33 protein-coding genes are annotated in these 42,578 nt (G+C 73.0%); 9 read left to right on the forward strand and 24 right to left on the reverse strand.

Annotation, left to right across the window (positions count from 1 at the left end; genetic code table 11):
• Window positions 1-113: 113 nt before the first annotated feature.
• From E1212_RS20580 to E1212_RS20610, 7 genes are all read right to left on the reverse strand, one after another.
• Window positions 114-1,133, reverse strand: coding sequence for an ABC transporter ATP-binding protein (locus E1212_RS20580; protein ID WP_131985902.1), 1,020 nt, complete (start codon window positions 1,131-1,133; stop codon window positions 114-116).
• On the reverse strand, window positions 1,133-2,080 hold the full coding sequence (gene opp4C / locus E1212_RS20585; RefSeq protein WP_203417045.1) for an oligopeptide ABC transporter permease: 948 nt from the start codon (window positions 2,078-2,080) through the stop codon (window positions 1,133-1,135). Before opp4C ends, E1212_RS20580 begins: the two co-directional genes overlap by 1 nt.
• Window positions 2,077-3,036 (reverse strand): ABC transporter permease, encoded by a 960-nt coding sequence (locus E1212_RS20590; protein WP_131985904.1) that lies wholly within the window; start codon window positions 3,034-3,036, stop codon window positions 2,077-2,079. Before E1212_RS20590 ends, opp4C begins: the two co-directional genes overlap by 4 nt.
• 80 nt (window positions 3,037-3,116) lie before the next feature.
• Window positions 3,117-4,718 carry an ABC transporter substrate-binding protein gene (locus E1212_RS20595; RefSeq protein WP_131985906.1) on the reverse strand — a complete coding sequence of 534 codons (1,602 nt, stop codon included), beginning with the start codon at window positions 4,716-4,718 and terminating at the stop codon, window positions 3,117-3,119.
• A gap of 103 nt (window positions 4,719-4,821) precedes the next feature.
• Window positions 4,822-5,691, reverse strand: a complete 870-nt coding sequence (locus E1212_RS20600) for a fumarylacetoacetate hydrolase family protein (protein WP_131985908.1) — start codon at window positions 5,689-5,691, stop codon at window positions 4,822-4,824.
• Window positions 5,688-6,665, reverse strand: a complete 978-nt coding sequence (locus E1212_RS20605; protein ID WP_131985910.1) for a Gfo/Idh/MocA family protein — start codon at window positions 6,663-6,665, stop codon at window positions 5,688-5,690. Before E1212_RS20605 ends, E1212_RS20600 begins: the two co-directional genes overlap by 4 nt.
• Entirely contained in the window at window positions 6,662-7,708 is a 1,047-nt protein-coding gene (locus E1212_RS20610; RefSeq protein WP_131985912.1) for a Gfo/Idh/MocA family protein, read from the reverse strand. The genes E1212_RS20605 and E1212_RS20610 overlap by 4 nt, the downstream gene beginning before the upstream one ends.
• A gap of 186 nt (window positions 7,709-7,894) precedes the next feature.
• Here E1212_RS20610 and E1212_RS20615 point away from each other — a divergent pair, with 186 nt between their 5' ends.
• Window positions 7,895-9,247, forward strand: a complete 1,353-nt coding sequence (locus E1212_RS20615) for an aspartate aminotransferase family protein (RefSeq protein ID WP_131985913.1) — start codon at window positions 7,895-7,897, stop codon at window positions 9,245-9,247.
• Between the two features lie 362 nt (window positions 9,248-9,609).
• On the opposite strand, the gene E1212_RS20620 is transcribed toward E1212_RS20615, so the two are convergent.
• Window positions 9,610-10,449 (reverse strand): IclR family transcriptional regulator, encoded by an 840-nt coding sequence (locus E1212_RS20620; RefSeq protein WP_131985915.1) that lies wholly within the window; start codon window positions 10,447-10,449, stop codon window positions 9,610-9,612.
• A 223-nt stretch (window positions 10,450-10,672) separates the two neighbouring features.
• Between E1212_RS20620 and E1212_RS20625 the strand changes: the two genes are divergently transcribed.
• Entirely contained in the window at window positions 10,673-11,503 is an 831-nt protein-coding gene (locus E1212_RS20625) for an amidohydrolase family protein (protein ID WP_162605560.1), read from the forward strand.
• 5 nt (window positions 11,504-11,508) lie between these two features.
• On the opposite strand, the gene E1212_RS20630 is transcribed toward E1212_RS20625, so the two are convergent.
• Genes E1212_RS20630 through E1212_RS20665 form a run of 8 tightly spaced genes read right to left on the reverse strand, consistent with a single transcriptional unit; the run spans window position 11,509 to window position 21,523 of the window.
• The gene (locus E1212_RS20630) at window positions 11,509-12,699 is read right to left on the reverse strand and encodes an NAD(P)/FAD-dependent oxidoreductase (protein ID WP_131985919.1); all 1,191 of its coding nucleotides are present in this window, start codon (window positions 12,697-12,699) and stop codon (window positions 11,509-11,511) included.
• The gene (locus E1212_RS20635) at window positions 12,696-12,890 is read right to left on the reverse strand and encodes a ferredoxin (RefSeq protein WP_131985921.1); all 195 of its coding nucleotides are present in this window, start codon (window positions 12,888-12,890) and stop codon (window positions 12,696-12,698) included. The genes E1212_RS20630 and E1212_RS20635 overlap by 4 nt, the downstream gene beginning before the upstream one ends.
• A complete protein-coding gene (locus E1212_RS20640; RefSeq protein WP_203417046.1) occupies window positions 12,887-14,101 on the reverse strand; it encodes a cytochrome P450 in 1,215 nt (404 codons plus the stop codon). Before E1212_RS20640 ends, E1212_RS20635 begins: the two co-directional genes overlap by 4 nt.
• Before the next feature lie 9 nt (window positions 14,102-14,110).
• Window positions 14,111-15,061 carry a C-terminal binding protein gene (locus tag E1212_RS20645; protein ID WP_162605561.1) on the reverse strand — a complete coding sequence of 317 codons (951 nt, stop codon included), beginning with the start codon at window positions 15,059-15,061 and terminating at the stop codon, window positions 14,111-14,113.
• Entirely contained in the window at window positions 15,058-15,987 is a 930-nt protein-coding gene (locus E1212_RS20650) for a dihydrodipicolinate synthase family protein (protein WP_162605562.1), read from the reverse strand. Before E1212_RS20650 ends, E1212_RS20645 begins: the two co-directional genes overlap by 4 nt.
• Window positions 15,984-17,315 (reverse strand): prolyl oligopeptidase family serine peptidase, encoded by a 1,332-nt coding sequence (locus E1212_RS20655; protein WP_131985927.1) that lies wholly within the window; start codon window positions 17,313-17,315, stop codon window positions 15,984-15,986. Before E1212_RS20655 ends, E1212_RS20650 begins: the two co-directional genes overlap by 4 nt.
• Window positions 17,316-17,327: 12 nt before the next feature.
• The gene (locus tag E1212_RS20660; RefSeq protein WP_131985929.1) at window positions 17,328-19,400 is read right to left on the reverse strand and encodes a carbohydrate binding domain-containing protein; all 2,073 of its coding nucleotides are present in this window, start codon (window positions 19,398-19,400) and stop codon (window positions 17,328-17,330) included.
• Window positions 19,401-19,414: 14 nt separating this feature from the next.
• On the reverse strand, window positions 19,415-21,523 hold the full coding sequence (locus E1212_RS20665; protein WP_131985931.1) for a carbohydrate binding domain-containing protein: 2,109 nt from the start codon (window positions 21,521-21,523) through the stop codon (window positions 19,415-19,417).
• A gap of 170 nt (window positions 21,524-21,693) precedes the next feature.
• Between E1212_RS20665 and E1212_RS20670 the strand changes: the two genes are divergently transcribed.
• From E1212_RS20670 to E1212_RS20680, 3 genes are read left to right on the forward strand one after another with little or no spacing between them, the layout of a single operon-like run.
• Window positions 21,694-22,914 (forward strand): mandelate racemase/muconate lactonizing enzyme family protein, encoded by a 1,221-nt coding sequence (locus E1212_RS20670; protein ID WP_162605563.1) that lies wholly within the window; start codon window positions 21,694-21,696, stop codon window positions 22,912-22,914.
• 4 nt (window positions 22,915-22,918) lie between these two features.
• On the forward strand, window positions 22,919-23,932 hold the full coding sequence (locus E1212_RS20675) for an NAD(P)-dependent oxidoreductase (protein ID WP_131985935.1): 1,014 nt from the start codon (window positions 22,919-22,921) through the stop codon (window positions 23,930-23,932).
• A complete protein-coding gene (locus E1212_RS20680) occupies window positions 23,929-26,733 on the forward strand; it encodes an FAD-binding and (Fe-S)-binding domain-containing protein (protein WP_131985937.1) in 2,805 nt (934 codons plus the stop codon). The genes E1212_RS20675 and E1212_RS20680 overlap by 4 nt, the downstream gene beginning before the upstream one ends.
• 120 nt (window positions 26,734-26,853) lie before the next feature.
• Here E1212_RS20680 and E1212_RS20685 read toward each other — a convergent pair whose 3' ends face one another.
• Together E1212_RS20685 and E1212_RS20690 are read right to left on the reverse strand one after the other, a co-directional pair.
• Window positions 26,854-29,091, reverse strand: a complete 2,238-nt coding sequence (locus E1212_RS20685) for a discoidin domain-containing protein (RefSeq protein ID WP_131985939.1) — start codon at window positions 29,089-29,091, stop codon at window positions 26,854-26,856.
• A gap of 68 nt (window positions 29,092-29,159) precedes the next feature.
• Complete coding sequence (locus tag E1212_RS20690; protein ID WP_131985941.1) at window positions 29,160-30,173, reverse strand: D-2-hydroxyacid dehydrogenase; 1,014 nt, start codon at window positions 30,171-30,173, stop codon at window positions 29,160-29,162.
• Between the two features lie 125 nt (window positions 30,174-30,298).
• On the opposite strand from E1212_RS20690, the gene E1212_RS20695 reads away from it, so the two are divergent.
• Window positions 30,299-31,504, forward strand: a complete 1,206-nt coding sequence (locus tag E1212_RS20695) for a sialidase family protein (RefSeq protein WP_131985943.1) — start codon at window positions 30,299-30,301, stop codon at window positions 31,502-31,504.
• Here the strand turns inward: E1212_RS20695 and rhmD are convergent.
• The 4 genes from rhmD to E1212_RS20715 all read right to left on the reverse strand — a co-directional run bounded on the left by rhmD (window position 31,501) and on the right by E1212_RS20715 (window position 36,788).
• Window positions 31,501-32,688 (reverse strand): L-rhamnonate dehydratase, encoded by a 1,188-nt coding sequence (rhmD, locus tag E1212_RS20700; RefSeq protein WP_131985945.1) that lies wholly within the window; start codon window positions 32,686-32,688, stop codon window positions 31,501-31,503. The two genes, E1212_RS20695 and rhmD, sit on opposite strands and share 4 nt — an antisense overlap.
• Window positions 32,685-33,605, reverse strand: a complete 921-nt coding sequence (locus tag E1212_RS20705) for an amidohydrolase family protein (RefSeq protein ID WP_203417047.1) — start codon at window positions 33,603-33,605, stop codon at window positions 32,685-32,687. The genes rhmD and E1212_RS20705 overlap by 4 nt, the downstream gene beginning before the upstream one ends.
• A 22-nt stretch (window positions 33,606-33,627) precedes the next feature.
• Window positions 33,628-35,874 carry an exo-alpha-sialidase gene (locus E1212_RS20710; protein WP_131985949.1) on the reverse strand — a complete coding sequence of 749 codons (2,247 nt, stop codon included), beginning with the start codon at window positions 35,872-35,874 and terminating at the stop codon, window positions 33,628-33,630.
• A 77-nt stretch (window positions 35,875-35,951) separates the two neighbouring features.
• Window positions 35,952-36,788: a helix-turn-helix domain-containing protein gene (locus tag E1212_RS20715; RefSeq protein ID WP_131985951.1), complete on the reverse strand. Its 837-nt coding sequence runs from the start codon at window positions 36,786-36,788 to the stop codon at window positions 35,952-35,954.
• A gap of 198 nt (window positions 36,789-36,986) precedes the next feature.
• Between E1212_RS20715 and E1212_RS20720 the strand changes: the two genes are divergently transcribed.
• Window positions 36,987-37,760 (forward strand): phytanoyl-CoA dioxygenase family protein, encoded by a 774-nt coding sequence (locus E1212_RS20720; RefSeq protein ID WP_131985953.1) that lies wholly within the window; start codon window positions 36,987-36,989, stop codon window positions 37,758-37,760.
• Between the two features lie 27 nt (window positions 37,761-37,787).
• Complete coding sequence (locus E1212_RS20725) at window positions 37,788-38,225, forward strand: hypothetical protein (protein ID WP_131985955.1); 438 nt, start codon at window positions 37,788-37,790, stop codon at window positions 38,223-38,225.
• Between the two features lie 10 nt (window positions 38,226-38,235).
• On the opposite strand, the gene E1212_RS20730 is transcribed toward E1212_RS20725, so the two are convergent.
• Window positions 38,236-38,967 carry an SDR family NAD(P)-dependent oxidoreductase gene (locus E1212_RS20730; RefSeq protein ID WP_131985957.1) on the reverse strand — a complete coding sequence of 244 codons (732 nt, stop codon included), beginning with the start codon at window positions 38,965-38,967 and terminating at the stop codon, window positions 38,236-38,238.
• Window positions 38,964-40,379, reverse strand: a complete 1,416-nt coding sequence (locus E1212_RS20735; protein WP_203417048.1) for a hypothetical protein — start codon at window positions 40,377-40,379, stop codon at window positions 38,964-38,966. The genes E1212_RS20730 and E1212_RS20735 overlap by 4 nt, the downstream gene beginning before the upstream one ends.
• Window positions 40,380-40,463: 84 nt before the next feature.
• Between E1212_RS20735 and E1212_RS20740 the strand changes: the two genes are divergently transcribed.
• The gene (locus tag E1212_RS20740; RefSeq protein WP_131985959.1) at window positions 40,464-42,560 is read left to right on the forward strand and encodes an alpha-galactosidase; all 2,097 of its coding nucleotides are present in this window, start codon (window positions 40,464-40,466) and stop codon (window positions 42,558-42,560) included.
• Window positions 42,561-42,578: the final 18 nt, after the last annotated feature.

Consider the following 42,578-nt stretch of genomic DNA (forward strand, 5'->3'; position numbering starts at 1 on the left):
CACCACCAAGCCCTCATCGCACTCGCCCGCCGACGCATCAACGTTCTCTACGCGATACTCCGCGACCGCCAGCCCTACCAGCCCCGACCGCCCAAAGCGGCTTGACAGAAACATCAGCCTGTCACCTCCGTGGGGACGGCCGCGAGCTCCTCGGCGTAGTGGCACGCCGTCCGGTGGACCGCGGTGCCGTTGCCGACGACCCGCAGCTCCGGCCGGTCGGTGCGGCAGTTGTCGCGGGCCAGCGGGCAGCGCGGGTGGAACGGGCACCCCGGCGGCGGGGACAGCAGGCTCGGCGGACTGCCCGGGATCGGGTGCAGCTCGTCGACATCGCGGTCCAGCCGGGGCAGGCTCTCGAGCAGCCCGACGGTGTACGGGTGCCGCGGCGTCGTGAAGACGGTGGTGACGTCGCCCTGCTCGACCACGCGGCCGGCGTACATGACCACGACGCGGTCGGCGAGCTCGGCCACCACGCCGAGGTCGTGGGTGATGAGCAGCGTCGCCGCCTGCGTCTCCTGCTGCGCGACCTTCAGCAGGTCGAGCACCTGCGCCTGGATGGTGACGTCGAGCGCGGTGGTGGGCTCGTCGGCGATCAGCAGGCTGGGCCCGTTGGCGATCGCCATGGCGATCATGGCGCGCTGGCGCATGCCGCCGGAGAACTCGTGCGGGTACTGCCTGAACCGGGCCGCCGCGTCGGGCATGCCGACCAGGGCGAGCAGCTCGATCGCGCGGTCGCGGGCGGCGGACTTCGACATCTTCTTGTCGTGCAGCCGCAGTGCCTCGACGATCTGCCGGCCGATGGTGACGACGGGATTGAGCGCCGTCATCGGGTCCTGGAAGATCATCGCGATCTCGGCGCCGCGGATCGCCCGCAGCTCCTTGGCCGGCAGCGTGCCGAGGTCGCGGCCGCGGAACCGGATCGACCCGCGGACCCGGCGGCCCGATTTCACCAGGCCGAGGATCGACATGGCGGTGACGCTCTTGCCCGAGCCGGACTCGCCGACGACGCCGACGATCTCGCCTCGGTCGATGGTGAAGGCGGCGCCGTCGACGGCCTTGACCACGCCTTCGTCCGTGCGGAACTCGACGGCGAGGTCGTCGACGACCAGCAGCGGTTCGGTGGTGTCGAGCGTCATCAGGACCTCCCCGACTGCCGCGGGTCGACGGCGTCGCGCAGGCCGTCGCCGACGAAGTTGACCGCGAGCACGGTCGCGGCGATGGCCAGGCCCGGTGGCAGCCACAGCCACGGCATGGACTGGATGACCGTCAGGCTCTGCGCGTCGTTGAGCATGTTGCCCCAGCTGGCCTGCGGCGGCTGGACGCCGAGACCGAGGAAGGACAGCACGGCCTCGGCGAGGATCGCGCCGGCGACGGAGATGGTGCCGACGACCACGATCTGGCCCATGGCGGCCGGCACGATGTGCTTGCGCAGCATCCAGCCGCGCGAGGCTCCGGCGACCCGCGCGGCGTGCAGGTACTCGCGTTCTCGCACCGCCAGCGTGACGCCGCGGACCAGCCGCGCCGTCGTCGGCCAGGTCGTGATGGCGATCGAGACGATGAGGATCGGGATGCTCGGCCCCAGGATGCCGGCCAGGACGATGAGGATGACGATGCTCGGGAACGACAGCATCATGTCCGCCGTGCGCATGAGCACGGTGTCGAGCCAGCCGCCGAACAGCCCGGCGACCGCGCCGACGACGGTGCCCAGGAGCACCGCCAGCAGCGCCGCGAAGATGCCGACCAACAGCGAGACGCGGGCGGCGTAGACGAGCCGCGCGAACACGTCGCGGCCGGAGGCGTCGGTGCCGAGCCAGTGCTCGCCCGACGGTGCCCGCCGGATCGCACCGAGGTCGACGGCGGTCGGCGACTGCTGCGCGATGAGCGGAGCAAACACCGCCAGCAGCAGGATGAGCAGCAGGAACACGCCGCCGCCCACCGCGATCTTGTTGCGCCGGAACCGGCGCGCCGCCATGCCCAGCGGCGAGCGGCGCTGCGACCGCACGGCCGCGGTGGTCTCGGTGGCCACCACCTCCTCGGCGGCGGCCACCTCCGGAGTGTCCAGGGACGGGCGCAGGTCGCTCATGTCACCTTCACTCTCGGGTCGACGGCGGCGTAGGCGAGGTCGGCGAGCAGGTTGCAGATGAGCACCAGCGCGGCGACGTAGAGGGCGAAGCCGACGATCACCGGGTAGTCCTGCGCGTTCACCGCGCGCACCGCGAGCTGGCCCATGCCCGGCCAGGCGAACACCTGCTCCAGGACGACGGCGCCGGCCAGCATCTGCGGGATGTTGATCATAATGATGGTGATCAGCGGGATCAGCGAGTTGCGCAGTGCGTGCCGCGTCACCACCCGCCCGGGGGCGGCGCCCTTGGCCTCGGCCGTGCGGACGTAGTCGGCCGACAGCTCGTCGATCAGGCTGCCGCGCACGTACCGCGTCAGCGGCCCGGCGCTGGCCAGCCCCAGGATCGCCGCCGGCATGATCAGGTGCTGCAGGACGTCCGTGCCGCCTCCGCCGCCGGGTGTGGACATGCCCGACGACGGCAGCCAGCCCAGTTGCAGCGAGAAGATGTAGATGGCCACGATGCCGAGGAAGAACGACGGCACCGAGATGACGCCCAGGCTGAGCGCCGCGGCCGCGTAGTCGACGCTGGTGTTGCGGCGCACCGCCGCCACCGTGCCCAGCGGGATGGCGATCAGCAGCGAGATCGCGAGGGCGGTCGACATCAGCAGCACGGTCGGGCCGAGCCGCTCGAGGAGCAGGCCGCTGACCGGCTGCCGGTTGACGAACGAGTCGCCGAGGTTGCCCGTGATCGCGTCGAGGAACCATCGTCCGTACTGCACCAGGACCGGGTCGTTCAGTCCCAGCTCCTCACGCCGGGCCTGGATGAAGGCCTCGCTGCCCTCCTGCAGGTCCTCGGGCCGGATCATCATGCGTACCGGGTCGCCCGGTGCCGCGCGGACCAGCAGGAACACGCCGATCCCGATCAGGATGAACACCACGATGTTGACCAGGATCCGCCTGATGACGAACGCCGTCACCGTTCACCTCCTCCTCGTCCGGCCGCGGTGCCGGGCGGCCGCTCGTGGCGGCCGCCCGGCATCCGCGGGTTCGTGCGAACCTAGCCCTCCAGCGACCATTCCTGGACGTTCCAGAACGGGTTCGTGAAGTCGCCGTTGGGGACGAAGCCCTTGATGTCGTCCGTGTACGCCCAGATGGTGTCCGGGTTGTACAGGTAGATCATCGGCACCTCGGCGTTCTCGATGCGCGCGGCCTGCTGGTAGAGGTCGTAGCGGGCGGCCTCGTCGACCGTCGCGTTGGCCTCGAGCATCAACTGGTCGAACTCCTCGTTGCACCAGTACGACAGGTTGCCGCCGTTCGGGAACCAGGTGGCGCACGAGTTGATCGGGTACACCGCCCACGGGTCCGTGGCGTAGTTGCCGCCGCCGTAGAGCGTCATGTCGTAGGACTGGTTGTTCATCAGGTCGGTGAGCTCACCCGGCTGCACCTGCTTGAGCTGCAGCTTGATGCCGACCTCATTGAGCTGGCTCTCCAGGATGGTGGCGGCCGTGTCGCGGTCGCGCTGGCCGGGGATCCACGACAGCTCGATGACCTGGTTCGGGTCCCAGTTCATCTCGGCCAGCAGCTCGCGGGCCCTGTCCGGGTCGTAGTCGTAGGTCTCGAGGTCGTCCGGCAGCGCGTCGTTCATGAAGCTGGTGTTGACCGGCTGTGCGTGGCCGCCGAGCGCCTCGTCGATCAGCTGCTGACGGTCGACGGCGTACAGCATCGCCTGGCGCAGCCTGACGTCCTGCAGGTACGGCTTCTTCTCGTTCACTGACGTGCGGATGTAGCCGGCGCCGGGGCCGGAGCCCACCTCGATGCCGTCCATCGCCTCGACCGTCTCGAGGTCGGCCGGCGAGATCTGCACGAGGTCCATCTCGCCGGTGCCCAGCTGCGCCGTGGCGACGTCGGAGGTGACCGGGCGCAGATAGATCTCGTCGATCTCCACCTCGCCCTCGCGGAAGCTCGGGTTCTTGACCAGGTGGACGTGCTGGTCGGTCTTGTACTCCTGGAAGATGTACGGCCCGAGGCCCACGTTAGGGCTCTGGGTGAAGAACTCTGTCGTGTCCATGTCCGCCGCCGGAATGTCGGCGAGGATGTGCTCCGGCACGATCATGGTGTTACCGGTGAGGGCCACGATGCCGATGTTCGGCTTGGTCAGCGTCATGACGAACGTGGTGTCGTCGGGCGCGCTGAAGCCGGACACCGTCTCGGCGGTGCCGGCCGCGACCTCGGCGGCGCCCTGGACGTCGGCGAACTTGCTGGCACCGGGACTACCGGTGTCGGGATTCGTCATCAGGTTGTACGTGAAGAGGACGTCCTGGGAGGTGAACGGCTCGCCGTCACTCCACGTGAGACCTTCCTTGATCTTGTACGTGATGGTGAGGCCGTCCTCGGAGATCTCCGGCAGGTCGGCCGCCAGCCGCGGGTACAGGTCGTAGTCCGGGTCGACGCCCAGCAGCGAGTCGAAGATGAGGTTCATGACGACCTGGTCGGGGCCGCTGGCCGGGGCCATCGGGCTGAAGACCGCCGCCGGCGGCTGGTACAGGTACGCGTTGAGCACCGTGTCCTCGGAGCCGCTCGAGGCGCCGTCGTCACCGGACCCGCTGGTGTCGTCCTGGGTCGGATCGGAACAGGCCGCGACGGCGAGAACCATCGCCATGCCGGCGGAGATCAGGGCTGCGCGCTGCGCTCGGGAACGTCTCACAGCTACCTCTCATGGTCTGCTCTGGCCGGGACCGCCCCGGCGGGTGGGTGGAACGGGTTCAGACGACGCGGTTCGTGAGGGTGCCGAGGCCGGCGATGCGCACCGTCATCTGGTCGCCTGGGGCGAGATAGGTTCCGGACGCCGCACCGACTCCGGCCGGCGTCCCGGTCATGATGATGTCGGTGGGTTCGAGCGTCATCAGCCGCGACGCGAACGCGACGAGTTCGGCCACGGTGAAGATCATGTCGGCGGTGCTCCCCTTCTGCCGGAGCGTGCCGTTGACCTCGAGCTCGACGTCGAGGTCCTGCGGATCGGGCACCTCGTCCGCCGTGACGAGGTACGGGCCGTACGGGGCGAACCCGTCCGGCCACTTGCCGGCCAGCCAGTCGAAGAAGCCGACCGCGGAGGACGAGGTGTCGCGCTCGTACCCGTAGTCGACCGACCGCGCCGACACGTCGTTGCCCACGGCGTAGCCGGCCACGTGCTCGAGGGCCTGCTCCACCGGGATGTCCCGGCCGCCCCGGCCCACGACGACGACCAGCTCGGCCTCCCAGTCGACCTGGGTGCTGACCGTCGGCAGGGCGATGTCGGCGCCCGGGTGTGTGATGGAGGTGCCGGGCTTGAGGAACAGCCGCGGCGCCAGGGTCTGCTTGTCCAGCGGCTCGCCGCCGCCCTCGGCGACGTGCTCCTGGTAGTTCGCGGCCACGGCCAGCACCTTCGTGGGGCGCGTGATCGGGGCGCGGACGGCGACGTCGGCGAGCCGGTGGGTCCCGACGGTGTCGCCCGGCCGCCAGCCGGTGGTGGTGCCGGCGCCGGCCTCGACCAGCGCGCCGAGGTCGCCGTCGCCGAGCTCGGCCACGGTGGCGGCCTCGTCGACGACGTACCCGTGCCGGGTCGCACCGTCGCGGGTGTAGCTGACCAGCTTCATCGGCTGCCTTCCTGGAGGTCGACGGGTTGTCCGGACGCGGCCGACGTGCGGGCCGCGTCGACGATCTCGGCGATGTGGACGGCGTCGGCCGCGGACGGGCTGGAAGGGCGGCCGGCCGTCACGGCGGCGTGCAGCTCGTCCAGCAGCCGGTCGACGGTGCTGGGGCCATGCCAGCCTGGTAGCCGACCGCGAGGTCTGCCGTCGGGCCCCGATGACGTCGTGTAGCTCGACGCCTCGCCCCGGCGAAGGACGACAGCCGGGCGCGAGGCGTCGATGTCGAGGACACCGTGCGAGCCACTGACGCGATAGCGGTGCACGGCGAGTCCGGCCGGCCGGGTGTCGGCCAGCTCGCGAGTCCGGCCGACGCTGATGGTGCTGGTCAGGCCGTTCTCGTGGGTGAGGAAGAGCAGCGCGAGGTCGTCGGCGCCGCCGTCGTTCCAATGCGTCGTGAGGCGGGCGTACACGCGGCGGACCCGCAGGCCGGTGAGCGCGAGGACGACGTCGAGCGGGTAGACGGCGAAGTTGGCCAGCTCGCCGGCGGGCGACGGCGTTCCGCCGGCCACGAGGAAGTCGGCCTGCACGTTCCACGGCAGTCCGACCTTGCCCCCGGCGACGGCGCCGCGCGCGGCCGCGATCATCGGGTGGAACCGCTGGTGGTGCGCCGGCAGGCAGACCTTCCCGGTCTCGGCGGCGACGGCGGCGACCTTGGCCGCGTCGGCCGCGGTCAGCGCCAGTGGCTTGTCGGCCAGCACGTGCTTGCCGGCCTGCAGCGCGGCGATGGCGGCGTCGGCGCGGCGGTCCGGCTCGACACAGATGCTGACGACGTCGACGGCGGGATCGTCGAGGTCACCGTCGACGATCTCGAAGCCGGGGTGCGCCTCGAAGGCCGGCTCGTACATGGACCGCTGGTGGTCCTGGTCCGGGCCGAGTCCGGCGAAGCCGAGCAGCAGCACGCCGAGGGTGGTGTCACTCATGCGAGCACCCCCTGCATGACCTCGTCGAGCGTGACCGGCTCGCCGCGTTCGATGGACAGCTCGGTCGCGACGCCGAGCGCGACCGCGCGGACGCCGTCGGCCTGGGTCATCGCCCGCTCGGCGGCCGGGTCGGCGACGGCGTCGAGGAACGCGTCGAGCTGCACGGCGAACCCGTTCGCGGCCTGCGGGTGCAGCAGGCTGGTGCCGGACTCCGTCACGACGGTGGAGCCCCAGCCCTCGGCGGGCAGCTGCAGCACGCCGTCGGTGCCGGCGACCAGCACGTCGCGGCGGTCCAGCGTCGACGGGCGGTGGCCGCGACTCATCTCGCAGACCGCGTCGGCGCCGCCCGCGTACTCCACGTGCATCTCCAGGTAGTCGTAGATCCGCAGCTCGGCGGCGGTCTGGGCGCGGCCCCGGGCGTAGACGACCGTGGGCTCGTCGCGCAGCCACCACGTCACGAGGTCGAGCAGGTGGACGCCGTTGTGCAGCGCGTGCCCGCCGGACTTCGCCGGGTCGAGCACCCAGGCCCGCCAGTCCGGCCAGATCCAGCCGCCGAGCAGCGCGAACCGCGCGAACACCGGGCGGCCGACGGCGCCGCCGGCGATCGCGTCGTTCACCGCCCGGGCGTAGTCGTAGAACCGGTGCGTGTGGGCCGCCATGACGACGGTGCCCGCCGCGTCGAACGCGTCGGCGACGGCGCGGGCCGAGGGCACGGTGATGGTGAGCGGCTTCTCCATGAGCAGGTGCTTGCCAGCCGCGGCGACCTGCAGTGCGATGGGCTCGTGCGTCACGTTCGGCGTGCACACGATCGCCGCGTCGACGTCGGCCCGGCCGAGCGCCTCGGCCAGGTCGGTGGTCCAGGGCACGCCGCCGGCGGCGGTCGCGGCCGCACTGGCCCGGCCGGCGTCGACGTCGACGATGCCGGCGAGCCGGGCGCGGGCGCTGGCTCGCAGCGCGGCGCCGTGGTGGTCGGCGATGAAGCCGGCCCCGACGATCACCACGCCGAGCGGGCGGGTGTCGTCAATCACGGAATGGCGTGCCATGCCGAGTCATCTTTGGGTCGCGGCCTCGCCGTGTCAAGGGCTCGCGCCGTGACGATCACGTAACGGCGCGAGAAATGGAACGTCTTGCCATGCTTGACGAAGCAACCTACGCTTCCGGCAACGACACCACCGAGAGGCGTCGCGTGACGGCCACGTGCCGGGCCGCGACGCGGGAACAGGAGTCCGATGTCCCCGGGGATCGGCACGGCAGCCTCCGACCACAATCCACGCAACACGGCGACCCGCGGCTGGGCGTTGCACCAAGCCGCCGCGGAGGTCATCCCGGGTGGCGTGAACTCCGCGACGCGGTACGTGGGCCACCCGTACGCGTTCGGCGGTGGCGACGGCGCCTACGTCGTCGATCTCGACGGCAACCGCTACCTCGACTACCACGCCGCGTTCGGCGCGATCCTGCTCGGTCACAACTCGCCGGTGGTCGACGACCCGGTGCGGGCGGCCGTCGGCGCCCTCGACCTGTTCGGCCTGGGCGTCACCGAGCTCGAGGTCGAGCTGGCCGTGCGCGTCACCGAGGCGATCCCGTCGGCCGAGATGATGATCGCCACGATGAGCGGCTCCGAGGCCACCGCGCAGGCGGTGCGGCTGGCCCGCGCCGCCACCGGCCGGCAGCTGCTGGTGAAGTTCCAGGGCGGCTTCCACGGCTGGCACGACGCCGTCGCGCGCAACGTCATCTCCCGCCCGGAGCTGGCCTACGGCCGCGACCCGCTGTCGGCCGGCATCCTCGACACCGCCCTCGAGTCGACGCTGATCGCCGAGTTCAACGACCTCGACTCGGTGAAGGCGCTGTTCGAGCAGTACCCGGACCGGATCGCCGCCGTCATCATGGAGCCGATCCCGCACAACGTCGGAGCCCTGGTGCCCACCCAGGAGTTCGTCGACGGCCTGCGGGCGCTGACCGGCGACGAGGGCGCCCTGCTCATCTTCGACGAGGTCATCACCGGTTTCCGGCACGCCCTGGGCGGCTACCAGGAGGTCTGCGGCGTCCGGCCCGACCTCACGACCTTCGGCAAGGGCATGGCCAACGGCTACCCGATCGGCGGCCTGGCCGGGCCGCGCTCGCTCATGGAGCGCTTCGACGGCCAGAAGGGCGACGTGCTGCTGGCCGGCACCTTCAACGGCTACGCCCTCGGCGCGACCGCCGCGATCGCGACCATCGACTACCTGCGCGCGAACCCGGACTTCTACACCCGCACCCACGCGCTGGGCGAGCGGCTGCGGTCCGGTCTCGCGGGCATCGTGTCCGACCTGGACCTGCAGGCGACGGTGGCCGGCTTCGGGGGCGTGTTCTCGCTCTACTTCACCGCCGGCCCGATCAAGGGCTACCGCGACCTCATGCGCAACGACGACCAGGCCTACGCCACGTTCCACCGCCGCATGACCGACGCCGGCTTCCTGATGATCCCGATGTCGCTCAAGCGCAACCACATCTCCGGCTCGCACACCGAGGACGACGTCGACCGCACCCTCGATGCGGCCCGCGACGTCCTGGCCTCGATGAAGGCCGACGGCACGGCGCACTAGGGTGTGTCTCCCAAGTCCATGGCCTACTGCGCGACGCCCAGGCGGCGCCTCGCTGCGTTCTCGTCGGTCGTCATAGAACCCCGCTATGACTCCCTCCTCGGCCTTGCGAGGCATCCGCCTGGACGCCGCTCGCTACGGCCGAGACTTGGGAGACACACCCTAGGGGGAGAGTCCGACGGCGGCGGCACCGGTCGTGTCCCCGACCGGCGCCGCCGCCGTCTCGCGCAGCCCGCGGCCCGGCTCGGCACAGGGGGACGGTAGCCGTCACGGCCTGGTGACCTCGGCGCCAACGACCTGGCCCCGACCTGCCCGCGGAGACCAGCCGGCTGTGCCACCGTTGCAGGTGGGTCATCGCTGCGGCCTCACCGGCGCCGGCTGAGGGCTCCCCTGGCGAACATCGCCAGCACCGGCTCGACCCCGGCGTCGCCGGCGAGCTCGCCGGCGACGTCGCGCAGGGTCGCGACGATGTGCGGCTCACGCTCCGGAGTCAGCTCGGCAGCAGGACCCGAGACGCCGAGCGCACCGACCAGCTCGCCGTCGACGCGTACCGCGACGGCGACGCACCGCAGGCCGCGGGCGCACTCCTCGTCGTCGATGGCGTAGCCACGGTCGCGGATGCGCCGCAGTTCGGCCTCCAGTGCCCGCTCGGTGACGATGGTGCGCTCGGTGAGTTGCGGAAACGGCTGCGCCGGCAGGTGCTCTCGCGCTTCGTCGAAGGTGAGGCCGGCCAGCATCGCCTTGCCGACGCCGGAGGCGTGCGCCGGCGACCGTCCACCCTCCTTGCCGGTGAAGTGCAGCGGCCGCTCCGGGAACTCGACGCACAGGTCGGCGGCGTGCACGCCGTCGAGGGCCGCGTACTTCGCCGTCCAGCCGACCTCGTGGGCGAGTGCGCGCACGTGCGGCCGGAGCAGGTCGACCGGCGTGCCGCTGTCGAGGTAGGCGGCGACGATCGGCAGCACGCCGTGACCGAGCACGAACGCCGGCCGGTCGTCGATGCGGAGGACGAAGTCCTGCTCCTCCAGCACCGCGAGCAACCGGACCAGCGTGCTCTTCGGCTGCTCCGTCGCCTCGTGCAGCTCGGTGAGCGTCACGGGCGCACCCGCCGACGCGACGTGCACCAGGAGGCGCAGCCCCCGCGTCAGTGCGTGCGAGTGGTAATGGGCGCGGTCGGCCCCGGCCGCGCCGCCCGTGGGGGTCTCCATGCCGCACCTCCTTGTGGAAGCTCATTTCACGTATCGTCGACGCGACCGGCGCCGGGGCGCCCCTCGCGTCTGCGCGCAGACTAGCACCGTGGCCGGTCGCCGCTGCACAAGGGCACTACAGCCGGCAATACCCGCATGAGCGCGGCGGGCGAGTACCGCCGTTGACATGGCACCCGATTCCATATAGTCATGGCACACGCAGTCCATCGACCGAGGAGACTCGTTGATCGTCGACGTGCACACCCACTGCAACACCTCGGCCCACCACGGCCGGTACGAGCAGGACCGGGCCCGGATCTACGGCGACCGGCCGGAGAACCCGCCGGAGAAATACGACGAGGCGATGGCCGACGTCGACGTCTCGATCGTCGTCGGCCTGCGCGCCACCCGGCTGGGCGTGGCGACGCCGAACGAGTACATCGCCGGCTTCGTCGAGCAGACCACCCGGCCGGCCATCGGCTACATGGCGCTGGACCTGTGCGACGACGACGTCATGGACCAGCTGGAGGACGGCCTGGCGCGGGGGCTTCAAGGTGTGAAGCTGTACCCGATCCTGGCCGGCTTCGACGTGCGGGAGCCCAAGCACGACCCGTTCTTCCGCGAGGTGGCCCGGCTCGGCATCCCGCTGCTCATCCACACCGGCACCAGCGCCTCCAAGGACGCCATCCTGGAGCTGAGCCACCCGCTGGTGTACGACGGGCTGGCCCGCCGGCACCCGGACGTGCGGATGGTGCTGGCGCACATGTCGCACCCCTGGCAGCGCGAGTGCGTGATCGTGCTGCGCAAGCACGCCAACGTCTACGCGGACGTGTCGGCGATGTGGCTGCGCACGATGGAGGGCTACCAGGCCATCGTCCGGGCCCAGGAGTGGGATGTCGTGCACAAACTGATGTTCGGCTCGGACTACCCGATCTGGACGCCGCGGCAGGGCATCGACGGGCTGCGGGCGATGGCCCGGAAGGACTGGTCGCCGTTCCCGCAGATCGAGCCGGCGACGATCGAGGACATTCTGCACCGCGACAGCCTCGAGCTGCTGGGGCTGAAGGCGCCCTGACGGGGTCAAGGCGGGGCCGCGTCCGGCCAGGGCGCGGCCTCGGCCACCAGGGCCCGGGCCCGCAGCAGCTCGCGTGCCGACCGCCAGCCGAGTGCGCCGGTGACCCGGCCGTCGCTGCCGTAGAGGGCGACGAACCGGCCGTCCTCGGGCGACCCGGAGACGACGGCGAACCGGTCGGTCCCGGTCAGCCGCCCGTACACCTGGAGCTTGACCTCGTACTGGTCGCTCCAGACGTAGGGCACCGGCTGGTACGGATCGTCCGCGCCGAGCATCGCCCGGGACGCGGCCATCGCCTGCTCGGTCGCGTTCGTCCGGTGCTCGATCCGCACGCTCTCGCCGCGACCGCGGTGGAACCAGCGGGCCACGTCGCCGGCGGCGAACACACCGGGCGCGGCCCGGCAGCGGTCGTCGCAGCCGACGCCGTCGGCGAGGTCCAGGCCGCTGCCGGCCAGCCAGTCCGTCGCCGGGACCGAGCCGATCGCGACCAGCACGCAGCTGGCCGCCACGGTCGTCCCGTCGTCCAGGCGGACCCCGGTGACCCGGCCGGCGTCGCTGGTCAGGCCCGCGACACCGGTCCCGAGCCGGAGTTGCACGCCGTGCTCGGCGTGCAGCCGCGCCAGCAGCCCGGCCACGACCGGGCCGACCTGGCGCAACAGCGGCGCGGGCGCCGGGTCGACCAGCGTGACCGCGACGTCCAGGCCGCGCAGCGTCGCCGCCGTCTCCGCGCCGAGGAAGCCGGCGCCGACGACGACCACCCGGGCGGCCGACCGTGCGGCGGACTGGAACGCCACGGTGTCGTCGAGCGTGCGCAGCACGTGCACGCCGGCCAGCCCGGCGGTCTCGGGGAGGGTGCGCGGCCGGACGCCGGTCGCGACCAGCAGCGCGTCATAGGGCACGTCGGCGCCGGCCACCCGCACCGTCCGGTCCGCGACGGAGACGGCCGTCGCCGCGCTGCTCGGCCGCCAGTCGATCCCCAGCTCGTCGTAGCGGTGCCCGGCCAGCAGCTCCAGCCGGTCCGGCGCCCAGGCGCCGGCGAGGAGTTGCTTGGACAGCGGCGGCCGGTCGTAGGGGCGGTGCGGCTCGGCACCGAGCAGGGTGAGCTCGCCGTCGAACCCGTCGGCGCGCAGCGACTCCGCGGCGGTCAGGCCGGCGGCGCCGCCGCCGACGATCACGACCCGCCGGACCGCCGCGGTCACCCGCCGGCCAGCCTGATCGCCCGCGCGGGGCACAGCCGCGCGGCCAGCGCGACGTCGTCGGCCCGATCCGGCCCGGGGTCGTCGTCGAGCACGACCACCAGGCCGTCGTCGTCCTGGTCGAACACGTCCGGCGCGGCCATGACGCACTGGCCGCCGCCGACGCACTGGTCGATCTCCACCTCGATCATCATCGGTCCTCCCGTGGCTCGTCCCAGGTCAGCGGCAGCGCCGCCAGGCTGAGGAACGCGTACTCCTTGACCTCCAGCTCGGCCGGGTCGACGGCGAGGCGCAGCGACGGGACGCGCCGGAACAGCGTCTCCACGACGGTCTGCAGCTCGACCCGGGCCAGCGGCTGGCCGAGGCACTGGTGCACGCCGTAGCCGAAGGCGACGTGGTGCCGGGCCTCCCGGTGCACGTCGAAGGTGTCCGCGTCCGGGAACGCGGCGTCGTCGCGGTTGGCGCCTGCGACCGCCGCGATCACGCCGTCGCCGGCCTCGAGCCGCTGCCCGGCGATCTCGATCGGCTCGGTCACCACCCGGGTCGGCGAGATGTGGAAGATGCTGATGTAGCGCAGCAGCTCCTCGACGGCGGCCGGCACCAAGGACGGGTCCGCGCGCAGCTCGGCCAGCTGGTCCGGGTGCCGCAGCAGCGTCGCGATGCCCAGCCCGATCATGTTCGTGGTGGTCTCGTGGCCGGCGGTGATGAGCAGCCGGACCGCCGCGACCAGCTCCTCCCGGGTGACGACGTCGCCGCCGAGCTGGTCGGCGACCAGCTCGCTGATCAGGTCGTCGGCCGGCTCGCGCCGCTTGCGCTCGATCAGCTCGTCGGCGTAGGCGAGCATCTCGTTCGTCGCCCTGATGACGTTCTCCGGCGACGTGGTGAGGGTGTTGCGCTCGTGGTCCAGCGCCTGGAACCGGGCCCGGTCGTCCAGCGGCATGCCCAGCACGTGGCAGATCGTGCGGGACGGCACCTCTCCCGCGAGCGCCGTCACGAAGTCGGCCGGCGGCCCGGCCGCCAGGATGCCGGTGATCAGGTCGTCGACGATGCCCTGCACGACCGGGCGCAGCGCCTCGATCCGCCGGATGGCGAAGTACTTGGTGAACACGCGGCGCAGCCGGGTGTGGTCGGGCGGGTCCATGCCGACGAACGTCGTGCGGCCGGACCGCTCCAGCGCCTCGCGGCCCGGCGTCGGGAACGGGAACCCGTCCCGGCGGCGATCCACGCTGATCCGCGGGTCGCCCAGCAGCGAACGCACCTGCTCGTACCCGGTGACCAGCCAGGCGGTGCGGTCGTCCCATAGCCGCACCCGGGTCAGCCCACCGGCCTCGCGCGCCGCGGCGTACCCGGGCGGCGGGTCGAACGGCGTCAGCCGCGTCATCGGGAACGCAGGCAGGTCGTTCACGGTGTCACCTCATCGGTCGATCGGCCGGGGCCGGATGCCCCGCTGGACGAAGTCGAGGGCGACCCGCGCCGCGGTCCGCCCCAGCTGTTCCTCTGAACCCTGGGAGTACCAGGCGACGTGCGGCGTGACCAGGACGTCGTCGCGGCCGAGCAGCGGCCGCAGCGCGGCGGCGTCCGGCTCGCCCTCGACGACGTCGAGCCCGGCGCCGGCGACCAGACCCGCGTCGAGCGCCTCGACCAGCGCCGTGGTGTCGATCAGGCCGCCGCGGGCGGTGTTGACGATCACCGGGCGGCGGCGCATGCGGGCGAACGCCGCGCGGTCCAGCAGGTGCCGGCTGGCCGGGGTGAGCGGCGCATGCAGGCTGATGACGTCGCTGGTCGCGAGCAGCTCGTCCAGCTCCACCGCGCCCACGCCGGTCCGCTCGAACCGGTGCGGGGCGAGCGGGTCGTAGGCGACGACGTCCAGGCCGAACGCCCGCGCGCGGCCGGCCACCGCCGTGCCGATCCGGCCCAGGCCGACGATGCCGAGCCGGCGGCCCTGCAGCCGCGGGACCGGGACCTGCTCGACCGAGCGCCAGTCGCCGCCGGTCTGCGCGGTGAAGTGGCCGAGCCGCCGGACCGTCGCGAGCAGCAGCAGCATCGCGTGGTCGGCGACCTCGTTCGTCCCGTAGTCGGCGACGTTGGTGACCAGGATCCCCTGCCGGTCCGCGGCCGCCAGGTCGATCTTGTCCACCCCGACGCCGCCCCGGACCAGCAGCCGCAGCTTCGGGAAGGCGGCCAGCAGGCCGGCGCTCACCGGCGCGCCGCCGACGATGAGCGCCTCGGCCGCCACGGCCTCGATGTCGACGGGCGAGGCGGGCAGCACCGCGTACGGCACGCCCGCCTCGTCCAGCGTCCGCAGCGTGGCCGGCAGGAACGGCGCCGCCGCCGCCCACACCGCGATCCTCGCCCGGTCCGTCACGCCTCCACCCACCGTGGGTGACGCTCACGCAGCGCGGCCCGGAACGCCTGGAAGGCCGCGTCGGAGGCGCCCTGATAGGGCGGCAGCAGCGCCAGCGGGAACCGCGGGTCGCGCACCTTGGCGAAGATCTTGTCGAACGCGCCGTCCATGTGCGGGCCCGGCCCGACCGCCCGGCGCAGCTCGCCGCTCATCTCCAGCAGCTCCGCACAGATCGCCAGCAGGGCGTCGGCGTCGCGGGCGACCCCGGCGTCGAAGTACTCACGAGCCAGCCGGGGCCGCACCGACGCGATCGACACGAGGAAGCCGGCCGGACCGACCAGGCTCGCGTAGCTGTACGTGGCCTCGGTGACGAAGTGCCGCAGCGCCGGCGCCTTGGCGAACAGCCCGTGCACGGTCGCGTAGTCGGCCCGGGTGTGCTTGACCGCCACCAGATTCGGGTGCGCCGCGGCCAGCGTCGCGTAGTCGTCCGGGGTGAGCATCCGCCCCGACCGCGCCAGGTTGTAGTGCAGGAACTCCGCCTCCGGGAAGCGCCCGCAGGTCTGCGCGAAGAAGGTCGCCAGTTCGGCGTCGTTGAGCGCGCCCCAGGACGGCAGCGACAGCTGGAACGACCGGATCCCGCGGGCGACGCAGCGCTCGATCCGGCCGATCACCACCGGCAGCGACGGGCTGATCAGCCCGACCATCGGGTCGACGCCGTGCCGCCGCGACTCGTCGGCGAACACGTCCACGACCTGGTCGAAGCGGCGCTCGTCGACGGCGTAGCCCTCGCCCGCCGTGCCGAAGACGTACAAGTGGCGCAGGTCCTGCGCCACCTGGTCGGCGATGCTGGCGCGGAACAGCTCCTCGGCTACCTCGCCGGACTCGTCCCACGGCACGCAGCAGGCGGCCAGCACCGTGCGCGGGTACCTCGCCTCGTCGGTGCTCAAGGGCTCACGTTCCGTTCGATCCAGGCGGCGGAGTGCTCGGGGGCGCCCGTCGGTGTCGTGTGCCCACGCGGTTCGGACAGCACGTGCAGCTCCACCTCGCTCGCCACGCTACGCGTCAGCGTGACGTCATCGTGGTACGAGACGCCCTGCGCCGCGACGGCGCCGTAGATCAGCACGTCCAGCGTGGCCGCGTCGGCCGGCGCCACCGCGCTGACGGACACATCCTCCCAGGTGCTGCTCGCCGCGGGCGCCACGAACTCGTAGCCGACGCGGGTGCCGGAAGCGTTGAAGAACTCCAGGAACATCGTCGCCGGCGTGCCGGACTCGGTGTACACCCAGCTCGTCGCCGTGTACTGCGACCCGGGAACGGCCGGCAACCGCGGCGTGCGCACCCCGACCGCCGTGCCGCTCGCGTTCTCCACCCGCAGGCTGCCCGTCCCCGTGTGCGCCTGGGTGGTGCTCGGCCCCGCGGTCTGCGTCTTGGGCAGCGGGTCCAGCGTCCACGGCGCCGGCCAGCCACCGGTCAGGTCCTCGAACGACGGGTTCACGATCCCGGCCACGGGGAAGCCGGTGACCGCGGCGGCGCTGAGCGCCCGGGCGGCCTCGATCGCGGAGTCGGTCCCGACGCGCACGTCGCGGTCGCCGATGACGATGTACACCGGCCGTCCGACCAGCGGATCGAGGTGCGCCGCCAGGCTCAGCTCGTCGACGAACGGCACCGACGCGGCGGTCGCGAACTCGCTCACCTGGCGCAGGTCCGTCACCGGCGCGTACCCCACGGCGCACGCCACGCGCGGGTCGAACGCCGCGTAGCGCAGCGCCAGGAAGCCGCCGCGAGAGGTCCCGGCGACGGCGATGCGCTCGGCGTCGACCAGCTCCTCGTCGATCAGATGGTCGAGCACCTGCTTGAGCCGGGTGTTGAAGTCAGCGACGAAGTCGTGCTCGTCGACCGCGAGCTCCGCCCAGCCCGGCAACCCCTCGGACCTGCCCGGATACAGGTGACCGCCGTGGCAGGGCGGGTCGATGGAGACGCAGAGGTAGTTCGCCGGCGGTTCCACCAGGATCGTGCCGGCCTGCAGGTGGCTGCTCGTGAGCGCCCGGTCGATCGTCAGGGACAGGATGACCAGCGTGGGCGCGGGCGCCGACGGGATGGTGCCGAGCAGCCCGTACTCCACGTCGCCCGCCGGCCCCGGGGCGATCCCGTAGACGACGGAGAACGGCGCCGCCTGGGCCGGGCCGGCGGTGCTGGTCAGGGCGCCGGCCGTGCCGGCGGCCACGAACGACGCCGCGGTGCCCTTGAGCACGGTGCGCCTGGAGAGATTCGTCATGTCCCGGTCCTCCTACACGAGGTAGATGGCGCTGAGCTTGATGGACGTGTTCGCGGTGCCGGCGAAGACGCCGCGGATCCGGATCCGCTCCGGCGGCGCGGCCGTGCCCGGCCAGGTCACCGGCGTGCGGAAGCCGTCGGTCGAGACGACGGCGGTGTCCGTCCCGGAGTAGCCGGCCAGCGGCGTCAGCCGGTCGTCGAGCAGTTCCAGCCGCAGCGTCGCGTCCGTGCCGAGCCCTTCGACGTTGACGAAGACGTCCGGCGCCTCCGTGCGGGCGCCGATGTCGATCGGAGCGGTCAGGAACTCGCTGGTGATCTCCGGCAGCTGGTAGTCGCCGGCGCCCTTGGCGCGCAGGTCGACGACGAGGTCGCCGAACCGGTCCTTCGGCAGCACGGCGATGCCGACGCCGCCCCGCCCGGCCCGCGGCTCGGGGTCGTCGCTGGTGCGGGGGTCCCAGGCGCCGTAGTAGACGAACGTCTCGTCGCCGAGGTGCTCGAACCCCTGGCCCTGCAGCACGCCGCCGGCGTCCCAGTCGACCGGCGTCACGGCGATGTCGTCGTGGTAGGACACCCCGGCCGCCGCCGTCGTGCCCCACACCATGACGTCGAGGGTCGCCGTCCCGGCGGGCGCGGTCTCGGTCACCGTGACCCGCTGCCAGGTCCCGCTCGCGGCCGGCTGGACGAACGTCCAGCCGATCCGGGTGCCGGCGGCGTTGAAGAACTCCAGGAACAGCTGCGACGGCGTCCCGCTCTCGGTCAGCACCCACATCGACGCCGTGTACGGCCCGCCCGGCTGCGCCGGCAGCCGCGGGGAGCGCACGCCGATGGGTGTGCCGGCGACGTTCTGCACCCGCAGGCTGCGGGTGCCGCTGTGCGCCTGCGCGGTGCTGCTCGACGCGGTCTGGCCCCGCGGCGGCAGGTCCAGCGTCCACCCCGCCGGCCAGCCGCCGGAGAGGTCCTCGAACGACGGGTTGGCGACGGTGACCGGCGGGACCAGCCCGCTCCGGGACAGGAACGTGAACTCGTGCGCCGGCTCGCGGAAGTTCACCCCGTCGTTGCTGATGACGAAGCCGAGGTCGATGCCGATGTCGTCCCAGTCGGCGGCGCCGTGCCAGCGGCCCACGGTGCCGATCAGCACGTTGCCCCGGTTCCAGACGCTGACGCCCTCGTGCTGCTGCTCGCCCTCCAGGCTGCGACCGGCGCCGAGCAGCGTGTGCTGGGCGGTGCGGGCGAAGGCCATGACGTTCGTCTGCGACCAGGTGACGAAGTCGCCGGAGATCCAGCCGCGGGCCACCCGGCCGTGGTAAGGCCGCACCGACGGGTTCCCGTTCTGCCCGGACAGGTGGTAGTTGCCCTCCCACCGGTACAGGCCGCCGACCCGCTCGGCGTGCAGCGCCGGGATGACCGGGTCGCTCTCCTCCAGCATGAAGTCGACCGGCGTGATGGGGGTCAGCGAGGTCCAGCTGAGCCCGTCCGGGCTGGCGAACAGCGCCAGCGTGCCGTGGTTGTTGCCCCGGTTGTCCCAGTAGACGTGTGCCGCCATCTTGTAGCGCAGGTCCGGGTCGGGGTCGTCCGGCTCGTACAGCACCTTGACGTTGAGGACGCCGATGCCGGGGTCCATCGCCACCAGGTTGTTGGCGGTGTTGCCGCGGTATGTCACCAGGCCGAGGTCCGGCTTGGTCCAGGTCACGCCGTCGGTGCTCTCGGCGTAGGCGACCTTCCACCACTCGGGGCTGCCACCGAGCTCGTTGCGCTCGTCGCCCACCGCGCAGTACCACATGCGGTAGACGCCGCCGACCTCGATCACCGAGCCGTAGAACTGCGCCGCCCACGAGTCCGGCTCCCCCGGCCCGCCGCGCGGGACGACCGGGTTCGCCGGGTGCTTGACCGGCGTGCGCATCTGGACCTCGAGGTTCTGCACGAACGGAATCGACACCTGGTCGAATGCGAAGAGCGTGATCTCGCCGCCCGGCCCCGAGGTGGCCGCCACCTCGGTGCTCTCGGCGGATCGGACGCCGGCCAGCGCGAGGCCGCCTGCGGCGGCGCCGGCCAGTCCGGCCCGGCGGGTGAATCGCATGGGCTCCATCGCGGCCACCGCCCTCAGTCCACGTAGATCGCGCTGAGTTTGATGTCGGTGTTCTGCTCCCCGTCGAAGTAGCCGCGGAGGCGGACCTTCTCCGGGACCCGGCCGCGGCCCCAGGACAGCGGTGTGCGGAACCCGTCGGTGCTGACGATCGCGGCGTCGGCCCCGGAGTAGCCGGGGATCGGGACGAAGTCGTGCGTCAGCAGCTCGAACCGCAGCGTCGCGCCGTCGCCCAGGCCCTCGGCGTTGACGTGGAACCTCGGCCGCCGGTGCCGCGCGCCCAGCACGATGGTCGCCGTGATGAACTCGCTGGTGACCTCCGGGATCTGGTAGTCGCCCTCGCCCTCGGCGCGCAGGTCGACGGTCAGGTCGCCGAACCGGTCCTTCGGCAGGACGGCGATGCCGACGCCGCCGCGGGGCGGCAGCGGCACGCCGGGGATGTTCACCCGCGGGTCCCAGGTGCCGTAGTAGACGAACGTCTCGTCGCCGATGTTCTCGAAGCCCTGGCCCTGGATGACGCCGCCGCGGTCCCAGTCCGGCTCACCCTCGCCGGACCCGGGCCAGCTGACGGCGACGTCGTCGTGGAAGGACACGCCGGCCGTCGCCGTGGCGCCGTAGACCATCACGTTCAGGCTGGCGGTGCCGGCCGGCGCGGTCGCCGTGAGCGTCACCTCGGCCCAGTCGTCCGACGCGCCGGGCTGGACGGAGTGGTTGGCCAGCCGACGGCCGCTGCCGTCGAAGAACTCCAGGTACAGCTGGGCCGTGGCGCCGGATTCTGTGAGCGCCCACATCGAAACGGTGTACTCGACGCCCTCGTCGGCCGGCAGCTTCGCCGTGCGCACGCCGACGGACGTGCCGGCCGCGTTCTCGACCCGGAGGCTGGTGGCGCCGGTGCGGGCCCGTTCGGTGCTGGCGGCAGCGGTCTGCGCCCGGTTCGCGTCGAGCGTCCAGCCGGTGGGCCAGCCGTCGTCGTCGAGGTCCTCGAACGACGGGTTCGGCACCAGCGCCGGTGGCGCGCCGTCGCCGCCGCGCGGGATGAATGTCCACTCGTGCGCCGGCTCGCGGAAGCTCAGGCCGTCGTTGCTGACCAGCAAGCCCAGGTCGATGGTGACGTTCTGCCAGCTCATGTCGCCGTGCCAGCGGCCGACCACGCCGAGCAGGACGTTGCCGCGGTTCCACACGGCGATGCCCTCGTGCTGCTGCTCGCCGTCGAGGCTGCGGCCCGGGCCCAGCAGCGTGTGCTGCTGGTGCCGGATCCAGCTCAACGTGCTGGTCTGCTGCCACTGGGCGAAGTCGCCGGACTCCCAGGTGCGCCCGACCCGCCCGTGCACCGGCCGGACCGCGCCGATGCCGTTCTGGCCGCTGGCGTAGTAGGTGTCCTGCCACTTGTACAGGCCGCCGACCGGCTCGGCGTGGAACGCCGGCAGCAACAGCTCGTCGGCGACCATCTCGGCGTCGACCGGCGCGATGTCGGTGAGCGACGTCCAGGTCAGGCCGTCCGGGCTGGCGTAGACCGCGAGTGTCCCGTGCCGGTTGCCCCTGTTCTGCCAGTAGACGTGGCAGCCCATCTTGTAGCGGCGGCTGGGGTGGTCGTCGGGCTCGTAGAGCACCTTGAGGTTCAGCACGCCGATCGGCGGGTCCATCCGGACCAGGTTGTTGTGCGTGCTGCCGCGGAACTCGACCAGGCCGAGGTCGGGCTTGGTCCAGGTGACGCCGTCGGTGCTCTCGGCGTAGGCCACCCGCCACAGTGCGGACGTGCTGCCGGTGTGCTCCGCGCGCTCCTCGGCACTGACGGCGCAGTACCACATGCGGTACACGTCGCCGACCTTGATCACCGAGCCGTAGAACTGCACCGCCCACGAGTCCACGGCGCCGGCGCCGCCGCGCGGGACCACCGGGTTGGCCGGATGCTTGATCGGGCTGCGCATCTCCAGCTTGAGGTTCTGCACCGACGGGATCGACACCTGGTCGAACGCGAACAGTGTCAGCTCGTCCAGGTCGTCGGTCCAGTGCACCTCCGTGGCCGACGCGGTCGTGCCGGCGAGGGTCCCGGCGCCGGCCAGGGTGAGGCCGCCCGCCACCGCCCCGGCCAGCCCTGCGCGCCGGGAGAACCTGATCTCGTCCATCGACTGTCTCCTGTTCGTCGAACCGGACATCGCGGGAAAGGTGGCACGAGAATTCATGGAAGCTGGTTCCATGTCAAGAGCGTTCACGGCGCCCGCCAAGGTCGGCGGTGGTCCCGCATCTGGCCGATTGCGGTGTTGACATGGCACCGGATTCCATATCTGATGACGACATGCGCATCACCGAGGTCGGCCCGGTCCTGCTCACCGGGCCCTCGAGCAACGACCCGTGGATCACCTTCGCCAAGCGGCTGCGGACGGCAGCGTTCGTCGAGATCCGCACCGACGCCGGCCTGACCGGCATCGGCGAGACCTACGCGGGCTACTTCGGGCCCGAGCTGGTCGGCCCGGTGGTCGACTACGTCCGGCCGATCCTCGTCGGGGCCGACACGACCGACCCGCGCGAGCTGACCGCCAGGATGCGGCGCTCGCTGACCTACATCGCCCGGGTCGGCGCCGGCGCGGCCGTCATCTCCGCCGTCGAGGCGGCACTGTGGGACCTGGCGGGCAAGGCCGAGGGCGTACCGGTGCACCAGTTGCTCGGCGGCGCGCGGTACGACCGGCTGCCCGCGTACGCCACCGGCGGCCCGTCGCCGTGGCCCCCGGAGCAGCTCAAGCGCAAGCTGGACCGGTACCTCGAGCTCGGCTTCACCGCGGTGAAGGTCGCGTCCGGCTACCTCGACCAGGCCGCGCGCACCCCAGTTCCGTCGCCGCGGGGCCCCGAGGGTGCCGCCCAGGTCGAGGTGGAGAAGGTGGAGATGCTGCGGGCGCAGGCCGGCCCGGACGTCGGCATCATGCTCGACGGCCACATGGGCCACCGCGGCGACCGGGACCGCTGGGACCTGACGACGGCCACGGCCGTGCTCACCGCGCTCGGGCCGTACGGCCTGACGTTCTTCGAGGAGCCGCTGCCCTACCTCGACCCCGGCGAGTACGCCGAGCTGACCCGGGTGTCGCCGGTCCCGGTGGCCGGCGGTGAGCAGCTGAGCAGCTACGACGAGTTCCGGCTGTGGATGGATCGGGACGCGTTCGCGGTCGCCCAACCGGACGCGTCGTGGCTCGGGCCGTCCGAGTTCGTCGACGTGGGCCGGCTGGCCGCGCGGCGCGGCGCGATGGTCGCCTCGCACGCGTGGAGCGCCGGGGCGGGGGTCATGCAGAACATCCACGCGGCGTTCGCGTCGCCGTCGGCGCTGATCGTGGAGATCCCGCCGGATGCCGGCGAGCTGCACACGCTGCTCTGGGGCGACAACCTCGTGATCGAGGACGGCCACGTGCTGCGGCCCGACGCGCCGGGGCTGGGGGTCACGCTGACCGACGAGGTCAAGGAGCGGTTCCCGTTCCGCCCCGGCATGGAGGAGTTCGCCAGCGTGCCGGGCAAGCGGCTGCGGAGCTGAGCCGATGAGCGAGCACATCGTCGTGGCCCAGCCGGTCGACGACGCCGGCCTGCGACGGGTGCGCGAGCTGGCCGGCGACGCCCGGGTCGACGTCGTCGCGCCGTACGGGCCCGGCGAGCGGCTGCCGGCCGCGCTGACCACCGCCACCGTCCTCTTCGCCGACCAGTGCCCGGCCGGAGCCGAGGAGCTGACGCGGCTGCGTTGGCTGCAGCTCGGCTCGGCCGGGTACGCCCAGCTGGCCGGTGCGCAGCTGCGGCCCGGCGTCGCCGTCGCCAATGCCAGCGGCGTGAACGACATCCCGATCGCCGAGTGGTGCCTGCTGATGATGCTGACGTTCCGGCGGCGGCTGCCCACGATCCTGGCCGAGCAGCGGTCCCGGCGCTGGAACCGGGCCGCCGCGTTCCAGGCCGAGCTGCGCGGCCTCCGCGTGGGCTTCGCCGGCTACGGCAACGTCGGCCAGGAGTCGGCCCGGCTGGCCCGGGCGGCCGGTCTGGAGATCTGGACGCTGACCCGGTCGGCGCCTGGGCCCCGGGCCGGCCGGTACGACCCGCTGGACCGGCCGGAGCCGGACTGGCCGGTGCCGAACCGGGCGTTCGGCTACGACCGGCGGGCCGAGTTCTACGCCGGGCTGGACTACCTGGTCGTCGCGGTGCCGGCGGCGTCGTCGACACAGGGGCTGATTGACGCCGCGGCGCTGGCCGCGCTGCCGCCGCACGCGGTGCTGCTGAACCCGGCCCGGGCGCACGTGGTCGACGAGCGGGCACTGCGCGACGCGCTGGCCACCGGCGCCATCGCCGGCGCGGCCCTCGACACCCATTACCGCTCGCCGCTGGCCGCCGACGACCCGGTGTGGGACCTGCCGAACACGGTCATCACGCCGCACATCTCCGGCTCCACCGGCAGCACGCACTTCGTCGCCCGGCTGTGGGACCTGTTCGGCCGCAACCTCGCCCGCCACCTCGCGGGCCGGCCGCTGCTCAACCTGATCGACCCGGCGGACCTCGAGCTGGGCCGGTGACCGACCTCGTCCAACGGCTGGAGCGGGCGGTCCCCGGCGGCGTCGACGCGTCCACCCGGCGGCGGGCGGAGTACTCCTCCGACGCGTCCAACTACCGGGTCGTGCCGCGCGTGGTCGTCTTCCCGCGCCACGTCGACGACGTCCTTGCTGTCGTGGAGGTGGCCCGGACGGCCGGTGTCGCGCTGACCGCCCGCGGCGGCGGCACGTCGGTGGCCGGCAACGCGGTCGGACCGGGCATCGTCGTCGACTTCTCCCGGCACCTCCGCAGGGTCCTCGACGTCGACCCGGGATCGGCCAGCGCCCTGGTGGAGCCCGGGGCCGTGCTGACGTCGTTGCAGGCGGCCGCCGCGCCGCACGGCCTGCGGTTCGGCCCGGACCCGTCCACCCAGGCGCGCTGCACCGTCGGCGGCATGATCGGCACCAACGCGTGCGGGCCGCGCACCGTCGCCCACGGCACCACCGCCGACAACGTCATCGAGCTGGACTGGGTGGACGGCACCGGGCGGCGCTTCACCGCCGGTCGCGGCCTGGACCCCGTGCCCGGGCTGGCCGCTCTGGTCGGCTCCGAGCTCGCAGTGCTGCGCACCGAGCTCGGCCGGTTCGGCCGCCAGGTCTCCGGGTACGGCCTGCAGCACCTGCTGCCCGAGCGCGGCGGCGACCTCGCCAAGGCGCTGACCGGGACCGAGGGGACGTGCGGGCTGCTGCTGGGCGCGCGGGTGCGGCTGGTGCCGGTCGCGCCGGCGCGGGCGCTGGCGGTGCTCGGGTACCCCACCATGGCGGCCGCCGCCGACGCCGTCCCGTCGCTGCTGGCGCACCGGCCTCTCGCCGTCGAAGGCCTGGACCGGCGGCTGGTCGGCGTCGTGCGCCGGCACCGCGGCCGCGTGCCGGAGCTGCCGGCCGGCGCCGGCTGGCTGCTGGTCGAGGTGGGCGGCGACGACCAGGCCGCGGCGCTGGCTGCCGCCCGCGCCGTCGCGGCCGGCGCGGGGGCGCTCGAGACCGGTGTCGTGGGCGCGGGACCGGAGGCGGCCGCGCTGTGGCGGATCCGCGAGGACGGCGCCGGGCTGGCCGGGCGCACGCCGGCCGGCGCACCGGCCTGGCCGGGCTGGGAGGACGCCGCCGTCCCGCCGGAGCGGCTTGGCGCCTACCTGCGCGACTTCGACGCCCTGCTCGCGCAGCACGGCCTGGACGGCTTGCTGTTCGGGCACTTCGGCGACGGCTGCGTGCACGTGCGACTGGACCTCCCGCTGGCCGGCGCGCCGCAGCGGCTGCGGCCGTTCCTCGTCGACGCGGCCCGGCTGGTGGCGTCGCACGGCGGCTCGTTGTCGGGCGAGCACGGTGACGGGCGCGCCCGCGGCGAGCTGCTGCCGCTGATGTACTCACCGTCCGCGATCGCGCTGTTCGAGCGGTTCAAGGGCCTGTTCGACCCGCACGACCTGCTCAATCCCGGTGTCGTGGTGCGGCCGGCGCCGGTCGACGAGCAGTTGCGCCGTCCGGCGGCCCGGCCGCTGCTCGCCGTCGGCGGGTTCGGGTTCGCCGCGGATGACGGCGACTTCACCACCGCCGTGCACCGCTGCGTCGGCGTCGGGAAGTGCCGGGCGGACACCTCGGCCGCGGGCGGCTTCATATGCCCGTCCTATCTCGCCACCCGCGACGAGAAGGACTCCACGCGCGGCCGGGCCCGGGTCCTGCAGGAGCTGGCCAATGGCACACTGGTGGACGGCGGCTGGCGGGCGGCGGAGGTGCAGGACGCGCTGGACCTGTGCCTGTCGTGCAAGGCCTGCGGCTCGGACTGCCCCACCGGCGTCGACATCGCGACCTACAAGTCCGAGTTCCTCTACCGCGCCTATCACGGCCGGTTCCGGCCGCGCCGGCACTACCTCCTCGGCCGGCTGCCGTCGTGGGCGCGGCTGGCCGGGCTGGCGCCGCGCACGGTCAACGGGGTGCTGGCGATCCGGCCGCTGCGACGCGCGCTGCTGCGGCTGGGCGGCCTGGATCCACGCCGCGACGTCCCCCGGTTCGCCGTCCCCGCGTTTCGCCGGTGGTGGCGTCGGCAGCCCGCGCTACCGGCCGGTCCGGCGCACCGCGGGCCTGTGCTCGTGTGGGTCGACTCGTTCACCGACGCGTTCTCCCCCGGCGCCGCGCGGGCCGCCGTTCGCGTGCTCACTGCGGCCGGCTACGCCGTCGCCGTCTCCGCCGGCGAGGTGTGCTGCGCGCTCACCTGGATCACCACCGGCCAGCTGGACCACGCCAAGACGCGGCTGCGCCGGCTGCTGGCGGCGTTCGAGCCCCACGCCCGGGCCGGCACGCCGATCGTCGGACTGGAGCCGTCGTGCACCGCCGTGCTCCGCGGCGACCTCGTCGAGCTTCTCGGCGACGATCCGCGCGCCCACGCCGTCGCGGCCGCCACGCGCACGCTGGCCGAGCTGCTCGACGGCGCCGGCGACTGGGCCGCGCCGGACCTGGCCGGCACCGACGTCGTCGCGCAGCCGCACTGCCACCAGCACGCCACCGCCGGTTACGACGCCGACCTGCGCGTGCTGCGCCGGACCGGTGCCGAGGTGACCGCGATCGCCGGCTGCTGCGGCCTCGCCGGCAACTTCGGCATGGAAGCCGGGCACTACGACGTCTCGGTCGCGGTCGCCGAGAACGCGCTGCTGCCGGCGCTGCGGTCCGCCCCGGAAGCCGTGCTGCTCGCCGATGGCTTCTCCTGCCGCACCCAGGCGGACCATCTCGCCGGCCGCCGGAGCGTCCACCTCGCCCAGCTCCTCGACCCCGGGGCCGACATCACCCGCCACCGTTGATCACGGAGACGTCGGCTCCCGGGGCACGGGAGACACCCCTAGGGTGTGTCTCCCAAGTCCATGGCCTACTGCGCGACGCCCAGGCGGCGCTCGCTACGGCCGAGACTTGGGAGACACACCCTAGGACTGCTCGACGTCGTCGATGAGGAAGTGGTCGTACTGGCTGGCGGTGCCGCTGGACGAGAACTGATGGCCGGTCAGGGCGGTGAGGCCGGGAGTCGACGGCTCCACGGTGCCGACGGACTCGCCGCCGAGGAAGACCTCGGCTCCGTCCAGCGTGGCCTCGACCCGGAGCTCGTGCCAGGTCCGTTGTGGTGCGCTGCCCGCCGGCGCGATCTTCGTCCAGGTGCCGGTCTCGTAGGAGTACCAGCCGATGCTGCCGTCGGAGCCGATGTTGAGGTGGTAGGCCGGCACGTTCTCGCGATCCTCGGTGGTGCCCATCGTGGTGAAGGCGAAGCCGCGGGCGTAGCCGATGGAGTTCACCCGGAACGACAGCGTCTGCTCGTCCGCAGGGTCCGACACCCAGCGGGCGGTCGCGATCTTGTCGATCCAGGCGTCGGCCAGGCGCATGACGTGGCGGGAGTCGTCGACGTCGAAGTCGGTGACGGTGGCGCCGATCGCGCCGGTGTAGCCGCGGGGCACCTGACCGACGGGGTCGTTCTCGAACGAGTCCGTGGTGGAGTAGAGCTCGAGCTCGCCGAGGAACTCCGGGCCCTGCGGGTCGGCGTCGGCGACGGTGACCCGCACGTGCCGGGCCCGCACGTCGGGCACCGGATAGTAGGTCTGGGTGTACGAGGTGGTCGTGCCGGTGTCGACGACCTCGGTCCAGGTGGAGCCGTCGGCCGACACCTCGACGCGGGCCGCGCCGGGCACGCCGTGCTGCAGGGCCAGCCCGATCTGGTTCAGCGTGTACTCGCGGTCCAGGTTGACGGTGTAGACGCCCTCGCCGCGGACGGACCGGAACACCGCCGCCGACGCCCAGTCGGTGCTGCCGTCGATGGCGCCGAGCCGGTTCGTCTCCGGCAGCCGCGGCGTCGTGTGCGTCATGTTCGTGTCGACGGTGACGGTGCCGGCCTGGACCTTGCCGAGCAGGTCGATCTTGCCGACGTTGGGGCCGACGACGTCGACGAACTTCTTCCAGACGCGGTACTCGCCGTCGACGGTGAAGCCGGCGTCGGTCTCGGGGCAGCCCCAGCTCGGCGCGCAGTTGTCGCCGACGACGAGGACCCGGTTGGCCGCCACCACGGCGTGCGCGCCGTTGCCGGACGAGCCGTGGTTGCGCTGGAACGCCGCGTTGACCCGCGGATGGTTGACGTAGGTGGTCTGGGCCTGCTCGAAGCTGTGGCCGAGGCCGTCGGGCGAGATCGCGATCCAGTTGTCCGGCCGGCCGAACGTCAGCGTCATGATGCCGTTCGGCAGCAGCCGCAGCACGGGCATGACGCCGGTGGCCGGCGCGGGCTCGCCGGACGCCGTCGTGAGCCGCAGCGGCTCGGGGCGGGTCCAGGTGCGGCCGTCGTCGCTCGACCGGTTGACGTACAGCGGGCCGAAGTTCGCGCCGCCCGGGATGCCGGTGCGGTGGACGGCGACGAGGTCGCCGTTGGCGGCCCGCTCGATGCCCGACTCCCCCATGGTCCGGCCGTCGGTGAACTGCGCCACCGTCGCGTATCGCTGCCAGGACGCGCCGCCGTCGGTGCTGCGGGCGAGCTCGGTCCGGTACCCCGGGTCGCCGGCGTAGGTCGTGTAGTACGTCATCAGCAGCGCGCCGTCGCTGGCGTAGAAGATGTCGCGATGCACGCGGATGCCGCGGTCGAACTTCGACGGATCGAACGTCTGGTCGGTGGTGAACGTGGACGGAAGGTCCTTCCACGTGCTGCCGTTGTCGGTGGAGCGGCGGGCGATCAGCTCGACGCTGTGCTCGTCGATCACCCGCTCCGGGATGAACTCGACGCCGATGATCGACCCGTCGCGCAGCTTGGAGAACCAGCCGGCGCCGGTGTCGGCGTTGACCCCGCTGGGGAATGTCCAGCCGCCGTCGTCGGACAGCACCATCGACGCCTCGCTGTCGGCGGCCGCGACGTCCTCGTTCGACTGCCAGGTCATCTGCACGCGGCGAACCGGCAGGCCGTCGGCGTCGACGGCGTCGAACGCCTCGACCGTGGCGTTGCCGCCGATGACGCCGGGCGGCGGCTCGTACACGGTGGTGGGGTCGTGCTGGGCGATGACGTAGCCGTTCGGGTCGCCGCCGTCGGTGGGGACGTCGATGTCGCGGGCCGAGGGCGCGGTGGCCGGGATCAGCGAGGCGACGACGCCGGCGGCGGTCACCCCCGCCGTCAGTGCGAGAGGCCGGGACACACGCATGGACTGCCTCCTGGGGGTCGGTGGCTGACCAGAAGACACGGAAGGTCATTCCATGTCAATATGGTGCATTACCGCCAGTCGCGATCCGCAATCTCGTTGAGCAGCGGCCGGCCCGCGCGGTACCGGTCCAGGTTCTGCGCGAACAGCTCCCACAGCCGGGAGCTGAAGTGCGGACTGCCGGTCGACCCGGACACGTGCGGGGTGACGATGGTGTTCGGGGCGGTCCAGAACGGGTCGTCCGGCGGCATCGGCTCGCGGTAGTGGCTGTCCAGCGCCGCACCGGCCAGCCGACCGGAGCGCAGCGCGTCGAGCAGGGCGGCCTCGTCGACGATGTGCGCCCGGGCCGGGTTGAGCAGCACCGCGCGCGGCGGCAGCAGTGCCAGCTCGCGGGCGCCGAACGCGCCGCGGGTCTCGTCGGTCAGCGGCGCGGTGACGACCAGGACGTCCAGTCCGGCGAGGAACTCGGGCAGCTCGGACGGTCCGAAGCCGCGATCGGGCTCGGGGTCGCTGTCGCCGTCGGCGGCGGCGGGCCGGAACCGGAGCGGTCGTGGCTCGAACCCGCTGCGCGAGAGCGCCCACACCTCGAGGCCGAGACCTCGGCAGAGCCGGCCCACCTCGCGGCCGATGCTGCCGTAGCCGAAGATCCCGACCCGCCGGCCACGCAGTTCGATCTGGTAGGTGACGTCGCGGTCCCAGCGGCAGGCGGCCTGGTCGCGCAGGCTCTGCGGCAGCCGCCGGCCCAGTGCCAGGATCATCAGCACGCACCACTCGGCGATCGGGACGTCGTTGACGCCGCTGCCGTTCGTCACCCGCACGCCGTCGGGCAGCGGCAGGCCCGCCAGCTGCTGATACCCGGCCGAGCCGAGCTGCAGCCAGCGCAGCGACGCCAGCGCCTCGGCATTGGCCGGGGCGTGATCGGCGAACAGGACGGTGCGGTCGCGCAGTTCGGCCTCGGGGAGCTTCTCGCCGGGTGTGATCGGGTCACGGCAGTCGATGACGGCGTCGGGTGCGGCGGCACGGATGCGGGCCAGCCATTCCTCGTGCACCGGCATGGCCACGAGGACGTTCAGGGGTTCCGGCACCTCTCCCAGGGAACGCACAACGTCATTCCATGTCAAGTGCCAGAAATGCGATGATCCGTGCTCATTGACATGGAATGACGTTCTGCACTTTCCTCGTGCCACAACTCGGCGTCGGAGGTGCGGTCATGACACGACTCGGTCCACGCAAGGGAATCTCGATCCTCGCCGGTCTCGCGGCGACCCTCGCCGTCGCACTCGCCGGGCTCCCGGCCACGGCGACCGCTCCCACGCCGACCACGTCCGCGGCCAAGGCGGCCGACGACATGGCGCCGGCCTCGATCGTCCAGTCGGTCGCGGTGCCGGGCGGCCCCTGCGGCGACCCCGTGCTCGGCACCACGTGCCGGGCGTACTTCCCCGATCTGACCCGCGACCCGCACGGCGACGCGGACGACCTGCTCATGGTCTACCGCTGGTCCAGCGCCCATTCGCAGCAGCCCAGCCAGCTGCGGATGATGCGCAGCCGCGACGGCGGCGCCACCTGGCAGCAGGCGACGCCCTTCATCGTCGCCGACTTCGAGGACTACGACTACCGCGACCCGTCGATCACCACGCTGAGCAGCGGCCGGGTGCTCCTCTCGTACTTCGTCGCCGACGGCCAGACCGGGGCGTTCGTGCAGACGCAGGTGAAGCGGCGCGACGCCGACAACGCCGCGTTCTCGGCACCGGTGCAGGTGTTCTCCAGCACCATGCCGCGGCCGATCAACAGCGCCAAGATCGCCGAGCTCGACAACGGACAGCTGCTGATCCCGCTGTACGGCACGCCCAACGGGTCGAGCACGCACGCCTCGATCGTGGTGGCCAGCGTCGACGGCGGCGTGACGTGGGACGGCCGGGTGACCGGCCGCCAGAAGACGATCGCCAGCAGTCCCGCGGTGAACTACCAGGAGCCGGCGATCACCGAGATCGAGCCGGGACACGTCCGCGCGATCATCCGGACCGCCTCGACGTCGGGCGCCAGCACCGCCGGGGTGCAGACGGACTCCTACGACAACACCTACATGACGACGTGGACGGCGCCGACCTCGCTGGGGGTGGCGATGCACGGCCCCGAGGTGGAGTTCATCCCGGGCACGAACCTGGTGCCGACGCTGTGGAGCCAGCCCAACGCGAGCACGTCGCCGACGAACCGGCCGACGGTGATCGCGCTGCGGCGGACCAACGTGCTCTGGGCCGACACCCCGAAGCACATGCTCTACAACCCGGGCTCGAACTGGGACTCCGGGTACCCGGGCACGGCCGCCATCGGCACGACCCGGCTGGTCACGGTCGTCTACGACACCGACCGCAACGCGGCCATCGCGCTGCGTTACAACACCACCGACGTCGACTAGCGCGGGTACGGGCGGCCCAACGGCCGGTCCGGGTTCAGGCGCACGCCGAACCCGGGCCGGTCCAGCTCCGACACCTTCAGCCGGCCGTTCACCGGCACCGGCTCGTCGACCAGCAGCGGTGAGAACATCGGCACGACCTCGGTCCCCTCGGGGTGCATCATGAGGAACTCCGCGAACGGGCTGTGCTGGCGCGTCGCGACGAAGTGGTAGGAGTACACGCTCGACCCGTGCGGCACGACCATGGCGCCGTGCGACTCGGCCAGCGCCGAGATGCGCAGCAGCTCCGTCAGCCCGCCGCACCAGCCGACGTCGGGCTGGACGAGGTCGACCTTGCCGAGCTCGAGCAGCGCCCGGAAGCCGTACCGCGTCGACTCGTGCTCGCCGCTGCTCAGCAGCATGCCGGCCGGCATCCGCTCGCGCAGCGTGGCGTGCGACCAGTAGTCGTCGGGCAGCAGCGGCTCCTCGAGCCAGCGCAGGCCGACGCCGTCGAGCGCGTGCGACAGCCGGACGGCGTGGTCGAGCGTCAGCGACATCCAGCAGTCGAGCATGAGCCAGAAGCCGGGGCCGACGGCCTCGCGGGCGGCGGCCAGGCGGGCGACGGTCTTGGCGATGCCCTCGTCGCCCTCGGCCGGGCCGTGCTGCAGCGGCAGCTTGCCGCCGATGAAGCCGAGCTTCCGGGCGACGTCGGGCCGCGGTCCGGTGGCGTAGAACGGGATCTCGTCGCGGACGGCGCCGCCGATCATCGCGTGCACGGGCAGGCCGCGCACCTTGCCGAGCAGGTCCCAGAGCGCGAGGTCGACGCCGCTGATCGCGTTGACCACCAGGCCCTTGCGGCCGTAGTAGAGCGTCGAAAGGTACATCTGGTCCCAGAGCCGCTCGAGGTCGGTGACCGGAGCGCCCTCGACCAGCCGGGCCAGGTGGTTCTCGATGATCCACGCGGCCGGCTCGCCGCCGGTGGTGGGCGCGAACCCGACGGTGCCGTCGGACGCCTCGACCTCGACGACGACGTTGCCGAGCAGGCTGAGCCCGAACGAGCGCCGGCTCTCGCGGTACTCCGGGTACTTCGCCATGGGGCTGGCGATGTGGTCGTCGATCCAGTGGCCGGCCGGCTGCGCGTGGTAGTCGGCGCCGCCGGTGGAGTCCGGCACGTACGCCCGCAGCGCGGTGATGGTCGGCGTCGTCATGCGGCGGCCCCCTTCGGGCGGACGTCATCGATGCGGTACACGCGCCGGGCGGTCCCCGCGAACAACGCCGCGCGCTCGCCGGTGGAGAAGTCGGCTGTGATCGTATCGAACGCCTCGTACAGCTCCGCGAAGGACGAGTAGAGGGAGTCGACGGGGAAGTTGCTGGCGAACATCGCGCGGTCGACGCCGAACGCCTCGATCACCTCGAGTACCAGCGGACGGAGCGAGCCGACGCTCCACCTGTGGTCGGTCATGCCGAGCCCGGAGATCTTGACCGACGTGTTCGGCTGCTCGGCCAGCAGGTCCAGGCCCTTGCGCCAGGACCGCAGCGCGTCGAGATCGCGGCCCAGCGGCATGCCGGCGTGGTCGAGGATCACGGCCGTGTCCGGATGCGCGGCCGCCAGCCGGGCGCCGTCGGCCAGCTGGTCCGGATAGACCTGCAGGTCGAACGAGAACCCGTGCCGGGCGAGCCGGGCGAAGCCGCGCCGCCAGGCCGGGTCGTCGACGAGGTCGGGGCGGTCGGTGTAGGTGAGTGTCGGGTCCGGGTGCCAGTTGAGGTTGTGCCGCACGCCGCGGACGTTCGGCAGCTCGGCCAGCGCCGCGAGCCGGTCCGCGACACCGTCGTCGTGCAGCGCGGCGCCGGCGACGATCGCTTGCGGGAAGCCCGACTCGTCGGCCAGCCCCTGCACCCAGCGTGCCTCGGCGACGGGGTCGGCGGCACCCGCGTCGACGTGCACCGACGCGACCAGCCGCAGCGGCGCGGCGTCGGCCAGGTAGTCGGCCAGCAGGTAGTCGCGGCGGATCGCGGTGTCGTCGCCGTGCACCTGCAGCCGCCCGGCCGCCTCCTGCAGCCACGGGTACGGCTGCGAGAGGTCCCACAGGTGGTGATGGGCGTCGACGACGTCGAGGTCGAGCACGCGGTCTCCTTCGGTACGGGGGTCAGCTGCCGCTGATGCGGACGTCGTCGAGGAACCAGGTGGTGCTGGTGACGCCGGTGCCGGCGGATGTGAACGACATGCCGGCGAGGGCGGTGGCCGCCTGGTAGGTCGTCGTCGTGGTGAAGGACTGGCCGCCGATCGTGACGGTGGCGCTGTCGAGCGTCGCATCGACGGTGACGCTGCGCCAGGTGTGCGGGTGGATCGGCTCGTCCAGCGTGCCGACCGGCAGCCAGCGTGAGCCGTTCCACGCCTGCAGCGTGGGCCTGGCCGGGGTGCCGGTGCTGCCCGGCGCCGGGTACGCCCCCGGCGTGAGCAGGAAGTGCCAGCGCACGGTGCGGCTGTCGCCGGAGCGGCCGGCGACGTCGAAGACGAACTGGCCGCGGTAGTTCCACTCGGAGCTGCCCAGCTCGAACGTCGCCACCTGACGGTTCCGGTCCGGCGCCGGCCGGGTGATCTTCGCGACCTGGTCGGTGTAGTTGTCGAACAGCCGCAGCGACCGCCGGCTCTCGAACCCGCCGAGGTCGACGTCGGTGGTCGTGGCGTTGAGCGCGTCGGTCCAGCCGCGCGGGATCCCGAACACCGGGTCGTTCTCGAACGTGTCGAGGTCGGCGGCGTACAGCTCCAGCTCGGTGACCGGCGTGTCGGTGCCGGCGACGCCGGTGACGCGCACGAATCGCGCCCGCTGCGGCTCGATGTCGCTGTAGCGCAGCGCGTGGTCGCGGGTCCCGGTGGTCCGCACGACCGGCGGGCTCCACCGCCGGCCGTCCTCGGACAGCTGGATGCTCGCGCTGTATGGCCGGTCGTGGCCGAGCATGAGGCCGATGCGGTCCAGCAGGTACGCGCGGTCCAGCTCGATGACGAGCGACGGCGGCCCGGCGTCGGCGCGCAGCACCGCGGCGGCGTGCCGCTCGGAGCTGCCGTCGACGGCGCCCTCGAGCCGGGTCTCCGGGAAGACGGGGTCCGCCGGGGCGACGTCGCCGCTGATGGTCGCGCTGCCGGTGCGCAGCTTCGTCGCGACGTCGATCTTCCCGGCGCCGGGTGTGACGGCGTCGACGTAGGCACCCCAGATGCTGTACTGCTCGTTGTACGGCTTGCAGAGGTTGTTGCTGTGGCAGCGGTCGTAGTAGACGATCGAGCGGTTCGCCTCCACGGTCGTCAGGCCGGTGTTGCCGCTCGAGCCCATGTCGCGGGCCGGCCCGCTGGTGGCGGGCGCGTTGCCGAACACGAACTCGTGCTGCGTCCACTCGCTGCCCGTGCCGTCGGTGCTGACCAGCAGGTTGTTGTCGGGGCGGCCGTAGCTGAGCAGCAGCATGCCGTTCGGCTGCAGCGTGAGCACCGGGCTGATGCTGCCGACAGGGCCGTCCGGCCCGGTGACGACCTCCGGCGCGGACCAGGTGCGGCCGTCGTCGTCGGAGAAGGCCTGGCGCAGGTGGTAGGGCTGCGGGGTGTCCGGCCGCATGACGGCGATGAGCCGGCCGTCGGTCGTGTACGACAGGCCGACCTCGTTGGTGCCGAGGTCGGTGGTCGGTTCGACGATGGTCGAGCGCAGCGTCCACGTCGCACCGAGGTCGTCGGTCTGCAGGATCAGGCTGGCGTTGCGGGTGTCGCTCGCGTACTCGGTGTAGGCCGGGACGATCACCGTCCCGTCGGAGAGCAGGATCGGCCCGCGCCAGACCCGCAGGAACCCCATCGGCTCGGGCGCCGCGTAGTCGCCCTGGGTGAGCGTCCACGTCTCGCCCTGGTCGGTGGAGCGCCAGGTCCGGATCTTCACGTGGGTGGAGTCGACCCAGTCCGGGATGAACTCGACCGACAGGAACGACCCATCGTCGAGCCGGACCAGGTTCAGCGCCGTCCACGGCGTCTGCTCCGAGGTGAGGAACCGCTGGCCGGCGTCGTCGGAGGTCGCGGTGTAGAACACCGACGCGGCCGTCGAGACGTCCGGCTGGGCGCCGAAGCTCAGGAAGATCCGCTTGGTGGTCTCGCCGTCGACGACGGTGTCATAGCCGAACGGCTGCGGGACGGCGGCGATGTGGCCCGGCGCGTAGCCGACCATCCCCCAGGTCGGGCCGAGCGCGCTGACGGGCTCGGCCGGGCTCGCGCCGTTCCCACTGGGGACGACGGCGGCAGCCTGCGCGCCGCCGGGCGCGGGTTCCGGACTCGGCTCGGGATGGGCGACGACCGAGGCGGCGACATACACCGCGATTGCAGTGGACACGTACGGCAGCAGTTTCCGCGGCGTCGTCGGCATGGACGTCAGCACAGCGCAGCGCGGTCGCGGGCTCAATACACAGCGCACCGAAGGCGTTGCACGGGGCGCGGACGGCGCTACGGCGAGGGCAGCCGGCCGCGGCGGCGGATCTCGCCGGGCGTGGCGCCCAGGGCCGCCTTGACGTGGCGGCTCAAGTGGCTGGCGGAGTGGTAGCCGCAGCGCTCGGCGACGGAGGCCAGCGTGAGGTCCGAGGTCTGCAGCAGCGAGACCGCGTGCCGCAGCCGGATGTCGAGCAGCCGGCTCTGCGGCGACGTGCCGAGCTCGGCGGCGAAGTGCGCCCGCAGCGTCGATCCGGAGACGCCGACCTCGCGGGCCAGCGCGTCGATGGCCACGTGCTCCGCGTACCGCTCCTCCATGAGCTGCTCGACGGCGTTGACGACGACGCGCGCGGCGGAGTCGTGCCGGCGGGCGAGATCGCGGCGCAGCAGGATGTCGACCTGCCGCACCAGGGCGTCGACCATCGCGCGGGCGTGCTCGTCGGGATCGGACTTCTCGCGCACCAGCGCCGCGAACACCGCGCCCAGCCGCTGCCGGCCGTCGTCGGTGGTGAGCCGCGGCCAGGGCTGGTCGGGACGGGCGTTGACCAGCACGAAGTAGTTCGAGTACGCCGTGTGGGCGAGCTCGGCGTGGTCGGCGTGCGGTGGGACGACGAGCACCGACCCGGCGGCCACGGGATAGGATACGCCGTCGACCAGTGCATCGATGGAGCCGGACCGGTAGTAGGCCAGCTTCCACACCGCGTACCGGTGCGCAGCGGCATGGCGCAGCCTGGGAGCGGCGTACGCGCCGGCCGACACGAACATCGGGCGCGGCGGGCTCGGCCACTGCCGCGCGGCGGCCTCGGCCCTGCTCAGCGCCGAGCCCGGGAACTGCTCCACCGGTGGACTGGTCATGGTGCCGCTGGATGCTACCGGCCTCGGGCCGGTTTCGGAACGGCCTGCCCGTCACGACCGGGCCCGAGCGGGAAGCGAGCTGCCGCCGTCGTCGATCCGTGCAAGCTCCCGGACGGCCGCTGCATTGCCGCCGGACCCGGCCTCGGGATGCCATGGAGGCGCCACGACCGACCCGACGGACCGACAGGAGCCGCCGTCATGACCTCGACCACCGACACCAGCCTGGAGACCGCGCTGTCCGACCTGGGCGCGACGACGGACGCCCTCACGGACGAGCAGCGGGCCGGCCTCGACGTCGACGGGTTCCTCGTGCTGCCCGGTCTGTTCGCCGGCGAGCGGCTCGAAGCGCTGCGCACGCGGACCGACGAACTGCGCCGGTTCGAGGGTTCGGCCGCCGGGCACGAGATCGGCGGGCAGGCCGGCGCCGCCATCCTGGCCGACCTGGTCAACAAGGGCGAGGTGTTCGAGTCGGTCTTCACCGAGCCCGCCGTCCTGGCCGCCGCGCACCACGTGGTCGGGAACGTGCGGGTGAACTCACTGAACTTCCGCGCCGCCCTGCCCGGCCAGGGCCACCAGCACCTGCACTCCGACTGGGGCAGGCCCGTCGACGAGGGCGATTACCACCTCTGCAACTCGATGTGGCTGCTCGACGACTTCACCCCGGACAACGGCGCGACGCGGGTGGTGCCCGGCTCGCACCGCTGGGGCCGCGTCCCCGCCGACGACCTCGCCGACCCGACGGCGGCGCACCCGGACGAGCGGCTGCTGCTCGGCGAGGCGGGGACGGTCGTGATCTTCAACGCGCACCTGTGGCACGGCGGCACGCTCAACCGCACCGGCGTCCCCCGGCGCGGGCTGACCATGTCCTACTGCCGCCGCGACGAGCCGCAGCAGCTCGACCAGGCCGCCTACGTCCGCAAGTCCGTCTACGACCGCCTCTCCCCCGCCGCCAGGGTGGTCCTGGACGTGTGACGGCCGCGCGCGGGAGGATGCGGCCCCATGACCTCCTGGCGCGACGCCGCCTCCGCCGAGGCGCAGCACGAGCTCGACTCGCTGCTCACCGCCGTCCTCCCCTTCGCCCGGCAGCAGCTCGACGCGCACGGCGAGTTCTTCCCGTACGGCATGGTCGTCGCCCACGACCGGGAGGGCCGGCTGGTCAGCGCATGGGACGGCGACGAGCCGCCGGCGCCGTCGGAGCTGCTCCAGCTGCTCTACATCGGCGTGCAGCAGCAGGCCGGCGACCTGCTGGCCGCGGCGTTCGTCGCCAATGTCGCCGCCGACGGTGCCGACGCGATCCGGGTCGAGCTGGAGCACCGCGAGGGTACGGCGATCTCCGTCCTGCTCCCGTACGTCAAGGCGCGCCGGAGCCGTGGCGGCATCCGGTACGGCGAGCTGTCCGCCGCGCCGGGCGAGCGCCGGATCTGGCCGCAGCTCTAGACCGGTCCTGTCAGCCGAAGGAGGCCGTCCAGCCGCCGTCGACGGCGATCGACTGGCCGCTGACGTACGCGGCGTCCGGCGAGAGCAGGAACGCGACCACCGCGGCGATCTCCGGCGCCTCGCCGATGCGGCGCAACGGCGGGCCGGCGGCCAGGCCGCGCTCGGTCGCCACGGGATCGGCGGAGCCCTCGATGTGCGCCTGCAGGCTCGGCGTGCGCACCCCGCCGGGAGCGACGGCGTTGGCGCGGATGCCGGCCGGCCCGTGGCTGACGGCGACACTGCGGGTGAGCGCGTCGACGCCGCCCTTGGTGAACTCGTAGGCGGCGTGGTGGGGGTGGCTGGCGCGGCCGTGGATCGAGCCGACGTTGACGATCGCGCCCGGTCCGCCCTGCGCGATGAACGCCTCGACGGCCGCCGCGCAGCCCCACAGGTAGCCGAGCCCGTTGATCTCCACGACGTCGCGGACGAGGTCCGGGTCGAGCGCGTCCAGCGGCGTGAGCCGAGTGATGCCGGCGTTGTTGACCCAGCCGCCGAGCGGCGCCAGCTCGCGCGCCCGGCGGGCCGCCTCGGTGTGGGTCGCGCGGGCCGCGGTGTCGCCGGTGACGACGACGGCGCAGGGTCCGGTGTCGATCGACGGGTCGCGCTCGACGCCGACGACGAGCCAGCCGTCGGCGGCCAGCCGCTCGGCGACGGCACGGCCGATCCCTCGTCCCGACCCGGTGACGACGACGCTGGTGCTCATGGGCGCGGCTCCTCCGTCGGTTCCTCCGTCAGCTCGTCCAGCATGGCGCCGGCGTGCGTCGTGAGCAGCTCCAGCGCGCCGGCCGCCAGCGGGGTCTGCCAGGACTGGTAGGCGCCGCGGTCGTACGCGTCCGCCGTCGGCAGGTACACGAACCCCGGCCCGTTGGTGAGGTTGAGGACGAGCACGGGGCGGCCGGGGAACCGCGCCCGCAGGTCGCGCTGCAGCCGCGAGTACGCCTCGCCCGGGTGGGCCACCAGCAGCGCGTCGCCGAGCCGCCAGGCCCAGACGGGGTGTGCGACCGTGGCGCCGCCGTCCAGATAGCCCTCGCGCAGGTGGCGGGCCCGCCGCAGCCGCTCGTCGCGGCTGCGCGGGTCGATGCCGGCCCACTCGCGCTCGAGCTCGGCCCACGTGGGCAGCGGCCGCACCGGCAGCTCGGCGTCCGACGAACGGGCGGCGAGCACCGGCGAGGGCGCCGACGGCCGCGGCTGCCAGACGGCGAGCGGCGCCCCGGACTCCACCACCTCTGTCAGCGTCAGCGCCGTCCCGGCCGGCGGCAGCCCGGCCAGCGCGCTCAGCACCGCGTGCCCGAGCGCGGCGCCGTGCCGGTCGGCGACGGCGACGTCCCCGGTGTACTGCTCGGCCGGGGCCAGCTCGCCGGAGGCGCCCTGCAGGAACAGGCACGGCGCGTCCGTCGCGGCCTCGACCGTCTCGCGCATGGCTCCCACGTAGTCGGGCGAGACGAGCCGGTTCTGCCAAGCCAGCGTGGTCGGGTGGCAGGCGTAGTTGACGACGGTGCCGAGCACGCGGCCGTCGCGGGCCGCCGTCAGCCGCCCGGCGAGCACGGTGTCGTCGGCGGCCGCCGCGGGGTTGGCGCCGACGACCGCCCGCCCGGCGAGGTCGAGCTCGCGGTCGGCCGCGAGGGCGCAGCGGCCGGTCGCCCAGTCCAGGACCGCGGGCTCCAGCGCCGCGACGGCCTCGCGCCCGGCGTCGACGGCTGCGGCGGCCAGCCGGTCCAGGTACGCGGGCACCAGCGCACCGCCGTCGAGGCCGGTGTCGTCGGCGCAGAGCACCGGGCCCGCGTGCGTGTGCGACAGCGCGACCAGGAGCCGGTCCTCCGGGAGTCCGAGCCCGCCGAGCACGGCCGTCCGCATCCGTCGCTCGTCCGCGACCCGCCGCCACCAGGTGCCGTCGACCGCGATCAGCACCAGCGGCGCGGCCGCCTCGTCCTGCGAGGCCAGCGCGAGCGCCGTCAGGGTCAGCGGCCGGTGGACGCCGTCCGCGACGTCGGTGACGGCCGGGCCCCAGTTGCGGGTGCGGATGCCCGGCGGCGGGGTGACGTCGCGCCGGGCCACGCCCGCCAGGCCGGCGAACGCCGCGGCCGGCAGCCGCGATCCGATCCCGGCCTGCGCCATGGGGCAGAACCCTCGGGGACCGGCCGTTCCATGTCAACGCGCCACGCGTTGACATGGAACACCTTGCCATGACTAGGCTGCGGCGTGCCTGCCGTGGAGCACCTCACCGACCGCAACGCCTTCCTGCTGCGGGGCGACGGGTTCGCCTACGCGCTCGCCGTCACCCCCGACGGCGACCTGCGCCACCTGCACTGGGGCGGCCCCCTCGAACCCGCCGACGTCGCGGTGCTGCTGGACGACGACGCGGGTGACTTCGGCTCCAACACCTGGTCCAACCCGCGCGCGCACGCCGAGGAGCTGGTCGCGCACGGCGGGCGCCGGCTCGACGAGACCGCTCTCAAGGTGGAGTTCGCCGACGGCGTCCGCGCGCTCGACCTCGCCGTCGTGTCCTCGGCCGTGGGCCCGGACGGCGACGAGCTGACGGTCCGGCTGGCCGACCGGCACTATCCGTTCGCCGCCGAGCTGCACTACCGCGTCCGCGGCGGCGCGCTGGAGCGGTGGACGACGCTGGTGAACGACGGCGACACCCCGGTCGTGCTGGACCGGGCGTACTCCGCGAGCTGGGCGCTGCCGTGGCAGCCGCACTGGGAGGCGACCTGGCTGGCGGGCATGTACGCCGCCGAGACGCAGGTGACCAGGCGGGCGCTCGGGCCGGGCCGGCTGGTGCTGGAGTCGCGCCGCGGCATCCCCGGCCATGCGGCGCAGCCGTGGCTGGCCCTCGACGCCGGAGCGGGTGACGAGGCGGGCGCGGTCTGGAGCGTGGCGCTGGCGTGGAGCGGCTCGTGGCGGCTGGCGGCCGAGCTCGCCGCCGACGGCCGGCTGCACGTCACCACCGGGGTCAACGACTTCGACCTGCAGCACCCGCTGGCCCCGGGCGCGTCGTGGACGACCCCCGTCACCGCCGGCGTCTTCGCGCCCGCCGGGCACGATGACCTCACCGACCGCTGGCACGCCTACGAGCGCCGGCACGTCGTGCCGCGATCCGACGTCGTCCGGCCGGTGCTCTACAACAGCTGGGAGGCGACGTTCTTCGACGTCCGCCCCGAGTCGCAGCTGGAGCTGGCCCGCCGGGCGGCCGGCCTGGGTGCGGAGCTGTTCGTCGTCGACGACGGCTGGTTCGCCGGCCGCGACGACGAGAACGCGGGCATCGGCGACTGGACCCCGGACCCGACCGCGTTCCCCGGCGGCCTGAAGCCGCTGGCCGACGAGGTGCACGCACTGGGCATGCGGTTCGGCGTGTGGGTCGAGCCCGAGGCCGTCAGCCCCGACAGCGACCTGTTCCGCGCCCACCCGGACTGGATCTACCAGTGGCCCACCCGCCCGCGCACGCTCGCCCGGCAGACCCACCTGCTGGCGCTGAGCCGCCCGGACGTCCGCGCCCACCTCGTCGAGGCCCTGGACGCACTGTTGTCGTCGGCGCCGGTCGACGCGCTGAAATGGGACCTCAACCGGCCGCTGACGGAGGCGTCGGACGGCCTCGACGAGGCCGGCTCGGTCTGGATCGGGCATGTCGAGGGCTTCTACGAGGTGCTCGACCGCCTCCGCGCCCTGCACCCGGATGTCTGGATCGAGAGCTGCGCCTCCGGCGGCGGCCGGGCCGACCTGGGCGTGCTGTCGCGCACCGAGTGGGTGTGGCCCAGCGACCAGACCGACGCGCTGGAGCGGCTGTCGATCCAGCAGGGGTACGCCTACGCCCACTCGCCGCACACGATGATGGCCTGGGTCACCGATTCCCCCACCTACCTGACCAAGCGCGAGATCCCGCTGCGGTTCCGCTTCCACTCGGCCATGACCGGGCTGTTGGGCATCGGCGGGAACCTGGCGCACTGGTCGCCGGCGGACCTGTCGGCCGGCGCCGAGTACGTCGCGCAGTACAAGCGGATCCGGGCGACGGTGCAGTACGGAACCATGCGGCGGCTGAGCGGCGCACCGGACGACGTGACGGCGGTCGGCTACCGGTCGCCGTCGGGAGACCAGGTCGCGGTGTTCGCGTTCGCGCCCTCGGTGCGCCACCTGCGGCGGACGGTGCTGCTGCGGCTGCGCGGCCTCGACCCGGCCGCCGTCTACGTCGACGCCGCCACCGGGGCGCGCTCCAGCGGTGCGCTGCTCATGCACCACGGCTTGCGGGTCGGGCTGGTGGGCGACTATGCCAGCGAGCTCGTGATCCTCGACCGCACCTGACTGCCCCCGGACCCGTCC

The sequence above is a fragment of the Jiangella ureilytica genome, from assembly GCF_004348545.1.
In the GTDB taxonomy this organism is placed as follows: domain Bacteria; phylum Actinomycetota; class Actinomycetes; order Jiangellales; family Jiangellaceae; genus Jiangella; species Jiangella ureilytica.

Excerpts from the sequence above, each read along its gene's own strand:
- E1212_RS20605 (WP_131985910.1), bottom strand. The coding sequence starts at position 6,665 with ATGAGTGACACCACCCTCGGCGTGCTGCTGCTCGGCTTCGCCGGACTC.
- E1212_RS20685 (WP_131985939.1), bottom strand. The coding sequence starts at position 29,091 with ATGCGTGTGTCCCGGCCTCTCGCACTGACGGCGGGGGTGACCGCCGCC.
- E1212_RS20675 (WP_131985935.1), top strand. The coding sequence starts at position 22,919 with ATGAGCGAGCACATCGTCGTGGCCCAGCCGGTCGACGACGCCGGCCTG.
- E1212_RS20615 (WP_131985913.1), top strand. The coding sequence starts at position 7,895 with ATGTCCCCGGGGATCGGCACGGCAGCCTCCGACCACAATCCACGCAAC.
- E1212_RS20710 (WP_131985949.1), bottom strand. The coding sequence starts at position 35,874 with ATGCCGACGACGCCGCGGAAACTGCTGCCGTACGTGTCCACTGCAATC.
- E1212_RS20595 (WP_131985906.1), bottom strand. The coding sequence starts at position 4,718 with ATGGCGATGGTTCTCGCCGTCGCGGCCTGTTCCGATCCGACCCAGGAC.
- E1212_RS20580 (WP_131985902.1), bottom strand. The coding sequence starts at position 1,133 with ATGACGCTCGACACCACCGAACCGCTGCTGGTCGTCGACGACCTCGCC.
- E1212_RS20725 (WP_131985955.1), top strand. The coding sequence starts at position 37,788 with ATGACCTCCTGGCGCGACGCCGCCTCCGCCGAGGCGCAGCACGAGCTC.
- E1212_RS20670 (WP_162605563.1), top strand. The coding sequence starts at position 21,694 with ATGCGCATCACCGAGGTCGGCCCGGTCCTGCTCACCGGGCCCTCGAGC.
- E1212_RS20600 (WP_131985908.1), bottom strand. The coding sequence starts at position 5,691 with ATGAAGCTGGTCAGCTACACCCGCGACGGTGCGACCCGGCACGGGTAC.
- opp4C (WP_203417045.1), bottom strand. The coding sequence starts at position 2,080 with ATGAGCGACCTGCGCCCGTCCCTGGACACTCCGGAGGTGGCCGCCGCC.
- E1212_RS20610 (WP_131985912.1), bottom strand. The coding sequence starts at position 7,708 with ATGGCACGCCATTCCGTGATTGACGACACCCGCCCGCTCGGCGTGGTG.
- E1212_RS20655 (WP_131985927.1), bottom strand. The coding sequence starts at position 17,315 with ATGACGAATCTCTCCAGGCGCACCGTGCTCAAGGGCACCGCGGCGTCG.
- E1212_RS20665 (WP_131985931.1), bottom strand. The coding sequence starts at position 21,523 with ATGGACGAGATCAGGTTCTCCCGGCGCGCAGGGCTGGCCGGGGCGGTG.
- E1212_RS20715 (WP_131985951.1), bottom strand. The coding sequence starts at position 36,788 with ATGACCAGTCCACCGGTGGAGCAGTTCCCGGGCTCGGCGCTGAGCAGG.
- E1212_RS20635 (WP_131985921.1), bottom strand. The coding sequence starts at position 12,890 with ATGATGATCGAGGTGGAGATCGACCAGTGCGTCGGCGGCGGCCAGTGC.
- E1212_RS20730 (WP_131985957.1), bottom strand. The coding sequence starts at position 38,967 with ATGAGCACCAGCGTCGTCGTCACCGGGTCGGGACGAGGGATCGGCCGT.
- E1212_RS20695 (WP_131985943.1), top strand. The coding sequence starts at position 30,299 with ATGACACGACTCGGTCCACGCAAGGGAATCTCGATCCTCGCCGGTCTC.
- E1212_RS20660 (WP_131985929.1), bottom strand. The coding sequence starts at position 19,400 with ATGGAGCCCATGCGATTCACCCGCCGGGCCGGACTGGCCGGCGCCGCC.
- E1212_RS20735 (WP_203417048.1), bottom strand. The coding sequence starts at position 40,379 with ATGGCGCAGGCCGGGATCGGATCGCGGCTGCCGGCCGCGGCGTTCGCC.
- E1212_RS20620 (WP_131985915.1), bottom strand. The coding sequence starts at position 10,449 with ATGGAGACCCCCACGGGCGGCGCGGCCGGGGCCGACCGCGCCCATTAC.
- E1212_RS20720 (WP_131985953.1), top strand. The coding sequence starts at position 36,987 with ATGACCTCGACCACCGACACCAGCCTGGAGACCGCGCTGTCCGACCTG.
- rhmD (WP_131985945.1), bottom strand. The coding sequence starts at position 32,688 with ATGACGACGCCGACCATCACCGCGCTGCGGGCGTACGTGCCGGACTCC.